The organism is Mycobacterium sp. (genome assembly GCF_044223235.1).
GTDB lineage: Bacteria > Actinomycetota > Actinomycetes > Mycobacteriales > Mycobacteriaceae > Mycobacterium.
Map to the genome: position 1 here is coordinate 57,672 of NZ_JBGAME010000013.1, position 57,671 is coordinate 115,342.

A 57,671-nucleotide genomic window follows, 5' to 3' on the forward strand; every position below is an offset into this window, starting at 1 on the left:
GGCGCGGGCTTCGCCGGGCAGCGGGAGCCACAGGAAGTACGACGAGGGATGTCCGACCACCCGCAGCCCATCGAGAACGTCGCGAGCGACGGTTTGCCGCCGACGGGCGTCGGCACGCTTGTGCGCCTCCAGGTCCGCGATCGTGCCGTCGTTGAGCCATCCGGTGGCGATCGTGGTCATCAGCGCCGGGGTGTTCCAGGTTGTAGCGCGTATCGCGCGCTCGAGTGCGATGATGAATGGTGTTGGGGCTACCACGAATCCGAAGCGAAGTCCGGTTGCCACGTTTTTGGAGAGCCCGGAGACGTAGATTGTCGACTCCGGCGCCAGCAGGGCCAATGGGGGCGGTGGCCGGTGCACCAGAAACGCGTACGCGGCGTCTTCGATGATGAGAAGTCCGTGCTCGCGAGCAATCGCCACCAACTGTTCACGCGACCGCCGGGGGGTGACCCACCCGAGTGGGTTGTGCAGCGTCGGCATCGTGTAGACCGCTCGGACGCGCCGTGTGACGCACAGCCGCGCCAGCGCGTTCAGATCAGGGCCGTCTGTTGCCGCTGGTAAGGGCACCAGTTCCAGGCGGTATGCGTGGGCGAGCACCTTGAATCCCGGGTAGGTCAACGCGTCGACCGCGATCACGTCACCGGGTTGCAGCAACGCCAGCGCCGTGACCGCCAATCCGTGCTGCGCGCCGCTGACGATCAGTACCTGATCCGCGGGGACGCTGAGTCCGCGCTGTTCGAGGTGAAGCGCCACCGACGCCCGCTCGTGCGGACGGCCGCCGTGGGGCTGATAGCGCAGCAGAGCCTCCAGATCACCCGAGGACGCGAGGCCTCGCAACGTGTTTCGCAGCAGATCGGCCTGTCCGGGCAGCGATGGATAGTTGAAATTCAAATCCACGACGTCGTCGGCAAACGCACGCTTGTCGACGTCGTCACGGTGCGGTAGGGACGATTCCCGGACAAAGGTGCCGCGGCCGGCTTCGCCACTGACAAGGCCCATCGCCGCGAGCTCGGCGTAGACCCGGGTCGCGGTGACCAGGGCGAGTCCTTCTCGGGCTGCCAGCTCCCGATGCGTCGGCAACCTTGTGCCCGGCGGAATCTTGCCGGCTCGGATCTCGGCCGCGAATGCGTCGACGACGTCCTTGTATCGCGCGCGAACCACCGTGGCATTGTATCCATGACAATATTTTGATCGTATTGGATTAAAGATCCTACGCTCGACTCGACGACATCACTTCGGCAGAAAAGCAACGACCGTGCACATCGCCATCCTGACCTTCGAGGGTTACAACGAGATCGACTCCTTGATCGCACTCGGTGTTCTGAACCGAATCAGCAAGCCGGGCTGGCAGGTATCGATCGCCAGTCCCAGCCCGCGGGTCCGCTCGATGAATGGCGTGGTCATCGAGTCCCATGTGTCGCTTGACGAAGCCAGCGCCGCGGACGCGGTCATCGTGGGCAGCGGCAGGCGGACCCGCGAGGTGGTCGAGGATCACGCGCTGATGGCGCAGTTGCGCCTCGATCCGACCCGGCAACTGCTCGGTGCACAGTGTTCCGGCACGCTGGTGCTGGCCAAGCTCGGGCTGCTGGACGGAGTCCCCGCCTGCACCGACCTGGTGTCGAAGCCGTGGGTCCAGGCGGCCGGCGTCGAAGTGCTCGATCAACCGTTGTTCGCCAAGGGCAATGTTGCCACGGCCGGTGGTTGCCTGTCCTCGGCCTATCTCGCGGCCTGGATGATCGCCCGCCTGGAAGGGGTCGAAGCAGCGACCGACGCCCTGCACTATGTCGCGCCGGTCGGAGAAAAGGACGACTACGTCGCACGCGCGATGGGCAATGTCACGCCGTACCTGGACCACGCATTGATGACCGCCTGATCCAGGGCAGCATCGATCCCCGAGATAGTCCTCGCGAATCTCATCGTCCCGATTGCGCGATCTGCTCGGTGACGAACACCTTGTGTTCCAGCGCCCCGGTCATGGGATCACCTCGTGATCGCATCGGCGAAGTCGAGGACCACCGCCGCGACCGCCCCAGGGAATTCGACGTGGGCCCAATGCCCGCCCTTGTCAATGACTTTCACGACGGCCTCGGCGAAGCGCGCACTGATCTGACTGACCAGCTGCTCGGTCACGAACGCGTCGGCGCCGCCGCGGATGATGAGCACGGGACCACTGAATGCGCTGTCGGCGAATGCCCCGCTGATCCCGTCGTTCCACACGTCGACGTAGTGGGAGACGACGTTGGCCGCAACGGGCTCTCCGATTTCGGCGAGCCGGTCGAGCTGCTCTTCGCTGAGATGAGGCGACAATTCGGCGCGTACCGAGCGCTGCGCATGGCGGTCACCGCCGAGGGCACGGAACGCACCAACCGCCTCCTCGGGAAGCCGGGTGCCGCCTAGCGGGACGGGGGTGATCAGCACGAGTCCGCACACCTGATGTGGATGCTGCGCGGCAACCAACTCGGCCACCTGCGTGCCGAGACTCTGGCCGACGACGACGACCGGCCCGTCGATGCCGGCGAGGATGCCGCCGGCTTCGGCCGCCAGTGACCGCAGCGTCACGCTGTGCGCAGCGGCGAGCGATCCGCTGCGCGCGCCGAACCCGGGCAGGTCGTAGCGGACGCTGGCGAGCTCACCTCCCAGCGAGTCGACCAGGCCGTCCCACACCGTTGCGTCGTCGAGGAAGCCGTGAATGAGCAACAGTGTCGGCGCGGCGGCGGTATCGCCAACCGTGCGGGTGACGGTGAACCCGGACACTGACGGTGTCATTTCGCCGCCGTCGTGGTCGCGCCCGAGGGGGACCACTCGGGCGTGTCGATGGGTGAATAGTCGCTCGCGCGTGCGTCGAGGCGGCTCGCGCGCTGCGCGGTGAGTTCATCGACGAGCTCGTCGGGCAGTGGCGTGGAGAAGATGTTGTCGACGAGGGTGTATTCGCCCGCGAGTCGCCCGAACGCTCCCAGCGCGCCCACATCGATGCGCCCGTTGGACAGGTAGAGGTCGTCGCGGATGTGGATGCGCTTGACCCGTCCCCACACGACATGGTCGGGCAGCGGCGGCATCGGAATGATGCGGTCGACGACGCATTCGAACGAGATGGGGGCGTCGGCGATGCGGGGGGCGGAGATCACCTCGGAGGGGGCCTTGTTCAGGCCGAGTGCCTCGAACTCGTCGACGGCGGTGTCGAACTCGTAGGCGGAGCGGTGCACAGCGTCCGCCTGGCCGATCGAAGCGATGTTCACGACGAACTCGTTGGTGTCGCGGATGTTGACGAACGTGTCCTTCAGCGTGACTCCGTCGGAGCGGGGCTGCAGCGAGATGGAGAGCACCGGTGGGAAGCGTCCGACGACAGTGAAGAACGATACCGGCGCGATGTTTCCCACTCCGTCAGTCGACCTGGTGCTGACCCAGGCGATAGCTCGGGGCAGCACGCTGCCGATGAGAAGTTTGTAGCTCGATGTGGGATCGAGATCCGTGGGGTCGATGGTGGTCATGACTGTCTCCCTGATGGTGTTGGTGGTCAATCGGTTTGCGGCCAGAGTGTTTTCAGCGAGCCGCTCGCGGTGGGTGCCGCCTGCAGGCCGACAATCCGCCATCCGGCGTGGCCCCGTGCGACCTCGAAGTGGGCGGCCACCCGCTCGATCTCGGTACCGTCGGTGCGGCACCGGGACCAGATCACCTCGATCGAGGCGCCGTTGCGGTGGTACACCGTCACCCTGCGGTCGGGCACCGAGGTGTGCGCGTAGCCCTCGGCGCGCAACCGGGTCTGCAGCGCGTCCAGTTCGGCCACCACCGCCGGCGCATCCAGGAGCCACCGGCTGCTCCGGTCCTCGCTCCAGTGCAGGGGCACCCCCCAGTAGTCGAGAATGAACTCTGGCCCGCGCGCGATCGTGCCGGCGCCGACGCCGATCCAGGTCCGCAGGTAGTCCTCGAAGAACCAGTGCGTGACCTCGTCCCGTACCGATGGGTGCGACTGAGTGGCGTTGTTTGTCATGGGATTTCCCTTCAGCGACCGCTGGGTTCGGATAGAAGTGCGATGGCCGTGTACCAGACCGGGCCCACGTTGAGCCGGTCGGGATAGCGGGCGATCATTTCGTCGAAATAGACCTGGGGCGTGGGTCTCTCGGCGAGGAGCCATTGAGCGTCCAGTAGGTAGCTACGGGTTTGGTCCATGATGGCCGGGAGGTCGGGGAGAACCCTGTTCTTGTGGCCGGCCACCACAGCCCCGGGCTGCAGCGCTTCGACCTTGTCGAGCGCGGCCAACCATGCGTCGATTCCACCGTGGCCGCTTTCGAGCAGGTATTGGTGCACCCCGTTGTAGGCGACGTCGCCGGCAACGACCAGGCCGATGGAGGGCACATGCAGCACCGTCGTGTCGTCGGTGTCGGTGTGGCCGACCTCGACGGCGTGCAGCCGGTGGCCCTCCAGCTCGATCCCGTCTACCGGAGCCGTTCGATAGGTGACGGGGGTGGGCGGGATCTGGCCGGGAAAGTCGACGTCCCAGAGCTGTGCGCGGCCCGCGGCGGCCTGGTCATGCATCATCGCGATCGTGCCGTCGGTCGCGTAAGCGACCGCGTGCGGAAACCGTTGCTGCAGTAGGGCGGTGCCGAACCAGTGGTCGCCGTGCCCGTGGGTGGCGTACACGGTGGTGAGGTTCTTGCCGGAGGCTTCGATCCAATCGCCGACGCGGCTCACCTGCTCGTACGTGAACGGCGGGTCGACGAGTACGGCATCGTCCCGGCCGTAGATGAGGGTCGAGGCGACGGGTGAGGAGATGATCGGGCTGCCGTCGGGCAGCCGCTGGTCACGCTGGCGTCGCACGCCGTCGTTGACCATAACCTCGTAGTGCAGTTCGGACATGAGACAACTTCCCTTCGGGGTCAGAGGTTTTCCGCTGTGAGGTGCTCGCGGAACCATGCGATGGCGGCGCCGCCGGCTTCGTCGAAGCGTGCGAGATACGGCTCGAAGTGTCCGCCGTCGATGGTGAGCAGTCTCTTGGGCTGCAGCGCGCGCTCGTAGGCGGCGAGTGCGAGGTCGCTGACGGTGATGGTGTCGTGTAGTCCCACGATCATCAGCAAGGGTGTGGGGGAGACGCGGGGGATCCAGGTTCCCGGCTCGTACATACGCGCGGCTCGGGAGGAGCGCAGGGTCACGGCGTTCTCCCACGCACCCTCGGGCACCGGCTGGGTGTAGAACGCGACGGCGTCGGGCGCGCGGTAGGCGGCGGCTATCGACGGGTCGGCGCTGACCACGGCCTGGGTGGCCGGCGGTGCGCCGTGGAACTGTCGGCGTTCGTCGTCGGCGAAGGCGGCCTCCAACGCGGGCACCAGATCGGGAGCGACGCGCCGCAGGCTCTGCTGATAGCCGCTGATGGTCGGGACCTGCGCGACCACCGCGCGCAGCCTCCGGTCGGTGGCCCCGAGCACGATCGCGTGCCCACCGGCATAGCTGGTGCCCCACAACCCGATTCGGCTCTCATCGACCATCGGCTGGCTCTCCAGGAAGGAGATCGCCCTGCGCCAGTCGGCGATCTGCACCCACGGGTCGACATCGGATCGCGGTGTGCCGCCGCTGGCGCCGAATCCGCGGTGATCGTGCACGAGGACGACGAATCCCGCCGCGGTGAACGCCGCCGCGAAGCGCTCCAGGCCGTGTTCTTTCACTCCGGCGAAGCCATGCGCCATGGTGATGGCCGGATGCGGCGGCCGCCCCTCGGGAACGAACAGCCAGCCCCGCAGGGTCACGCCGCCCTCGACGGCGAATTCGACGTCCTCTCGATGCATCGTCTGCCTTCCTTTTCGTGGATCGCGGCTGTGGCCTGACTCTTTCCACGGTGGGACAGCTGCGCTAAAGCTGGAAGGCCGAATTGATCCTGGGAGTGGCGTGGACAGGATTAGGCTCGCGTGGTGTCGGCCAAGGTCAACGCGCTGGGCGATTACCTGCGTGCCAGGCGTGAGCGGCTGCGGCCCGAGGATGTCGGGCTGGTGGCCGGGTCGCGGCGCCGGGTGGCGGGCCTGCGCCGTGAGGAGCTGGCACTGTTGGCCGGCATTAGCGCCGACTACTATCTGCGGCTCGAGCAGGGCCGCGACAAGAACCCGTCGGCTCAGGTTCTCGACGCGCTGGCGCGGGCGTTGCGACTGGACATCAAGGCCACTGAGTATCTGCACCAGCTCGCCGGGTCGTCCGCCGCCCGACGGGACCATACCGGTGTCGAGGCACCCGACGACGGCGCGCCGGAACTGATCGATCAGCTGCCGATGCCGGCGATCGTTGCCAGCCGCCGCCTTGACGTTCTGGCGGCCAATGCCGTCGCCCGCGCGTTGTCGCCGGGCTTTGAACCGGGAACAAACTTCCTGCGCTGGCGGCTATTAGACCCCGCCGCGCGCGAGCTTTACGTCGATTGGGACGAAGCCACCGAGGTCGCGGTCAGCGGGCTGCGTGAAGCGGCAGGCAGCGTCCCCGACGACCCGCGCATGCTGTCGATCATCGACGAATTATCTTCCGCCAGTGAGCGGTTCCGGGAGTTGTGGGCGCGCGCGGACGTGGGCTACCGGGTGGGTGTCATCCACATGCGCCACCCGAGGGTGGGCGACCTGTATCTGCACCGCTATCGGCTCAACATCCCGCATTCCGGCGGCCAGCACGTGCTCTTCTACCGCGCCGAACCCGGCAGCGATTCCGAAAGGGCGCTCGAGGCACTGCGCTCGCTGAGCTGAGTTCGAGGCCCACGAGGTTCATCATCGGGAAAGGGCCTTCGACGCACCCGTTGACACTCATCTGTGGCTCCTCACGCGGTCACACCCCGACTGGATAGTTCGGCGTACGCGATGCCGGTGAGGTTGCCTTGGAGGGCGCGGACGGGTCGGTGGCCGGTTCCGTCCAGAGCAGCGACGTAGATGTTGCCGCCGAGGTCGGTGACGAACATCCGGTCGTGGGCTGGATCGAGCGCGATGCCGATTCCTTCCATCAGGTGGGTCGCGACGATCTCTGGTTCGGTGCGGCCGATGTCGTCCAACGGGGCGCGATTGACTGTGTTGCCAAGCGGCGGGTCGCCACGGTCGGTCCAGTACAGGATTCTTGTGGTGTGGTCGATTTCGAGGTCGATCGGCTCAGGCAGGCCTTTGAACACCACCTCGATGTCGCTGCGGTGCGTCGCGGATTCTCCTGTGGGAATGTCGATCCCGGACCGCAGAATCCTGCCCAGCCCCGCATCGCTCGGACCCTTCTGGGTCCAGTAAAGATGGCCACCGGCGTGGTCGACGGCAACTCCGACGCACCATGTGGTTTCGTCGCGGCGGTCGTCTTGGCCCTGGCCGGTCTGCACCAGCGTCTCGATGTTGGAGCCGTCGAGGTCGCAGCGCATGACCCGCATACCTTCGCGGTCGCCCCAGTACAGCTTGCGGCCTACGGTGTCGAAATGCAGCTGCTTGGGGGTGTGGGTGCCGCCGCTGGGCACGATGGTGGTGCGATTGCTTCCGTCGAGGTCGATACGTTCGATCGAGCCGTCGTTGGCAGGCGGCACTCCCATGTTGGTCCAGTAGATGTGGCCGTCCTCCAGGTCGACTGCGACGCCGTCGGGGACGGCGCATCCGGTGACAAGGATTGTCTTGCCGGATCCGTCGGAGTTGATGGAGAACAGCCGCCCGCCTCCACTGGCTTCGAGCACGAACAGTTTGTCGGTGTGGTGAGTCATCGTTGTTGTCCTTTCGACTAATCAATAAGAGTGGCAATGTCTTTGACGCGTCAGTTAGCGCGGCATGCTGGGCGTGATGCTGCCGGTCGGCGCCGCTCAGTGGCGAGATACCAGCACGTAACCGGCAATGGCGAAGGTCGCGGGCGTCATCGCCAGCGCGCCATACATCACGCTCAGCATCGCTTCTCCCTATTCGGCGCGCACCGCGATGAGGCGGAACAGCATCTCGTCGCGGTGGGCGGCGAGTTGCTCGACCGACTGGCCGTCCGCTTCTGCGAGGACGCCGTTGACGATCTGTTGCCGAAGCTCGGGGGTGAACTGTGGATTGCCCAGGCCTGGCCACCCGGCGGCCATCCGCGGCATCAGGGTGTCCATGAAGTGCTGGATGCCGCCAGCGCCGCCGCCAAGATGCCACAGCAGGTTGGGACCCATGACACCCCAGCGCAGCCCGGGGCCCCAGGACACCGCGGCGTCGGCGTCGGCGACGTCGAGCACCCCCTGGTCGATCAGATAAACGACCTCTCGGTAGAGCGCCGACTGTAGGCGGTTGGCCACGTGTCCCGGCAACTCCCTTTTGAGGTGGATGGGCTTCTTTCCGATCGACGCGTAGAACGCCATCGCATTCCGGACCGTTTCCGGGGCGGTCTTCGTCCCGCCGACGACCTCCACGAGGGGGATGATGTGCGGCGGGTTGAACGGGTGGCCGATGACCGTCCGCTCCGGTCGTCGGCACTGGGCCTGCATGACACTCATGGTGATCCCAGACGAGCTCGAAGCGATGATCGCGTCGGGCGGTGTGGCGTCGTCGATGTCGGCGAACAGTGTGATCTTGAGTTCCGGGCGCTCCGGCGCGTTCTCCTGGACGAAGTCCGCATCGGCGAGGGCCGAAGGCAGGTCGGAGGTGAACTTCAGTCGGTCGGGGGAGGCGCCCGGCGCCAGCCCCAGCGTCGTTACGGCCTCCCACGCACCCTCGACGTAGGTCCGCAGTGCCGCCTCGGCGCCCGGCGCCGGGTCGGTGGCCGTCACATCGAAACCCCGGGCGAGGAAGTGCGTCGCCCAGCTCGCGCCGATGGTGCCGGTACCGACGATGGCGATGCGCTGCACAGGTTTTGGTGAAACCATGATTGTCAATCCTTTACGTCGGTTGGTCGGTTAGCGCCCGCGCCAGACGGGTGCACGTTTCTCGGCGAAGGCCAGCGCTCCTTCGTGCGCGTCCTCGGTGTCCAGCAGGCTGTGGGCAGCCTCGGTTTGGCGCTTGAACGCCTCGGCGTCATTGAGGCCCTGCGTTTCTCGCAAGACCTGCTTGACCTTCGCGAGCGCGAGCGGTGCGTTGACGGCGATGCGCGCGGCAAGCTCCCGCGCGCCGGCCACTGCGGCGCCGGATGCGGTCAGCTCACTGACGAGGCCGTACCGGTTGGCATCGACGGCCGACATCGGTTCGCCGGTGAGCAGCACCTTGAGGGCGACGTGGTAGGGGAGTCGATGCGGCAGGCGGATGACGCCACCCTCGCCGGCGATGAGTCCCCTTTTTACTTCGGTCAGGCCGAATTTGGCGGTGTCCGCGGCGACGATCAGGTCGCAGGCCAGCGCCATTTCGAAGCCCCCGCCGAGTGCCCATCCTTCGACGGCCGCGATGAGCGGCTTGCGCACCACGGCTTGGGTGAGCCCGCCGAACCCACGTCCGGGGAGGATCGGGGTCTGCCCGCTTGCGAACGCTTTGAGATCCATGCCGGCGCTGAACGTTCCGCCTGCTCCGGTGAGCACTCCCACCGACAGTGACGGGTCGGCGTCCAGCTGGTCCAGGGCGGCGGCCAGTTGGACAGCGACCTCGCGGTTGACGGCGTTACGTTGCGCTGGACGGTTGATGATGATCGTCAGTACGCCATCGCGACGTTCGGTCACGACCAGCTCCGCCGATACGTCAGTTGCGGTCATCTCGTTGTCTCCTGTTCTGCTGCAGGGGGAACCACTTTCTGTTCCCGTAGTTGGGCGATCTCCTCGACGCCGAATCCGAGCTGGGCGAGGACTTCGTCGTTGTGCTCGCCGTGTTCGGGTGCGCGCCGGGCGGGCACCCTGGCCAGCCCGCGCAGGGTGATCGGGTTGTTGACCGTGTACTCCAGGTCGGAGGCACCCTCGATCGGCACCACGATGTCGGCGGCGCGCAGCTGCGGATCGGCGGCCGCCTCCGCGGCGGTCTGGATGACGCCGTAGGGGATACGGGCTTGGTCGAGAACCTCTTTCCAGTGCGCCAACGGTTGCGCCCTGAACTCCGCGTCGAGCAGTTCGGCCAGCTCCGCGGCGTGCCGGCCGATGACCTTGGCGTCGGCGAAGCGAGGATCGGCCAACAGGTCGGACCGCCCGATGGCGTTGGCCAACGCGGGCCACACCGATTGCTTAGCCGCCAGCATGAACCATCGGCCGTCGCCGCTTGTATAGGGATTGCTCAGCGCGTTCACCGGTCTGTTGCGGTCATGCAGTTCGTACGGCCTGCCGCCGGCCAGGGCCGCTGACACCAGCGTTCCGGTCGCCCACACGCCCGTGGCCAGCAGCGAGGTGCCGACGTTGGCGCCCAGCCCGGTGCGTTCGCGGTGATACAGCGCGGTCGTGACAGCCGCGTAGATCGCCGTCGCGGTGGTGTAATCGCCGCTGCCCCAGGGTGGAGATGTCGGTGGGGCGCCCGCATCGCGGGTCGAGGCGAGCAGCCCGCTGCGCGACCAGAAGGCGGTCAGGTCGAAACCTGGCAGCCCGGCGTCGGGTCCCGCGTCGCCGAATCCGGTGATGTCGGCGTAGATCACCCGCGGGTTCCAGCCCGACACCTCCTCGTAGCCCAGGTGCAGGGCCTCGCGGGTACCGTGCGGGAAGTTGGTGATCACGACGTCGGCCCATTCGACCAGACGTTTGAGGATCTGCGTACCACCCTCTGACTTGAGGTCGACGGACATGCCGCGCTTGTTGCGGTTGGCCAAGTGCCAGCTGTAGTTTCCCGGTGCTGCCGGGCTCGGCGGCACCGAGCTCAGCAGTCGCTGGGGGTCACCCAGACCCGGCGGCTCGACCTTGATCACGTCGGCACCGAAGTCCGACAGCATCGTCGCCGCGGCCGGAGCCGCGATGAAACTGGCTATCTCGACGACTCTCAGGCCGGAGAATACGGATTGCGTTGTCTGCGTTGGCTGTGTGGTCACTTTCATCCCCTCACACGAACGCGCTCAGACCGGTCACGGACTTCCCGACGATCAGTGTCTGCATCTCCCGGGTGCCCTCGTAGGAGTAGAGGGCCTCGGCATCGGCGACATAACGGCCGATGTTGTAGTCCAGCACGATGCCGTTGCCGCCCAGCAACTCCCGCGCCCAGCCGACGGCCTCGCGCATCCGCATCGTGCAGTAGGCCTTAGCCAGTGCGGACTGCTCGTCGCGGTAAACCCCGTTGTCCTGCAACTGGGCCAGGCGCACCATCATCCCCGCCGATGCGGTGGCGTTGCCGAGCATCTTCACCAGCAGGTCCTGAACAAGCTGGAACGACCCGATCGGCTTGTGGAACTGCACGCGCTCCTTGGCGTACTGCAGCGCAATCTCGTAGGCGGCGAACTGGACGCCCACCGACTGCCACGCCACACCGCTGCGGGTTCGGCGCAGAATCTCAGCCGTGTCCCTGAACGAGTTCGCGTTCTGAAGCCTGTTGCCCTCGGGAACATGGCACTCGTCCAGCACGATGTCGGCGTTCTGTACGATCCGCAGTGCGAACTTGTTCTCGATCTTCGTCGCGGTGAACCCGGGGGTGCCCTTCTCCACCACGAAGCCCAGCACACGATTCGTCTCGACATCGCGGGCCCACACCACCACGAGGTCGGCGAACGTGGCGTTACCGATCCAACGTTTGGCCCCGTTGATCACCCACTCGTTGCCCTCGCGACGCGCGGTGGTTTCCATGCCACCCGCAACGTCGGAGCCGCCGTGCGGCTCGGTCAGCGCGAAGGCGCCGATCTTTTCGAACCGGCTCATCGCAGGCAGCCATCGACGCTTCTGCTCCTCGGACCCGCATGTGACGATGGTTCCCATCGCCAGGCCCGCGTGCACACCGAAGAACACCGACAGCGACGGGTCGGCGTGTGCCATCTCCAAGGCGGTGATGCCGGTGAGCAGGTTGCTCGGCCGGGGCTCCACCGAGTCGGGGTCGGCCCAATCCAGCAGACCCAGCTTCGCGAAGCCCTTTACGAGCTCGAAGGGGAACTCCGCCCGGGCCCAGTAGCCGTCGACGACAGGTGCGGCCTCGGTGCGGAAGAAGTCGCGGATGCGACCGATCCTCTCTCGCTCCGAATCCGACAGCAGTTCCTCGTAGTTGTAGAAATCCGCCGGCAGCTGTCCAGCGCACAGATGTGGCTGCGGTGTTGGCGGCAGGTTCACCGTTACGGTCATGGCGTTCCCTCTTGTTTGTAGCGTGCTCACGGTGAGCGCGTTGGTGGTGACAACTTCCACGGTCGTCGCGCTGGGAGCGCAATGCCATCACCCGAGGGGTGATATTTAGGGCCGGGCGGATGTAGGCACAGGTGCGAACAGGGGTCGGCTAATGTGTTGTGCGGCCGGCTATTACCAGTGTGCGAGTACTGTCAGTGTGCGGAAACGGCACAGCTAGTCTGCCGCCGCGCTGTTGGGATGTGTGCGGGGCGCCAGATCAGTGCGTCAAATGCGCCAACTGGACGCGTGAATTGATGCCGAGCTTGCCAAAAGCGTTGTGCACGTGAGTCTTGACCGTCTGCAGAGAAATATGCAACTGGTCAGCGGCGGCGCGGTTGGTCGCGCCCCGCGCGATGAGGTTGACGACCTTGAGCTCCGAATCCGTAAGGCTGTCCCAACCCGTCTTGGCTCGCGGCTGACTGACGATGCGCCGTTCGACACCCAACTTGCGCAACTCGCGGCCCACCCGGCGCGCGTCGGTGACTGCGCCCAGGCGCGTGAAGGTATCAAATGCCGCGTTGAGTTGATCAAGCGCCTCGTCGCGGCGATCGGCGCGGATGAGTTGGCCGCCGGCATCTTCGGCGGCCTCGGCGTACAGGAGCGGCCGTGACGATGGCTCGAGGGCATTCGCAGCATTCACCAGCGCGTCGGCATCGCCTTCGAGTATTGCGTGGACATATCCGGCGACAGCGGCGAACAGCGGTACCGCCGGCCCGTCATGCCGCAGCTTCGCCAACGCGCGGACGACCCGCGCGTGACACCCGGTATCACCTGCGGCAGTGGCGATCCGCGCGGTCAAGACCACCTGGTCCAATGTCTGGGGCGTCGGCGGTGTGCCGAATAGGTCGACGTCTTCACCGGACCAGCGCAACGCGTCAGGGATGTCGTTACGGTGCCAGGCCGCCAGCGTGAGTACGTAGGCAGCTGTCCGACGAACCGCGGACGCACCGTTTGAGTAGGCATCGTGTGCGTGAGAAAGCATCTGCTGCAACAATTGTCGGTCGTCGGTGCGTAATGCGACCTCGGCCATGATACTTACGCGCATCATGTCAAGCTCGGTGGCACCTGTCCGCTCCGGCGGCGGCAGGGATTCCACGGCGGCGCGGGCTGCGGTCAACCGTCCCGCAGCCAGGTGGACCATCCCGTCGATCGCGGCCCAGACATCGAGCACCATCTCATTGCGCTTTTGTCGGGCTCGCTGCACACCGTCGATGACCTGTTTCGCGGCGTCGTCGAGCCGACCCACCAATGCCAGCAGGTTGGCGTGGTAATTCGCCGCCAACAGATGTGCCACGGGCAGTTCATTCGTCTCGCCCAGGGCGCATAGCTCCTGCAGGCTGTGCAGGGCGTGACAGACATTTCCGGCCGCACAGTCGAAAGCCGTGAGGGTGAGGTTGGCGACGACCTTCGACTCGACATCACCGACCACCTCCGCTGCGGCGGCCGCCTTCTCGGCTGCCGCGCGCTGTCGCCCATCCTTGTCGTCCAACATCAGGTTGTAGGCGAGTAGTGCCAGATGGCGGACCCGAGTCACTTCGCTGATACCGCTCAGCTCGAGCGCTCGTCGATTTTCCTCGATTCGTCGTTGCGTGCTGTGCCTGGTGAACGCCGGGAGTCGAAGGCGGATCTCGGCCTCGTCTTCGGCGGGGACCTTCGATAGAGCCAAGACGGCCAGTTCTTCGGATTCCTCGTACCGTCTGGCCCGGTTGAGCAGCGTCACGGTTTCAGCGACCACCCGCCCGTGTTCAGCGACATCGGCGGGCATCAGTTCAAGCGCGCGCTTGCTCAAATCTGCGGCCGCGTTCGCATCGCTTTGGCCAACGGCTTGCGCGGCCTGACGCAGTGTGCTGATCGCTTCCCGGTCCCCGGGCTCGGCGCTGCGGGCGAGCTGTGTGGCCACCTCGGCCGGGGCCGCACCCATAGCGAGCATGATCGACGCCGATTGGCGCTCGATGGCCCGGCCTAGCGACTGCGGCAGGGATTGTCGGGTGGCCTCGCGCACCAGGTTGTGCCCGAACCTCAGCTGGTCTCCATCGCCGACGAGGAAACCCGCCCGTACCGCCTCCGCGAGCGCCGACATCAACGACGCCGGCTGCCGTTCCAACATCCCGGCCAGCAACCTGGCCGAGAACCGGTCCGGAAGCACCGCGGCCACCCGCACCGCTTCTGCCGCCCCGCTCGAGAGCATGTCGAGTCGCTGCTGCATATTCAAGCTCAGGCGGCGCGGCAGGCCGGTTCCGGTGGCCACCGCGCGGCCGCCTCTGACGTCGAGCCGACCCTCATCGTGCAGACCCTCGATGAGTTCGCTGACGAGGCACGGATTACCGCGCGCTTTCCTTGCGAAGGTCAGCAGCGACTCGTCCGCCTTCGCCCTTACCGCATCCTGGACCATGTCGGCGACCGCATCCGGCGACAGGGCCGGCACCTCGAGGAATGTGGCGTTCAGCCGTCGCAGCACCGCCAGGGTCTCGTGCACGGCCGGCCCACCGGCGCCGCTCCGCGCGGTCAGAATCCACAGCACTGCCGCATGCCGCGCGGTCACCAGCGACCGCAGCGCCAGCAGCGTGCCGTTGTCGGCCCAGTGGATGTCCTCCAACACGACCGCCAGCGGCCTTTGTGCGGCGGCCGCATGTATCGCGTCCTGAAGATGGTGCACCACCCAGTAACTGGAGTCGGCCGAGCTGCCGAGCCCGCGCAACGCGTCGATGTCTGCCATGGGCGGATCGGCGCCCAGCGTCGCCGTGAACAGCGAGAAAAACGGCACCGATTGCTGATCCTCGAATGCCTCGCCGAACAAGGCCCGGACCCCGGCCTTGTCGGCCAGTGCGAGGACTTCGGTCAGTAGCCGACTCTTTCCGATGCCGGGCGGACCTTCGATGACGAGCACGCCACCGCGTCCCTGCGCTACCGCCGTCACCAGCGCGCCGATCATCGTCAGCTCGGGTGCCCGCCCGCGGATCGGGGGTGTGACGAGCCGCCGGGAGTCGACGTCAAGGCCGCTGGTCGATGTCACAACCGGAGTCCGATCTACGATTGCTGGGCTCGCCACTGGTGGCTCGCGCGGGTTGCTGACTCATTAGGAGCATGCGCCGGCATCGTCCCACTACGCGACGTTGGCGCGGGCCTCGATGGCCTTGACACTGCCGGCGAAAGCCTTGGCCAGCGAGCGCTTTCCGATGCTTCCCAGCACCGCCGCGATCACTCGCCCTCTGAAGTTCTTGCCTTCGCGAATCAACATGACGTCTATCTGTGTCGTTCCGTCGGGCAGGGGCGTCAGCCTGTAGCTGTGGCCGGACGCGCCACCGAAGACGTTGGAGTCGGTGGTGGTGAGCTTGACGTGGTGGGGGTTCGACCAGTCGTAGTGCAGGCGTTCCCAGATGCCCCGCGATCCTTCGGTGACATCGGCATCGGTGGTTCCAAGGCTATGAACGATGAGATACGCGTCGGAGCTGTTCGGGAAGAGCTCCGATCGGCCGGAACCGAAGTCGGTCAGTCCGGCGATGAACTGCTCGGGTGTCGCGGTGCTCGTCTCGTGAAAGAGAATCGTGGCCATCTGATGTCCTCTGAACGGTGCGTTGGTTGTCTACACCCGATCGAGCGCATTGCATGAGCCAAGAATTCCAGCGAGGGAACCCCCGACAACCCCCCAATCAATGGTGGTATTGGCAGGGACAGTCTTACGATCGCGTCGTGGCACAGAGGCCCAGCGCTCTCGCTGATTATCTGCGCGCGAGGCGTGAACAGTTGCGTCCCGAAGACGTCGGACTGGTCGCAGGCGCGCGGCGGCGCGTTTCGGGATTGCGCCGAGAGGAACTCGCAATTCTGGCGGGCATCAGCTCGGCGTACTACCTGCGACTCGAGCAGGGCCGTGTCACCAATCCTTCCGCTCAAGTGGTGGACGCGCTCGCGCGGGCCCTGCAGCTCGATGCGAAAGCCAAAAGGTATCTGCGGGATCTGGCCGGCCCAACCGGATCGGATGTCCCTGATCTGGAAACAGGGGCACACGACTTGGCCGACCTCATCGATCAGTTTGCGATGCCGGCCATCGTGGCCAACAGGTACCAGGATGTCCTGGCAGCGAATCCGATCGCCCGTGCGTTGTCGCCAGAGTTCACACCGGGCCAGAACTTCTTGCGCTGGCGCCTGTTGGACCCCGCTGCCCGGGCACTGTACGTGGATTGGGATGAGGCGACCGAAAACGCGGTACGGGGGTTGCGGGAACTCGGCGGTCCCCATCCGAGTGATCCTCACCTGCGCGCGATGGTCGCCGAGTTGTCCGACATCAGCCCGCGCTTCCGCGAACTGTGGCGTCAGGCCGGCGTGGGTTACCGCGTAGGGATTCAGCGCATCCGTCATCCACTGGTCGGCGAGCTCAGTCTGCACCGGAATCGGCTCAACGCACCGTATCCCGGTGGGGAGCACGTGCTCATGTATCGCGCCGATCCGGGCAGCGACTCCGCCAGGGCGCTTGAGGAGCTCCGCCCCGTGGGCGAACGCTCAACCCATCCGGACACGAATCGCTCGGACGCGGGCACTTGATCGACGCCAGGAGATTTGATGGACGAGCTGCTCAGCGCGGTGATCGATGCGCACGGCGGGCTCGACAAGTGGCGACGGTTCAACCAGGTGCACGCGACCATCGTCACCGGGGGAGGGTTGTGGGCCATCAAGGGCCAACCGCAGGATTCACTTCCCCGGCGAATGACCGTCGCGTTGGACCAGGAGTGGGCATCGGTGCGCCCGTTCGGTGCTGACGATCAGAAAACCGAGTTCACTGCGGAACGCATTGCGATCGAAAAGATCGACGGCCGAGTCGTTTCCGAGCGGCTGAGGCCGCGGGAATCATTTGACGGCCACACGTTCGCCACCCCGTGGGACCCGCTCCACCGCGCGTACTTCAACGGCTACGCGCTGTGGACCTATCTCACCACCCCATTTCTGTTGGGGCTGGACGGCGTATCGGTGCGCAGAACCGCCCCGCTCGAGGACAACGGGGAGACCTGGGTCGGCCTGCAGGCGCAGTTTCCATCCGAAATCGCCACTCACTCTTCGCTTCAGGAGTTCTATTTCGGAGACGATCACCTGTTGCGCCGCCATGATTACAGGGTCGACGTGGCAGGCGGATTTTCGGCCGTCCAGTACGTTGACGACATCGTCGACGTCGAGGGCATCAAGATTCCGACGAAACGCAGGGCCTACCGTGCCGACGCCCGAGGCGGTGCAATCCGCGATGAGCTCGTGGTCTCGATCGACCTCAGCGACATCAGCTTGAGCTGAGCCACGACCCAGCTAGCACGCCTTACCCCAGTACCGTCAGCCGATTGCCTGCGCCCAGATCTGCGTGAGGGTTATTGCCGCACGCGGTTTCACGACCACGGCGCAGAAGTCGGCCGGGAGATGGCGCTGCCAGGCATAGACCTGCCCCCCGCGAGGTTGCTGCATCCCGCGCCGAGACTATTTCGAGTGCAACTACTTGCCCGACGGGACGTCCCTCGGACAAATGCGAGTAGCGCAGTACCCGTGTGGGAGCCGTCATCGGCATTCGACACTTCTGGCATCCAACACAGTTCGCGGCCACCCCTATTTCTGCGCGATCAAGGAGCGTTGATGCATAGCTATCCATCACTCGTCGACGGTCAGGACGGCAGCCACGACAAGTGGCTCTACGTCATCCGGGCCAGCGCGCTACTGCGCGACGAGATCGCCGCCCTCAGGCTCAAGCGCAACCTGGACAAGGGGCTGGGGACCGGCGCCGACGACCCAAGGGTGGCGGGTCGGGTGGGGCTGAGCTCGCCGGCCCAGTTGACCGATGCCGCTGCCGCTGCTCGTCGGGCCCAACCGGGATGGGCGGTGACGGACCTCGGTCATCGGATCGAGTTCGCCCGCCGGCTGGGCGCTCGCATCACGGCATATGCCGACGAGTTCATCGACAAGCTGATGGCCGAGGGACATCCGCGCCGCCTGGCCGTCTGGGAAGTCTCCAGCGCGATCGAGATGACTGCCAACGAGAACCTCGCCCGCTACCGCAGCCAATTGGCCGAGGTCGTCCAGGTCGGTGCCCGGGAGACCAGACTGGTCCGCAAGCCCGACGGCGTTGTGGCGGTCCATCCGCCGCACAACGCGGCGGCGGCCAACTCCATGCTGGCCATCGGCGCGCTGGTGGCCGGGAACTCCGTCGTCATCAAGGCCCCGCGCAGCGCGCCGTTGGCGACCGCGTGGTTGTGGCGCGAGATCGCCCAGCCGGTGCTGTCCGACATGGGAGCGCCGTCGGGGACGCTGAATGTGGTCTGCGCCAACCCGAATGACGTCCTCGACCACTGGCTGGACAGCGACGACGTCGACGACCTGATGTTCTTCGGGGAATCCGCCCGCGGCATCGCAGTCGGCAACCAATGGACGAGCCGCGGCAAGAAGGCCATCCTCGAGCTCGCGGGCAATGACGGCGTGCTCGTCTGGCGTGACGCCGAGGTCGACCTGGCGGTCACCGCCCTGACCGAGTGCTTCTACGGGTCGGCGCAGATCTGCATGGTGCCCAAGTACGCGCTGGTGCACCGCGACGTCGCCGACGACGTCATCGCCGGGCTCGTCGACGCGGTCGCCGACATCCGGCCGGGCTACCCGGAGGACGACCAATCGCTGCTGTCACCGGTGATCAAATCCGCGGACTTCGAAGTCGTGCTCAAGGAGGCGCTGGGCGCCGGAGCCACCCTGGTCAGCGGCGGCCGCCGGCTGGACATCGACGGAACCCCTGACGACACCGGGTTCTTCATCGAGCCCACGCTGGTGCGGATCGACGGGTTGGCCGCCGCGGAGGTTCTCGACGTGGTCCGCGAGGAAACCTTTTTCCCGGTACTGCCCGTCGTCGTGGTCGACCCCGACGCGGACGCACTGGGCGACGAGGGCCTGCTGCTGGACTGCATCGACTTCATGAACCGCAACCGCTATGGCCTGCGTAACTCGGTGTGGACCCGCGATCCGGCAACGATTGAGCAGTTGAGCCGTGCGCTGACCAATGGCGGCATTCTCAAGTTCAACGACAGCCACATCGGACAGGTCGCGGGATTGCCCACCCACGGCGGCACCGGCCTGACCGGCGGACCGTTCGGCGAGGCGCACTACCCGGCCTTGCGCACCAGCCACCTGCAGGCCATCAGCATCGCCACCGCGGTCGAGCCGAGGACCGCGGTGTTCTCCAGCGTGATCGGCCGCCGATGACCGCCTGGCCGTCAGTCAACCCACCACAGACCCACGACGAAGGAGTGGCTCGATGAGCTTCCTGGACAAATACACGGCCGCGTTGGAGGCCAAGCTGCCCGGACTGGTCGACGATCTGGCTGAGATCGGAACGGCCGAGTTGGAGAGCGACAGCACCCGAGGCCTGGCCAGCTTCCGGGCCAGGGGCGGCCCGGGAATCCTCGTGCCCGAACGGCACGGTGGCGGCGGGGCCACCGCGCTGGAGGCGGTGCACTGCGTGCGGGCGATGGGCGCGCTGGCTCCGTCGCTGGCGGTGGCCACCACGATGCACAACTTCTCCGTCGCCGCCCTGGTCTCGGTCGAGGACAACTTCGAAGGTTTCGAGTGGATGATCCTCGACGCCATCGCCAATGATCGGCTGCTGATGTCGTCGGCATTCGCCGAGGGACTGTCCGGACAGGGCTTCCTGTCACCGACCCTGCGGGCGGACAAGCGCGGTAAGAACTGGGTGCTCAACGGATCGAAGAAACCGTGCAGCCTGTCGCGCTCGATGGACCTGATGTCGGCCAGCGTGGCCCTGCACGACGGCAGCGGCGGCGAACCCGGATTGGGCATCGTGGTGCTGCCCGCGAAGCTGCCCGGGATCAGCGTGCGCCCGTTCTGGGACGCCCCGGTTCTGCGCGGTGCGGAAAGCGACGAAGTCGTGCTGACCGACGTGGAGATCCCTGACGAACTGGTGGTGCGGCCAGAGGACAGCACCGGGCTGACCGTCGATGCGGTGGAAGCCAAGGGGATGATCTGGTTCACCCTGCTGATCTCGGCCTCCTACATCGGAATGGCCAGTTCACTTGTGGACCGGCTGATCAGCACCGGTAAGGGCACTGCCGCCGACCGCACCGCCGCGGCGTGCGAACTGGAGTCGGCCACACTCGCCCTCGAGCGGGTGGCCTCACTGGTCGACCGCGACAACGCGTCGCTGGACACGCTGCCGCAGGCGCTGATCGCCCGCTACTCGGCACAGGGTGCGGTGCGGCGGGCGGTGTCCTCGGCCGTCGAGATTCTGGGCGGCATGCAGTTCATCAAGGACCCGATGGTGGGCTACCTGGCCGCCGCGACCAATGCATTGGCCTTCCACCCGCCGTCACGTCATGCGGTGGTCGAGGAGTTGGAGCGTGCTCTGCTGGGCCAGCAGATGTCGCTGAAGGCACCCGGCGAGCGGCTGGTCGCGGCAGCACATACCAACGGCGCGGCCATAATTCACACCAACGGCGCGGCGCACACGAACGGGGCCCCCCACACGAATGGGGCGGGGCACGCCAACGGAGCTGCGCACACCAACGGAGCTGCGCACACCAACGGAGCTGCGCACACCAACGGAGCCGCCCACGCGAGCGACGAGGAGGCCGCCGCGACAACCGAGGAGCAGGACCGGATCCGGGAGATCTACGGCAAGACGCTCGGCACCCGGCTGGCCGCGATGTCACGCATGTTCGGCGGCCATATCGAGCGCACATCACACGGCGCCACACTGATCACCGAGAGCGGCGAAAAGTTCGTCAACTGCGCGGGCTACGGCGTGTTCCTGCTGGGCTCGACCAACCAACACGTCGTCGACGCGGTGGTGGAACAGGTTCGCACGCACCCGATCTCGGCCCGGCTGTTCATCGACGGCGTGGTGGCACGCGCCGCCGAGGCGCTGGTGTCGATCGCCCCGCCCGGCCTGGAAAAGGTGTACTTCGCCGGATCCGGCGCGGAGGCGGTGGAGAGCGCGCTCAAGCTGGCCAGGGCCAACGGCTACCGCCGCGTGATCACCGCGACCAGCGGTTACCACGGCCGCACCCTCGGCGCGCTGAGCGTCAGTGCCCGGCCCATCTATCAGCAGCCGTTCCGGCCGCTGCTCCCCGACGTGGTCGAGGTCCCCTTCAATGACGCGGCGGCCCTGGACCGGGCGCTGGACGGCGCACCGCCGTCGTGCTTCATCGTCGAGCCGGTCCAAGGTGAGGGCGGAGTGATCGTTCCCGACGCCGGCTACCTGGCCGAGGTGTCGCGGATCTGCGCCGCGCGCGACTGCTTCCTGATCATCGACGAGATCCTCACCGGTATGGGCCGACTCGGGCGAATGTGGGGTATCAGTGGTCAGGACGTGCACCCCGACGCCATGCTCGTCGGCAAGACGCTCTCCGGCGGTGTGGTCCCGATCTCGGCGGTGCTGGCCACCGAAAAGGCTTACACGCCTTTTGAAAAGGACCCGCTGCTGCACCAGTCGACATTCAGCGGCGCGCCCATCGCCACCGCCGCCGCGCTGGCCGCGATCGAAGCACTGGAGATCCACGATGCGGTGAACCAGGCCGACCTGATCGGCAGGCGCCTGCTGGCGAGCTTCCGTGAATCCGCCAAGTCCGCGCCACCCGGGGTGGTCAAGGACGTCCGCGGTGTCGGGCTGCTGCTGGGCATCGAGTTCTCCGACGGCGGTTACGCCGGGGAGATGATGCTCGGCCTGATCGAGCGCGGCGTGATGGCCAACCACTCGGCCAACAACGCCACCGTCATCCGGTTCACCCCGCCTGCAGTCATCGAAGAGGAGCAGATCGTCGCCATCGAGGCCGCGGTCCGGTACGGCTTCGAGACGCTGGGCCGCTACTTCGCCGACGACGAAGCCGATACCGATGCCACCGACCGGAATGGAGCGACACCCGAATGCAAACTGTGACCATCGAGAGCGTCGTCAGCGGATGGCGCCCCGAAGACGTCTACGAGCGGCTCAAGGACAGCGATGTCTACCTCAGATCCGCACCGCAGCAAGTGAAATCGGTCATCAACGAACCTGTCGCCGAACCGGACCAGGCGATCACGCACTGGGAGATCTACTTCCGCAACGGCCTGCTGCGCTGGTCGGAGCGGGACTTCTACGACGACGCGAACACCACCCTGAGTTTCCAGCAGACCGACGGCGACTTCGACTTCTTCGAGGGTGACTGGGTGATCACCCAGGCCGACGGTGACGAGGTGCTGCTGACCTTCAATGCGACGTTCGACTTCGGCGTGCCCAGTCTGGAATCGATCATCGACCCCGTCGCGATCCGGGTGCTGCGCCAGGCGATGAGCGCGATCATCACGAAGATCTTCGGCGGAACCATTCGCGATCCACAGCCGGCCGGCCAGCTGCAGGCCTGACAGGACGGATGCACCGGGATGGACACCGTCAACCGCTTCTTCACCAAATACACGGCGCTCAACGCCAGGGCCGAGTACGCCCTCGGATTCCTGGCGTGCCTGTGGCTGATGATCGCGAACTGGGACACGTTGAACTTCTGGCTCGCGATCGCGCTGTTCGCCTACATCGACCTGATCGGCACCGTCCCCGGTCTGCTGGCCTTTCACCGCAGCCCCGACGGCCAGATCGCCAAGACCTACTACGTGCTCTACAACGTGCTGCACAGCGCCGTCACCCAGGGGCTGGTGATCATCGCCTTCATCCAGGTCTTCGGATTCCAGTGGGCGCTGCTGGGCATCCCCACCCACCTCTGCGTGGACAGGGCGATGTTCAACAACTACCCGAAGCCGTTCGGGCTGGCGTTCGACCCCGTCACGCATCCGGCGTTCGAACGGTTCATCGCCGACTACGCAGCCTTCGACTACGGCCATGCGAACTGGAAGGCGATCAAACACGCAGGCGCGGCCCCCGCCGTCGACCGCGTGGTCTAGGGAGGGAAGTTCATGACCGCCACCGACGAACGCCTGGTCGCCGCGCTGCGCAGCGCGTTGGCCGAGAACCGTTCGCTGCAAACGAAACTCGCGCACGCCGAGGCCCGCGGTCGGGAGCCGATCGCGGTGGTGGGCATCGGCTGCCGGTTCCCCGGTGGGGTGTCGTCCGCTGAGCAACTATGGGACGTGGTTGCGCATGGTCGCGACACCGTCTCCGGATTCCCCGACGACCGCGGCTGGAATCTCGGCGCCATCTTCGACCCCCGACCCGGCACGCCCGAACGCTCCTACGTCCGCGACGGCGGATTCCTCGCCGACGCACCCGGATTCGACGCGGCGTTCTTCGGCATCAGCCCGCGCGAGGCCGCCGCGATGGACCCACAGCAGCGCGTGCTGCTGGAGGTGTGCTGGGAGGCGCTGGAACACGCGGGCATCGACCCACGGTCGTTGCGCGACACCGAAACCGGCGTGTTCGCCGGCGTGTGCAGCGCCGACTATGCGTGGCGGTTCGGCGACCGGTGCCCGCCCGGATACCGCGGGCACATCGGTGAGGGCAACTCGATCAGCGTGCTGTCCGGCCGGGTGGCCTACGTGCTCGGCCTGCGCGGTCCGGCACTGTCGGTGGATACCGCGTGCTCGTCCTCATTGGTCACCCTGCACCTGGGTGTGCGCGCGCTGCGGGCAGGGGAGTGCTCACTGGCGCTGGCCGGCGGGGTGACCGTAATGGCAACCCCGGCAGCCTTTGTCGAGTTCTCGGCGCTGCGCGGGCTTGCGCCCGACGGACGGTGCAAGGCGTTCGCGCAGCGGGCCGACGGATTCGGCGCCGCCGAGGGCGCGGGCATGCTCGTGCTGGAACGGCTGTCCGACGCGCGCGCCAACGAACACCGGGTGCTGGCCGTCGTGCGCGGATCGGCGGTCAACTCCGACGGCGCCTCCAACGGGCTCACCGCGCCAAGCGGATCCGCTCAGCGCAAGGTGATCCGCGCCGCGTGGGCGGATGCGGGCGTCATCGGCTCCGGGGTGGATCTGATCGAGGCGCATGGCACCGGCACTCCGCTGGGCGACCCGATCGAGGCCAACGCGCTGCTGGCCACCTACGGCCAGAGCCGCACGGAACCGGCCTGGTTGGGGTCGGTCAAATCGAATCTGGGCCACACCCAGGCTGCTGCGGGCGCGGCCGGGGTGATCAAGGCGATCGGCGCGCTGCGCCACCGAATCATGCCGGCGACCCTGCACGTCGACGCACCCACCAGCCAAGTCGATTGGACCGCAGGGTCGGTGCGGCTGCTGCGGCAGTCCCGGGAGTGGGTCGATCCGGGCCGCCCGCGGCGAGCCGCGGTGTCGTCGTTCGGCATCAGCGGCACCAACGCGCACCTCATCCTCGAGGAGGCGCCCCCCGCGCTGGCCGGCGAACCCGCTCAAGCTCCGGCGCTGCCGTGGGTGCTGTCGGCGCGCTCGCCGGACACGCTCACCGAGCGCGCCCGCGACCTGCGCGCGGCTCTCGCGAAACGTACCGACCTGGCCGTCGCCGACGTGGCCAGGGTGCTGGCCCGCCGCACGGTGTTCGAGCACCGGGCAGTGATCGTCGGGGCCGACCGGGGGGAACTCGACCGAGGCCTGGCTGCGCTGGCCAACGGGGACCGCGGCGTGGCGTGTGGGCGGGCCGCCGCCGCCGGGCGGACTGTCTTCGTGTACCCGGGTCAGGGGGCCCAGCGGATCGGGATGGGTCGCGCATTGCACGCGGCGTTCCCGGTCTTCGCCGAGGCTTTCGACGCCGCCGCCGCGGCCTGTGACGCGGGCCTGCCCCGTCCGTTGCGAGATGTGCTCTGGGGCAACGACTCCGGCGCACTCGACGACACGCTCTACGCCCAGCCTGCGCTATTCGCCGTGGAAGTCGGGCTCACCGCGCTGCTCGGGTCGTTCGGGGTGCGCCCCGACATCGTCTTCGGCCATTCGCTGGGCGAGCTCACCGCCGCCCACGTCGCGGGCGCACTGAGCCTGGCCGATGCCGCCGCGCTGATCACCGCCCGGGCCCGGCTCATGTCGGCGCTGCCGCGGGGCGGCGCCATGGTGGCGATCGCCGCCGCGGGCGACGAGGTAGCGCCGCTGCTGACCGACGGGGTGAGTCTCGCCGCCGTCAACGGCCCGGAGTCGGTGGTGGTCTCCGGCCCGGAGGCCGAGGTGCTCGCCGTCGCGGACGCCATGGCCTCGCGCGGGAAGCGGATCAAACGTCTCCCGGTGTCCCATGCGTTCCACTCCGGGCTGATGGAGCCCGTGCTCGCCGAACTTGGCCGGGTGGCGGAGTCCATCACCACGATGGATCCGGTGCTTCCGATCGTCTCCAACCTCGACGGGCGACTGGTCACCTCGGGCTACGCGGGGCCCGGCTACTGGGTTCGCCACGCCCGCAAGGCCGTTCGGTTCGCCGACTCGGTCACCACCGTGCTCGCTGCGCACCCCGATGCGGTATTCATCGAGGTGGGACCGGGCACGGCACTGACCGGGCTGCTGCGGAACGCGGCCGCCACCGCGATCCCGCTGTCGGGTGGCGACGATACCGCGCACGCGAGGAGCACAAATCAAGACACCGCGCACGCGAGGAGCACAGATCAAACCGCGCACGCGAGGAGCACAAGCCCAGAGGTGCGCTCGCTGGTCGAAGCCCTTGCCGCCCGATACGTCGTGGGCGGCACGGTGGACTGGTCGCCGCTGCTGGGCAACGGCCCGGTGCCGGACCTCGACCTGCCGTCATATCCGTTCGCGCACAAGCGATTCTGGCTGGAACCCGTGCCGGGAGCCGGCGACGCCCGGGCCTTCGGTGCGCAGCCCACCGACCACCCGATGCTGACCGCCGCCCTCCCCGACCCGACGTCCGGCGGGGTGGTGCTGACCGGCCGGATGGCGCTGGCCACCCACCCGTGGCTTGCCGACCATGCCATCGGCGGCACGGTCGTGGTTCCCGGCGCCGCGCTCGTCGACTGGGTTTTGACCGCCGGGGCGCGGATCGGCTTCGACGAGATCCGCGACTTGGTGCTGCAGGCTCCGCTGGTGCTCCCCGCCGAGGGCGGGATCACCGTGCAGGTGGTGATCGGTGCCGAGAACGACGGCCGTCCGGTGGCGGTGTTCTCCCGGCCCGAGGATTCGAACCCCGACTATTCGAACCCCGGGTATGCGAACCCCGAGTATGCGAACACAGCGTGGACCCGGCACGCCGACGGCAGCGTCGTCGCCGCCGCGCCTGCCGACGCGCACCGCCTCTGGTCGGTCGGGCACGCCGAATCCGTCGATCTTGCCAACGTGTACGACCGGGTGGCCACCCTCGGCTACCACTACGGCCCCGCCTTCCGGGGGCTGACCGCGGCCTGGCGCGCCGATGGCGAGGTGCTGGCCGAGGTCGAGTTGCCCGACGTGGCCCGCCACCAGGCCGGGTCGTTCGCGGTGCATCCGGCGCTGCTGGACGCGGCGCTGCAGGCGGTGGCCCACCTCGGCGCCGAATTGGCGCCAGGGACCGTCCTGCTGCCGTTCGCCTGGGAGCGGGTGTGGATGGCTCGTACCCGTGCCGACCGGGCCCGGGTGCGGATCACCGCAGACGGCAAGCACCGGGTGTCGGTCACCCTCACCGACGGTGACGGCGGCCTGATCGGCCGGATCGGCGGGCTGACCCTGCGGCCGGTCGACCCGACCACGTTCGGGTCAGGGCAGCAGACGGCGCTGCACCACGTCGAATGGAGTGCGCTGCCCGCCGGCGCGCAGGCCGGCGCGCAGACCGTCGTTGCACCCACCGTGCTCACCTACCTGCAACCCTGGGACGGCCGGGTCGAGTCGTTGCCCGACCGGCTGCACCGGGCGGTGCAGGACGTCCACGCCCACGTGCGCGAGCGGAGCACGCCGCTGGCCGTCGTCACCCGTGACGCCGTCTCCGTCGGCGGCAACCGGGTCGACCCGGCCGCGGCCGCGCTGCGGGGTCTGCTGCGTTCGGCGCAGAGCGAGCACCCCGGTCGCATCGTCCTCGTCGACACCGACACCGGCACCCCGCCCGAGCGGCTGGATGCGCTGGCGGGGACGGGCGAGGATCAACTGGCCGTCCGCGGTGGCCAGGCGTACGCCTCCCGGCTGGTGGTCTCGCAGCCCACCTCGATCGACCGGCCGGCCGGCCCGCTGGACCTGGCCGGCGGCACCGTGCTGGTGACCGGTGGCACCGGCCGCGTCGGCAAGGCCGTCGCCAGGCATCTGGTCACCGAGCACGGCGCCACCCGGCTCCTGCTGGTCAGCCGCTCCGGTGGCGATGCCGCGGACCTGTGCGGGTTGGGCGCCAAGGTCGAGGTGGTGGCCTGCGACGTCGCCGATCGAGACGCGCTCGCCGCCGTGATCGAGTCCATCCCGGCCGACGCGCCGCTGCGCGGGGTCGTGCACGCCGCGGGTGTCCTGGCCGACGCCGCGTTCGCCAACCTCACCAGAGAGCGGCTCGACAAGGTGCTGCGCGCGAAGGCCGCAGCCGCGTGGCACCTGCATCAGCTGACCCGGGACCACGACCTCGCGATGTTCCTGATGTGCTCCTCGCTGGCCGCCGTGGTCGGCTCACCGGGGCAGGCGAACTACGCCGCGGCAAACGCCTTCCTCGACGGCCTGGCCGAGCATCGCCGGGCGCTGAACCTGGCCGCCCAGTCCGTCGCCTGGGGCCCGTGGGATGCCACCGCGGGGATGACGGCGCGACTCGGCGACGATGCCGTGGCCCGCCTGACCCGGTCGGGCGTGCGGCCACTGACCGAGCAGGCGGCGATCGACCGGTTGGCCGCCGTCCTCGCCGACGGCCGCGCGAACCCGGTTGCCGCCGACCTCGACACGGCCGTGCTCGCCGAGCACGCCGCCAGGGGCGACGGCCCGACGCTGCTGCGCGGGCTTTGCCCGGCCGTCGGGCCGGCACCCCGCCCGGCCGAGGACGAACCGGACCTACTCACCGAACTGAGCGCGCTGAGCGAAGCCAACCGGGTCGAGCGGGTGCGCGAGGTGGTGTACGAGGAACTCGCAGCCGCGCTGGGCTACCCCGACGCCACCGACATCGACCCGATGGCCCGGTTCGAGGACCTCGGATTCGACTCGCTGACCGCCGTCGACTTCCGCAACGGGCTGACCGCCGCCACAGGCATCCGAATGCCGGTGGCCGTGGCGTTCGACTACGCGACCCCCGCGGAGTTGGTCGAGTTCGTGCGGGGCCGGCTGGTGGCCCTTCTCGAGGGTGTCGACCTCGCTGGTGCGGAAAGGACGGACCGATGACCGGGCAGATGCCTGCGCTCGAGCTCGACCACGCGGTCGAGACGCTGCGCGCCCACTGCGACAACCCGAGCGGCTTTCTGGCCCTCAACCAAGGCAACCGGCGCTACACCGACCCGGGTGTCGACGGTGTGGTGTTCTACCGCGAGGCCGGCCGCTGCTGGATCCAGTTCGGCGGCCCGGTCGCCGCGGCGGCGGACCGCCCGGAGCTGCTGCGGCGATTCCGCGAGGCCGCACGGCGGCAGGGCCGGCGGGTCCTGGCCGTTCAGGTGCCCGAATCCGACGCCCCGCTCTACGCCGGGCAGGGATTCACCGTGAACCAGTTCGGCATGTCCTACGCCGTCGATCTCGCGGCTTTCACGCTGCGCGGCAAGAAATTCGTCAAGCTGCGCAACAAGATTGCGCGCGCCAAACGGCTCGGGGTCACCCCGGCCGAGGTGGACCCGGCGGGCCACGCCGATGCCCTCGACCGGATCGACCGCCGCTGGCTGCGCGGCAAGGGCAAGTTCGCGAGGGAGATGGCGTTCATGATCGGCGAAGTGGGCGGCCCGGCCCAACCGCTACGCCGGCTGTTCGTCGCGACGATGGCCGATGAGCCGATCGCTTACATCTCCTACTCCCCGGTCTACGGGTCGCGGCCGGGCTGGCTGCACGACCTGAGCCGGCGGGTACCCGGCCCGACACCCGGAGTGATGGAACTGACGAATCTATTTGCTCTCGAACGGTTTCGGGACGAGGGATCACCGTGGCTGCACTTCGGCTTCACCCCGTTCACCGGCCTGGGACCCGAGCACCGGATGACCACGGCCAGCAAGCCCGTCGACGCGGCGATGCGGCTGCTGGCGGAGAAGGGGGACGCGATCTACCCGGCCCACGGCCAGCTCGACTACAAGCTCAAGTGGGATCCCGGGTACCGCACCCCGGACTATCTGGCCTTCGAAGGCAGGCTGACTCCGTCGCTGGCGTGGAACCTGCTGCGAGTCACCAACCTGATCCCGAATTCACTTCGGGCATAAGACAACTCAAGCGCAACTCAACCGAAGGCGGCGTGGTCGTGCATCCGATGCGAGTACTGGCAGTGATCAACGAGGCGGCAGGTGGCCCGACGGAGGAGTACGTCGGCCTTCTGAAGGACACGGGTGTCGAGCTGGAGCTGATGCGCACTGAAGCTCCGGGCGACGGCGCCCGGTGCACCGCCGACGCGGTCGCGGCAGCGGGCCCCGACATCCCGGACATTGTGGTGTCGGTCGGCGGCGACGGGACCGCAGGCGAGGTGGCCCGCGGCCTTGCGCTGGTGGGTCCGGGGGCGCCGCCGCTGCTGATCGCGCCCGCAGGCACCGGCAACTCGAACTATCTCGGGTTGTGGGACGACCTGCCGTGGGCGCAGGTCGTCGGCGCGGTGTTCGGTGAGCGCCGTTACTCGGTGCGTCCGATGGACCTGCTGCATCTGGCCGAACTGGACACCGCCACCCTGCTCGGCGTCTCCGCGGGAATGATCCCGGAGTGCCTTGAGCTGGTCGCGACGATGCCGGGCACCGGCCGGGAGAAGCTGTTCAACGCCGCCGTCCAGGTGCTCGCCGACTACACGCCCTATCCGAGCCGGGTCTCCGTCGACGGTCGCGTGCTCTGCGAGTGCGCCGCCGTGATGGCGGTGGTCGGCGGGGTGCGCTACCGCGGCGGAATGCTCAAACTGCTGCCGGATTCGGTGCTCGACGACGGTCTGCTGGATGTGTGCGTCGTCGACGCGGCCATCCCGCTGGAGGTGTTCGGCCCCGCCGCCCTGGCGGGCACCCTGGCCGGCCTCGACGGCGTGCACTACGGCCGCGGCCGCGAGATCAGCCTCGAACGGCTCGACGGCGCCCCGATGAAGCTCGAGCACGACGGCGAGCTGGCGACCGGCCCGCACACCGGCTACCACCTGTCCGCCGTCCCCGGACCGTTCACCGTCGTCGTCCCGGACCCCGTCCCGGCGTGCTTCTCCGACTCCCCGAACTGATCCCCACTGGCCCCCCACCCATCCCACCCGCTGGCCCCCCACCCCCCACCCCGCTGGCCTCCCACCCATCCCACCCATCCCCCCCCACCCATCCCACCCGAGGAGCACACCGTGCCCAAGAACGACCCGCTCGTCCAAGCCGCCGACATCGTCATCGTCGGTGCCGGCCTGGCGGGCATCGCCGCGGCCGTGAACCTGCGCAAGCTCGGGATCGACGACTTCGTCATCCTGGAGAAGGCCGACGGCGTCGGCGGCACCTGGCGGTACAACACCTACCCGGGCTGCGCCTGCGACGTCATGTCCCTGATGTACTCGTATTCCTTTGCCCCGCATCGCAACTGGACCCGCACCTACGCTGGGCAACCCGAGATCAGGGCCTACATCGAGGGAGTCTTCGACCGGTTCGGGCTGGCCGCGCGAACCCGCTTCGGCATCGAGGTGCGCTCCTACACCTATGACGACGACACCGACCGCTGGCACCTCGAGACCGCCGACGGCGACATCCTCCGTCCGCGGGTGGTGATCGCCGGAATCGGTGCGCTGCATAACCCCAAGATCCCCGACTTCGACAACATAGCCGCCTACGAGGGTCGGGTGCTGCACTCCGCCCGGTGGGACCCCGAACTGGATCTGACCGGAAAGCGGGTCGCGGTGGTGGGCACCGGGGCCAGCTCGGTGCAGATCGTCCCGGAGGCCGCCGAGATCGCCGAGAAGGTGACAGTGGTGCAGCGCACGCCGCAATGGGCGCTGCCCCGGCCCGATCGTGAGCTGAACCGGATCGAGCGCTGGTTGTTCGCCAAACTTCCGTTCACCCAACGGGTTTACCGCTACGGCGCGTACTGGAGCCATGAGGCCGCCATCGTCCTGTTCATGCATCCGGCACTGTTGCCGATCCTGAAGTGGATGTCGCTCAAGCACCTTCACGCTCAGGTTCGGGACCCGCAGCTGCGAGCCAAGCTGACCCCGGACTACACGGTGGGCTGCAAGCGCATGCTGCTCACCAGCACCTTCTATCCTGCGCTGCAGCGCGACAACGTGGAGTTGGTCGACTCGCCGATCAGCACGTTCGAACCGTCGGGCTTCCGCACGGCCGACGGCACCCTGCACGAGGCCGATGTGGTCGTGCTCGCAACCGGATTCGAAACCGACAACCGGCTCGCCGAGGAACGGGTCACCGGCACCGGCGGGCGGACCATCCAGCAGGCCTGGATCGGCGGGATGCGCGCCCATCTGGGCACCACCGTCGCCGGCTTCCCCAACTTCTTCCTGATGATGGGCCCGAATTCCGGCGGCGGCAGCCAGTCCATCCTGTTCGTGATCGAGGCGCAGGCGCACTACATCGCCGCCTGCGTGGAGATGATGCGCGCCGAGGGCGCGACCCGGCTGGAGATCCGCGCCGACGTGGAGCACGAGTTCAACGAGAAGCTGCATGCCCGGCTGGCGAAATCGGTGTGGAACACCGGCGGCTGCGACAGCTGGTTCCTCGACCGCAGCGGGCAGAACCGGCAGGCCTGGCCGGGATCCAGCGTGACCTACTGGCGCCGAACCCGCGGACCCAAGCGCGCCTGGTTCGACCTGCGCCGCACCACCGAACCACTGCCATTGACAGCACCCGCCGCGCCCGTCGCCGGCGCCAGCCACTGATCGAAGGGGACCGACATGTCGAATGAGCAAGACCTGCGCGCCTATCTGAAGAGGGCCGCAGGCGAGATCAAGGCTCTGCGCGGCCAGCTGGCCGAGGTGCAGGACCGCGCCGCGGAGCCGATCGCCGTCGTCGGCATCGGATGCCGCTACCCGGGCGGGATCACGGGCCCCGACGAGCTGTGGAGGGTGGCCGATGAGCGCCGCGATGTGATCAGCGGACTGCCCACCGACCGCGGATGGGATCTCGACGGCCTGTATGACCCCACCGAGGGCGCGATCGGCAAGGCCGGCAAGACGTACGTGCGTAACGGCGGATTCCTCGAGGATGCAACGGAATTCGATGCGGCATTCTTCGGGATCAGCCCGCGCGAGGCCACCGCAATGGACCCGCAGCAGCGGCTGCTGCTCGAGGTCAGCTGGGAGGCGCTGGAACACGCGGGCATCGACCCGCGCACCCTCAAGGGGTCGACCACCGGCGTCTACACCGGCATCATGCACGACGACTACGGACCGCGGGTGTACCAGGAGCGCGAGGGCTACGCCGGGCACCTGATCACCGGCACCACCTCAAGCGTCGCCGCGGGCCGCGTCGCCTACACCCTCGGCCTGGACGGACCCGCGGTGTCGGTGGACACCGCCTGCTCCTCGTCGCTGGTCACGCTGCACCTGGGGGTGCGCGCACTGCGCTCGGGTGAGTGCTCGCTGACTCTGGTCGGCGGGGTCACGGTGATCTCGCTGCCCAACATCTTCGTCGGGTTCTGCCAGCTGCGCGGCCTGGCCGCGGACGGCCGCTGCAAACCCTTCTCCGCCGAGGCCGACGGGTTCGCCCCCGCCGAGGGGGCCGGGGTGCTGGTGCTGGAGCGGCTGTCCGACGCGCGCCGCAACGGCCGCCGGATCCTCGCGCTCATCCGCGGTACCGCGGTCAATCAGGACGGCGCGTCCAACGGGCTGACCGCGCCGAGCGGACCCGCCCAGCAGCGGGTCATCCGGGCCGCACTGGACGATGCCGGCATTGACCCCAGCGGCGTCGACGCCGTCGAGGCGCACGGCACCGGCACCCCGCTCGGCGACTCGATCGAGGCCCAGGCGCTGCTCGCCACCTACGGCCAGGGCCGCGACGGCGAGCCGCTGTGGCTCGGCTCCGTGAAATCGAACATCGGACACACCCAGGCCGCCGCCGGGATGGCCGGGGTGATCAAGATGATCGAGGCGATGCGCCGCGGCGTGCTGCCCGCGACCCTGCACGCGGAAAACCCCAGCGCACAGATCGACTGGACGGCGGGCGCCGTCGAGGTGCTGCGCGAGCCGCGCCCGTGGCCGCAAACCGAGCATCCGCGCCGCGCCGGCGTCTCCTCCTTCGGCATCTCAGGAACCAACGCGCACACCATCATCGAGCAGGCCCCCCACGATGACCCCGATGAACCCGCACCGGTCACGCAGGAACCGATCGCCCCGATCGCCGTGGTGCCGTGGCTGCTGTCGGCGCGCAGCCCCGAAGCGCTTGCCGCCCAGGCGGACCGGTTGCACGACCTGATCCAGCGCGAGCCCGGCCTGGACCCGACGGAAGTCGCGGGCGCGCTGACCCGTCGCACCGCCTTCGAGCATCGCGCCGTCGTCCTCGGCGCCGACCGGGACACCCTGATGGACCGGCTGGCCGCGCTGGCCGCAGGCGAGCCCGCCGCCGGGGTGGTCACCGGGCAGGCGACGGCCGGGGACAAGACCGCGTTCGTGTTCCCCGGGCAGGGCAGCCAGTGGGTCGGCATGGGCCGCGAGTTGCTCGCCACGTCACCCGTGTTCGCCGAACACCTGACCGCATGCGCGACGGCACTGTCGGAATTCGTCGACTGGGATCTGCTCGCCGTCCTCCGCGGGGAGCCGGGTGCCGCCAGCCTGGAGGCAGTGGACGTGGTCCAGCCCGCCCTGTTCTCGATCTTCATCGCGCTGGCCGAGACCTGGCGATCGCTGGGGGTCACCCCGGACGTGGTCATCGGGCACTCCCAGGGCGAGGTCGCGGCCGCGTGCTTCGCCGGCGTGCTGAGCCTGCGCGAGGCCGCCCGCATCGTGGTGCTGCGCAGCCGCGCGGTCGGCGCCCTGTCCGGCACCGGCGGGATGGTGTCAGTGCCGCTGCCGCAGGATCAGGTCCGTGAGCGGCTGGCCCGATGGGGGCAGCGCCTCGGCGTCGCCGCCGTGAACAGCCCGGGCACCACCGTGGTTTCGGGGGCCGCCGACGCGCTGGACGAGATGTTCGCCGCCTACGAGGCCGAGGAGGTGCGGGTCAAGCGCATCCCGGTCGACTACGCCTCCCACTCCCCGCAGATCGACGCGGTCGAGGCCGACCTGCGCGCCGGACTCGGCGAGGTCGTCCCCGCCGCGACGGCGACCGCCGAGTTCTACTCCACCGCGCGCGGCGAGCTGGTCAGCCCCGAACTGCTCGACGCCGACTACTGGTTCCGCAACCTGCGCGACACCGTGCGCTTCGAGGATGCGATGCGCGCCGCCTATCGGGACGGCGTCCGCCGGTTCCTGGAGATCAGCCCGCACCCCGTGCTCGCCATCAGCATGAGCGAGAACTGCGAGGCGCTGGCCTCCGATGACGACCGCTGGTTCGTCGGCGGCTCGCTGCGCCGGGAGGACGGCGGTCTGCCCCGGCTGCTGGAGTCGGCCGCCGAAGCCCACGCGGCGGGCGTGGCGGTGAACTGGCCCGGCTACATCGGACGGACCGGCGCAGGCGTGGAACTGCCCACCTATGCGTTCACCCGTCGCCGTTTCTGGCTCGACGCGTCCGCGGGCGGCCAGTCGGACCCGGCCGCACTGGGGGTCCGCGAATGCGACCACCCGCTGCTCGGCGCGGCAGTCGAGCAGCCCGCTTCCGGAGGAGTGGCCTTCACCGGACGGCTGTCCCTGCACACCCATCCGTGGCTGGCCGACCACGCCGTCGACGGCGTCGTCCTGGTGCCCGGCGCCGCGCTCATCGAGTACGCGCTGTTCGCGGGGGACTACGTCGGCCACCCGACCGCGAAGGAACTGGTACTACACGCGCCGCTGATCGTGCCCGAACACGGCGGTGTGCAGGTGCAGGTGGTGGTCGGTGCGCCGGACGACGACGGCCGGGCGGTGTCCGTGCACTCACGTGCCGAGGACGCCGTCGACGGGGTGTGGAGCCTGCATGCCGAGGGCATGCTGTCCACCACGCCGACCGCACCGGCCGTGGCCGAGGTGCAGTGGCCGCCCGCCGGCGCGGATCCGGTTGACGTTTCCGACGCCTACCAGCGCACGTTGGAGATGGGCTACGAGTACGGCCCGGTGTTCCAGGGGCTCAGCGCGGTGTGGATCCGCGACGGGGAGGTGTTCGCCGAGATTGAACTGCCCGAGCAGGCGCGCGAACAGGCGTCCGGCTTCGCCGTCCACCCGGCACTGCTCGACGCGGCGCTGCAGGCCATCAGCTACCTCGGTGTCGCCGCAGAAGCCGATGAGGTGTTGCTGCCGTTCGCCTGGGAGCAGGTCGCGGTGCACGCGGTCGGCGCACAGCGGGTGCGGGTCCGGATCAGCAGGAGCGAATCGGGCACCCCGGGTGAGCGTCGCGTCGCCCTGGATCTGTATGACCAGCTCGGGCAGCCGGTGGTCACCGTCGGCGCACTGACCATGCGCGGCATCTCGACGGCCGCCCTGCACCGGCAGGCGGTCACGATCGCCGACGAGGCACTCTTCCGGGTCGACTGGATCGCCGTGCCCACCGAGTCCGGCATCGTGGACTGGGCGGACATCACCGATGACCCCTGCGCTGACCCCTCGATGACGGCGCCGACCCAGGTGCTGCGGTGCGCCAATGGGGATGCCGCCTCTGGTGGCGCCGCCGATGGGGCCGCCGTTCGCGACCGGCTCTGGACTGTCGCCCAGCGGGTCCGCGACTGGCTGACCGACGAAGCCACCGCCGACGCCCGGCTGGTCGTGGTGACCTCCGGCGCGGTGGCCGTCGACGATTCGGACCCGGTGGCCGACCTCACCCACTCCGGTGTGTGGGGCATGGTTCGCGCGGTCCAGTCCGAGCACCCCGGCCGGGTGGTGCTGCTCGACGTGGACGACTGGGCCCTGCTGGATGGCGCCGTCGCGCAGGTGGTGGCCAGCGGGGAGTCACAGCTCGCGCTGCGCGGCGGTGAACTGCGGGCCGCCCGGCTGGCCCGGTTCCACCGCGACGCGGCCGGACCCGACGACGTGCCGGTGGTGCATCACCGGCTGAGCCCGGACGGCACGGTGCTGATCACCGGTGGCACCGGAGTCCTGGGCGGGCTGCTGGCCAAGCATCTCGTCAGCAGTCACGGGGTGCGCGAACTCCTGCTGATCTCGCGCAGCGGCCCGGACGCCGACGGCGTATCCGGGCTTGTCGCCGAGCTTGCGGAGCTTGGTGCTCAGTGCCGGGTGGTGGCGTGCGACGCGGCCGACCGGGACGCCCTGGCCGGCGTGCTCGCGGGTATCCCCGGCGAACACCCGCTCACCGGCGTCGTGCACGCGGCGGGCCTGCTGCGCGACGGTGTGTTCACCGACCTGACCGCCGAGCAGTGGGATGCGGTGCTGCGCGCCAAGGTCGACGCGGCATGGAACCTGCACGAGCTCACCGCCGACCGCGACCTGGCACTGTTCGTGTCGTTCTCCTCGGCCGCCGGCGTGCTGGGCTCACCCGGACAGGCCAACTACGCCGCGGCCAACACCTACCTCGACGCGCTGGCGCAGCACCGCAGGCACGCGGGCCTGCCGGGCACCTCGCTGGCCTGGGGCTGGTGGGAGCAGAAGACGGGCATGACCGGACATATCGACGGCAAAGAGAACGCCAGGATGAACCGCCTGGGATTCCTGCCGATCGCCTCCGACGACGGTATGACGTTGTTCGACGCCGCCGTCGAATCCGGGGAGGCGATGCTGGTGCCCGCCCGGATCAACCCGGCCGCGGTGAGCGCCGCGGGCGCGGTCCCCGACTTGTTCCGGCAGCTCGTGCGTGCCGGCCGCAGGCGAGCCGCGGCAGGCGACGACGGCGGCGAGCGGTCTCGGCTCGCCAGCCAGCTCGCCGGGCGCAACGCGGTCGAACAGGAACGGATCACGCTGGACTTCGTCCGCACCCAAGCCGCGGTCGTGCTCGGACACGACGGCGGCGGCCGGATCGCTCCGGAGGAGACGTTCAAGTCGCTCGGTTTCGACTCGCTGAGCGCGGTCGAGTTCCGCAACCGGCTGCAGAGCGCGTCGGGTCTCAAGCTGTCGCCCACCGTCGTGTTCGACCATCCCAGCCCCCACGCGCTGGCCCAGTACATGCTCGCCCAGCTGGGTCCCCAGCCCGACGTGGGCGACCTTGTCGCGGCCGAACTGATGGCGCTGCTGGCCCGCTTAGAAAACACCGTGAACACCGTGCACCAGGCCGGTGCCGGGGCGGAGTTCGACGACCGCACCCGCAGCACCGTCCTGCGCCGGTTGCGGGCACTGGAGCAGTCGCTGCGCGGCGACGACAGCGTCGACGACCTGGAGTCGGCCGACGACAGCGCACTGTTCAGCTTCATCGACGGCAACTGAGGAGGACGACCGTGTCGACCGAGGACGACCTGCGGGCATACCTGAAGCGGGCCGCCGGGGAGATCAAATCGCTCCGGACCCGGCTGGCCGAGACCGACGAACGGGCCGGCGAACCCATCGCCATCGTCGGCGTCGGCTGCCGGTTTCCCGGTGGCGTGTCCACCCCCGGCGAGCTGTGGTCCGTCGTCGAGCAGGGCCGCGACACCATCTCGGGATTCCCCACCGACCGGGGCTGGGACGTCGAGTACGACCCCGAACCGGGGGTGGCCGGGCGCTGCTACGTCCGGGAAGGCGGATTCCTGGACGACCCGGCGCAGTTCGACGCGGCGTTCTTCGGGATCAGTCCGCGGGAGGCCATCTCCATGGACCCGCAGCAGCGGCTCCTCCTCGAGGTCACCTGGGAGGCGCTGGAGCACGCGGGCATCGACCCGCACACGCTGAAGGGCACCGACACCGGGGTGTACGCGGGCCTGTCGGGAGCCGACTACGGCGCCCGGTTCTTCGACCGGGTCCCGCCGGAGTTCCAGGGTTTCGTCGGGGAGGGCAACTCCGCCAGCGTCACCTCTGGGCGGATCGCCTACGTGCTGGGCCTGGAGGGGCCTGCGGTGTCGGCCGACACTGCCTGCTCCTCGTCGTTGGTCACCCTGCACCTGGGCGTTCAGGCGCTGCGGCTGGGGGAGTGCTCGCTGGCGCTGGCCGGCGGCGTCACCGTCATGGCGTCGCCGTCGGTTTTCGTCGAGTTCTCCGCCCTGCGCGGGCTCGCACCCGACGGCCGGTGCAAGGCCTTCGCCGACCACTCCGACGGTTTCGGTCCCGCCGAGGGCGTCGCGATGCTCGTGCTGGAGCGGCTGTCGGACGCCCGCCGCAACGGCCACCGGATCCTGGCCCTGGTGCGCGGTTCGGCGATGAATCAGGACGGCGCCTCCAACGGGCTCACCGCGCCCAGCGGCCCGGCGCAGCAGCGGGTGATCCGCCGCGCGCTCGACGCCGCAGGCCTGACCGCCGCCGACATCGACGCGGTGGAGGCGCACGGCACCGGCACCCCGCTGGGCGACCCGATCGAGGTGCAGGCGCTGCAGGCGGTGTACGGCCCGGGCCGGGAGCGCCCGCTGTGGATCGGGTCGGTGAAGTCCAACCTGGGCCACACCCAGGCGGCCGCCGGCGCGGCCGGGGTGATCAAGATGGTCGAGGCCATGCGCCGCGGGGTGCTGCCCGCGACCCTGCACGCCGACACCCCGACCCGCAAGGTCGACTGGTCGGCCGCCCCGGTCCGGCTGCTGCAGGCCAACCGCCCGTGGCCGCAGGCCGGCGAGCCGCGCCGCGCCGGTGTGTCCTCGTTCGGCATCAGCGGCACCAACGTGCACGTGATCCTCGAAGAGGCGCCGATCGCCGATCAGCCGAGCCTCGGCACGCGCCCGCCGGTCGTCGTCTGGCAGTTGTCGGCGCGCAACGCCGCGGCGCTGGCCGGCCAGGCCGATCGGCTGCGGCCGGTCGCCGCCGACACCGACCCGGTCGACCTCGCCAGTGCCCTGGCCCGCCGGTCGCTCTTCGAGCATCGGGCGGTGCTGGTCGGCAGGGATGCCGACCAGGTGGACCGGCTTGCCGCGCTGGCCGCGGGCAAGCCCGCGCCCGGACTGCTCACCGGGCAGGCGGCGCCGCCGGCCAACACGGTGTTCGTGTTCTCCGGCCAAGGCGCCCAGCGCCTGGGCATGGGCAGGGAGCTGTACGCGTCGTTCCCCGTCTTCGCCGCCGCGTTCGACGCCGCCGCGGACGCCTGCGATCGCGGGCTGCCCCGCCCGCTGCGCGAGGTGCTCTGGGGTGACGACGCCGCCGCGCTGAACTCGACCCGATACGCCCAGCCGGGGCTGTTCGCATTCGAGGTCGCCTTGGCCGCGCTGCTGGAATCGTTCGGGGTGCGCCCGGACCTGGTACTGGGTCACTCACTTGGCGAGATCGCCGCCGCCCACGTCGCCGGCGTGCTCACCCTGGACGACGCCGCCGCGCTGGTCACCGCCCGCGCCCGGCTGATGGCGGCCCTGCCGGAAGGCGGGGCGATGGTCGCGATCGCCGCACCCGAGGACGAGGTCGCGCCGCTACTGACCTCCGGCGTCGACATCGCCGCTGTCAACGGGCGTGCGGCCCTGGTGGTGTCCGGCGTCGAGGCCGAGGTGCTGGCGGTGGCCGCCGCCCTCGCCGCACGCGGCAGCCAGACCAGCAGGCTGGCGGTGTCGCACGCCTTCCACTCGGTGCTGATCGACCCCATGCTCGACGACTTCGCGGCGGCCATCGCCGTCACCCCGCGACCGGCGGTGGTGCCGATCGTGTCGGGCATCGACGGTCGCTTGGCAGGCGACGGATACGGCTGCGGGTATGGAGATGCCGACTACTGGGTCCGCCACGTCCGCCGCCCCGTCCGGTTCGCCGACTCCGTCGCCGCCGCGCTCGCGGTCGACCCGGCCGCCCGGTTCGTCGAGGTCGGCCCCGGCGCGACGCTCACCGGTCTGCTGCGCGAATCCGTCCCCGGCGCCGTCGCCGCGCAACGCAAGGACCGCAGCGAACCGGTGGCCTTCGTCGAGGCACTGGCCGCGCTGCACGTCGGCGGCCAGCCCGTGGACTGGGCGCCGCTGGTGGGCGACCGTCCGTCCACCCACATCGACCTGCCCGGCTACGCCTTCACCCGCAGCCGGTTCTGGCTCGACCCGCCCGCGTCGGCGGGTGACCCCGCAGGCCTGGGCGTCCGCGGCTGCCCGCATCCCTTGCTGGGCGCCGTCGTCGACCAGCCCGACTCCGACGGTGTGCAGTACACCGGCCGGCTCTCCCTGGCCAGCCACCCGTGGCTGGCCGACCACACCGTCGGCGGCGTCGTGCTGGTCCCCGGCGCCGCACTGGTCGAGTGCGCGCTGTGGGCGGGCGACCAATGCGGTGACGGCACCCTGCGCGAGCTGGTGCTGCACGCCCCGCTGGTGGTCCCGGACCGGGGCGCCGTCGCGGTGCGCATCACCGTCGGCCCCCAGAGCCCCGACGGCAGGACCGTCGCGGTGCACTCCCGCCCCGAGGACGGCCCGCAGCCCGCGTGGACCATGCACGCCGACGGCCGGCTTACCGCGGCCGCCCCCGATCCGGCTGGGACGCAACCGGTTTGGCCTCCTGTCGGGGCGGTGCCCGTCGACATCGACGGCACCTACGAGCGTGTCGCCGAGCGCGGCTATCTGTATGGTCCGCTGTTCCGCGGTCTGCGCCGGGCCTGGCGGCGCGGGGCCGAGGTGTTCGCCGACGTGGAACTGCCCGCGGCGGGCGACTCCGGAACCGCAGATTTCCTGCTGCACCCCGCGCTGCTCGACGCCGCGCTGCACGCCACCGCGCACCTGGACCTGCCGGTCCAGGACGGACACGTCCTGCTGCCCTTCGCGTGGGAGAGCGTCGCGGTGCACGCCGTCGGCGCCCGCAGCCTGCGCGTCACGCTGACCGTCGTCGGCGACCACCGCGTCGCCGTGCGGCTCGACGATGCGCAGGGCAACCCCGTCGCCCACGTGAACGCCCTCACGTTGCGCAGTGTCCCGCTGACCATGCTGCGACCCTGCGGCGGCAGCGACGACTCGCTGTTCGTCGTGGACTGGACACCACTCGTCGAGGCGAGCACCGACGAACAGGTGGAGATCCTGCGGTGCACCGGCGATGACGGCGTCTGGCCGATCGTTTCGCAGGTGCGCGAGCGGCTCGCCGGGGGGGCCCGATTCGCGGTGGCCACCCGCGGGGCGATCGCGGTGGACGGCGGCGACGCGGTCCCCGACCTCGCACATGCCGGCGTCTGGGGTCTGCTGCGCAGCGCTCAGGCCGAGCACCCCGGGCAGCTGCTGCTGGTCGATGTCGACGACTGGTCCGCCGCGGACGCCGCCGCCCGCGCCGCACTGGCCGCCGGCGAGCCGCAGGTGGCGTCGCGGCGCGGGGTGCTGCGGGTGCCGCGGCTGGCCCGCATCGACGCCGGCGCGCTGACCCCCGTCGAACCCGGCACGGAATGGGAGATCGGCTCCGAAGGCCGGGGCACCCTGACCGCCGACAACTTGACGGCCCACCCCGCTCCGCTCGGCGACCTGGCGCCCACGGACGTCCGTGTCGCGGTCCGCGCGGTCGGCGTCAACTTCCGCGACGTGCTGATCGCGCTGGGCATGTATCCCGACCCGTCGGCTCGGCTCGGCGGGGAAGCCGCCGGTGTCGTCACCGCCGTTGGCGCCGAGGTGACGACGTTTCGGCCCGGGGACCGGGTGCTCGGCATGTTCGCCGGCATCCGCTCGGCGGTCGACACCGACCACCGGGTGCTCGCGCGGATGCCCGACGACTGGTCGTTCAGCCGGGCCGCCTCGGTACCCGCGGCGTTCCTCACCGCCTATCACGCGCTGCGCGATCTGGCCGCGGTGCAGCAGGGCGAGCGGATCCTGGTGCACACCGCGACCGGAGGCGTTGGCATGGCCGCGGTCGCTCTGGCCAGGGTGTGGGGCCTTGAGGTCTTCGCCACCGCGAGCCCGGCGAAGTGGCCGGTGCTGCGGGCCATGGGATTGGCCGACGACCACATCGCCAGTTCCCGCGACGCGGAGTTCGAGCGGCGGTTCCTCGCGGTCACCGGCGGCCGCGGCGTGGACATGGTGCTCAACTCGCTGGCCAACGAGCTCACCGACGCGTCCCTGCGGCTGCTGGTCAACGGCGGGCGGTTCGTCGAGATGGGCCGCACCGACCTGCGCAGCGCCGCGTCGGTCGCCGCCGACCACCCCGGCGTCGCGTACCTGCCGTTCACACTGCACGAGGTCGGTGCCGAACGACTCGGCGAGATGCTCACCGAGGTGATGGGCATGTTCGCCGAGGGCACGATCGACCCGGCGCCGGTCGCGGCGTGGGATGTGCGCCGGCTGCCGGAGGCATACCGGTACATGTCGCAGGCCCGCCACGTCGGAAAGGTGGTGCTCACCGTCCCCCGCCCGCTCGACCCGGACGGCACCGTGCTGATCACCGGCGGCACCGGCGGCCTCGGCGCGCTGCTGGCCCGCCACCTCGTCGTCTCACACGGGGCACGGAAGCTGCTGCTGCTCAGCCGCACCGGCGAGGCACCCGACCTGATCTCGGAGCTGGCGGGGCACGGCGCGCACGTCCGTGCCGTGGCGTGCGACGTCGCCGACCGGCAGGCGCTGGCCGCGGTGCTCGCCGACATCCCGGCCGACCAGCCGCTGACCGCGGTGGTGCACGCCGCAGGGGTGGTCGACGACGCGCTGTTTGGCGACCTCACCGGCGACCAGTGGGACGCGGTGTGGCGGACCAAGGTCGACGGCGCATACGCGCTGCACGAGCTGACGATGGACTCCGACCTGGCCGTGTTCGCGATGTACTCGTCGCTCTCGGGGGTGCTCGGTGCGCCCGGTCAGGCCAACTACGCCGCCGCCAACTCCGCACTCGACGCCCTGGCGCAACACCGCCACCACCTCGGCCTGCCCGCGACCTCGCTGGCCTGGGGCCTGTGGGAACACCGCACCGGCATCACCGGAACCCGCCAGACGGGCCGCATCGCCCGCAGCGGCGCGCTGCCGATGTCGACCGCCGACGGGCTCGCACTGTTCGACGCGGCGCTGAACACCGGGCACCCGCTGGTCGTCCCCGCGCGGGTCGACCTCCGGGCGATTCGCGGCGCGGCGGTCCCGCCGATCCTGGCCAATTTCGCCGCCGCCGCCCGCCGCACCGCTGCGTCGGGTCCGGCCGGCGGGCAGTCCACGCTGACGAGCCTGCTAGCCGGCCGCAACGCCGCCGACCGTGAACGCCTGGTCCTGGACTTCGTCCTGAGCCACACGGCCGCGGTGCTCGGTCACGAGGACGCCGCCACCGTTTCCGCCGACCAGAGTTTCAAGTCGCTCGGCTTCGACTCGCTCAGCGCGGTGGAGTTCCGCAACCGGATGCAGGCCGCCACCGGCCTGACCTTCCCGGTCACGACCGTGTTCGATCACCCCACCCCCGCCGCGCTGGCCGGGCACATGCTGGACAGCATGCCCGACGCGGCGCCAGCGGAGGCGCCCGCGATCGAGTACGCCGAGTCGCATATTCGAGATCTGTTGCAGCGCTTGCCATTCGACGTGCTGTGCCAGTCCGGGCTGGTCGACACCGCGCTGCGGCTGGCCGCCACCATCGGCCTGCCCGCACCGAGCGAACCGCGCGCGCCTGCGGTGGCTGACCTGGACATCGCCGACATGAACGCGGATGAACTCATCGCGCTGGCGATGAGCGGCGACCGGTGAGGCGGGGAGCGATGAGCGGGGCTCCGGCCGACCTGCTCGGCGAGCTCACCGAGTGGGCGGCGGCACTTTGCTATGGCGACATCCCTTTCCGGACAACGGAATTCGCGCGCAGCCAGATCATCTCGCACCTGGCCGGGGTACGCGCGACGCTGCGGCATCCGCTCGGCCGCAAGCTGGTGGCCACCTTCGGCGCACCGCTGGGGCGCGACCCCGCCCGCAGCGCACAGGCGCTGGCGGCACTGTCGCTCGCGTTGGAGTACGACGAGGTCGGCTACTCGGGGCATCCGTCGGCGTCGGCGGTGTCGGTCGCGATCGCGCACGCCGCGGCCGCCGGCCTGGACGGCGAGCGGCTCATCACCGCCGTCGTCGCGGCCAACGAGTGCGCCATGCGCTATCAGGCCTCGACCCTGCTCGGCAGCTTCTTCCGTGGACAGAGCGCCACCTACACCCACCTGATCGGTACCGTCGCGGCCTACCTGCACGCGACGGGCGCCGACGCCGACTGCTGGGCCCGCGCCGCACGCCTGGCCTTCGGCATCCTGCCGACCCCGGTGGAGCGCGCCTTGCTGTGCAGCGACGCCAAGGCGTTCGTCGCCGCCACCCCGGTGCGCATGGCGTTGGACACTTGCATCGCCGCGACACATGGGCTGACCGGAGCGCTTGGCGTGCTCGAGGCCGACGACGGTGTCCTGGCCCGGCTGTCCGACGTTCCGCTGCCCGAGGCCGTCGTCGCGCATCTCGGGAAGCGGTGGCACACAGATACCTTGTCGTTCAAGAGGTTTCCGGCCAGCGCCTATCTGCAGGCGCCGTTCGAATGTGCCGAACGGCTGGCCGCCGGGCACGGCCCCTTCGCCGCCGCGGACATCGACGACGTCCAGGTGGACGCCACGCTGCTCACCTCGCTGCTGGACCAGAAGTCCGCACCGCACGTGGTGGGCGCCGACTCCGCGACGGCGGCGCTGACGTTCTCTGCCGGCTACGGAATCGGCACGTTGCTGCTGACCGGCGGATTCACCACCGGTGACCTCGAGCCCCAGACATGTCGCGACCCCGACCGGTGGGTCGTCGCGGACAAGGTCCGGGTGAACCATGATCTGGCGCTGACCGCCCAAATGCTCACGGCCACCGTGCCGCTGGGCGAGGCGCTGCGGCAGGCCGGCCCACGAGCCCTCGAACTGCCCGCGATCAAGGCGTTCGGGGCCGCGGCCACGCAACTCCTGGACTCCCTCGGCCCCACCGAAGACACCTTCGAGGAAGCGACCATGGCGATCGGCGCGCGGATCGTGCTGCGGCTGCGCGACGGCACCGCACTGACCGAGGAGGTCGTCAGCGCCACCGGTATGGCCGGCCCGCAGACCGCGGCCACCCACCGGGAACTCGCCGCCGCCAAATTCCTGGACGCCGGGGGAGACGAAAACACATTGGCGGAATTGTCCAGGATCGAAGAATTGTCCCCGCGGGAATTGACCGGTGCCCTTACGCACGCATTGTCATGCGCGCCATAATCGAGCGTCAGTTCTTAACTCGCGGCGGCACATCGGGCACGTGCAAGCGGAGGGGGACGAATACGACCGCGCCGTTGTTCGAATGTTTTGTGAGCGTGGGACCGCGTTCGCCGAGAACCGTTTCCTTCTGCGCCGTACTGGTGTTTCTGACTGCCGCGGTGTTGGCATTCCTTTTGGACAACGACATGCCCGCCGGCGGCTACGGCGATCCGTCTACCGAATCGGCGAGAGCAGAGAAGGTGCTCAGCGAGCGGTTCGACGCCGCCGGCATGCCCGCCATCCTGCTCGTCACCGGCCCGGCAGGGGTGGACTCACCGGCCGCGCGGGAGCGTGGGCGGGACATCACCCGGGTGATGGCCGAATCCGGTTACGCCAGCCGGGTGCTGTCGTACTGGGATCTGCCGCCTGGCGCCGAACGGGACGCGCTACGCAGCCGCGACGGGACATCCGCGCTGGTCACCGCCAGGATCGCGGGCGACGACGGGTGGGCGCCCGGACGCATCGCACGCATCGCCGAGCAGGTCTCGGGCACGCACAACGGGGTCGAGGTCAAAGCCGGCGGACAGGCGATGGTCTACGAGCAGCTCACCGAGCAGGCGCGCTGATCCCGCTCGCGATCGCGGGGTTTGCCTCGGTCTGCACCGTCGCCATTCTGCGCGCCATCGCCGGCGTTGCCGATGTCTCGATCTTCGCGCTCAGCGTCGCCACTCCGCTCTGCCTTGCGCTGGCCATCGATTACACCTTGTTCATCATCACCCGATATCGCGAGGAAGTTAACTCGGGGCGTTCCCGGGAGGAGGCGCTCGCGTGGACGCTGCGCACCACCGGGCGCACCGTCGCGTATTCCGCTCTCACCGTCGCCATTTCCCTGGGAATGATGGTGATTTTCCCGATCTACTTCCTGCGCTCGGTCGCCTACGCCGGTTTCATCAGCGTCCTGCTGTCGGCGGTGGGCGCGCTGGTTCTTGCACCCGCGCTGATCACCCTGCTGGGCGCGCGCATCGACGCGTGGGACCTGCGCGCGCCGGTGCGCCGACTGTTCGGCAGGCCGCCGCCGCGGCTCAAGGCGCCCCAGGAGACCGTCTGGTACCGGTCGACCAGGTTCGTGATGCGCTACGCCATCCCCGCCGCACTGCTGACCGGTGCGGTGCTCGCGGTCCTCGCCGCGCCGTTCCTGGGCGCCCACTTCGGCTATCCCGACGATCGTGTGCTGCCCACGACGGCCTCCTCCCGGCAGGTCGGCGACGAGCTGCGGGCGAACTTCACCCTGAGCACCGCCGGTGAGGTCGAGGTCGTGCTCCCCGACGTGGGCGGGGTGTCGTCAACTGCGCTGTCCGACTACGGCGCCGCGCTCTCGGCGGTGCCGGGGGTGGCGGCGGTGTCCGGACCCGGTGGCACCTATCAGGGAGGGCACCCGGTGGCCGGCGTCGCCGCCGTCGGCGGAGAGTCCACGTCCGGCACGCCGGTGGCCGCCCACTACGTCCTGAGCACGACGGTGGACCCGATCAGCTCCGCGGCCACCGACCAGCTTCGGCTGCTCAAGGACATCGACGCACCCGCGCCGGCCCTGTTCACCGGGATCGTCCAGCAGAATCAGGACAACGTGCACGCCATCACCTCCCGGGTACCACTGGTGCTCGCACTGATCGCGGTGGCGTCGTTCGCGCTGCTGTTCTTGTTCACCGGCAGCGTGTTGATGCCGGTGAAGGCGCTCGTCATGAACATGCTGTCGCTCAGCGCCGCGTTCGGTGCCCTGGTGTGGGTCTTCCAGGACGGCCATCTCGGCGGGCTCGGCACCACCGCGACCGGCGCGCTCACCGTCAGCATCCCGGCGCTGATCTTCTGCATCGCCTTCGGGCTCTCCATGGACTACGAAGTGTTCATCCTGTCCCGGATCAGGGAGGAATGGATCGCGTCCGGGGACAACCGACAGTCCGTGTCGGTCGGGCTGGCCCGGACCGGACGCCTGGTGACGACGGCCGCCGCGCTGATGGCCGTGGTGTTCGCGGCCCTTGCCACCGCCGAAGTGTCGTTCGTGCGGATGCTCGGCGTGGGTCTGACGCTGACCGTCCTGCTCGATGCGCTCCTGATCCGTCAGGTGCTGGTTCCCGCCGTGATGCAGCTGGCCGGGTCGGCCAACTGGTGGGCGCCCGCCCCGCTGCGCCGCTGGCACTCCCGCCACGGCTTCACCGAAGGACACGAACCGGAGGTATCACCCCATGCCCGATGAATACGCCGCCAACCGCCGCACCGCCGGCGGCATCAGCTACACCGATGTGGGCGAAGGGGATGTCACGCTGTTCGTGCACGGCGTCTTCACCAATGGCCGGTTGTGGCGCAACTGTTTTCGCCTCCTCGCCGACCGCCGCCGCTGCATCGCGGTGGACCTGCCCGGCCATGGGCACACCCCGCCGATCGGGGAGGCGTCGCTGTGGGGGCTGGCCGACGCGGTTGGCACCGTGATCGAGGAGCTGGACCTGCGCGACATCCACCTCGTCGGCAACGACACCGGCGGCGCGGTCGCACAGGTGGTGCTGGCGCGCGACATGGCGCGGTTCGCGTCGGTGGCGTTGACCAACTGCGACACGGAAGGCAACTTTCCCCCGCGGATGTTCAAGCCCGCCGTGTGGGCCGCCAAGGCCCGGCTGTTCCGGCTCGCGGGGCCGGTCACCCATCTGCCGTTGCTTGCCAAGCAGCTCTACCGCACGGGCTACCAACGCGCCTCCGAGCTGCCCGACGACGTCGTCACCGACTACACCGCGCCGATCCTGGGCAACCGCGAGGCGACCCGGTTCATGGAACGGCTGCTGGCGTCGATGGCGCCCGACCAGCTGGCCGAAATCCGGCCGCAGCTGAGCACGTGCGAGGTTCCCACCGTGCTGGTGTGGGGGACCGGCGACATCTTCTTCGCGCTGGAGTGGGCGCACTGGCTGCAGCGGCTCATCCCCGGGGCAACCGAGGTTGTCGAGGTACCCGGCGGCCGCCTTTTCTGGGTGGACGAACGGGCCGAGGAACTCGTCGCTGCGCTGGAACGGCATTGGAAGTAATTCGCTTGAGCGACTTCGGATGTCACGGACATCGACACATCGTCATGCGGACTCGGAGACGCACGAAACGAGTAGTCGGCTACTCGTGTGGAGACTGCAACTCGGCTCTTAACGTCATTGGGCGGCAACCAATATCGCCTCTGACCGGGTTGTCGTCAGCGAACCGACCTACGCGGCCGCACTGAACGGAGACCAGCCATGGCCAACAACTTCGCCGCCCGCAACCGTATTGCCGACGCAGCGTCATGTGGTATCCGGAATGCCAAGAGTGCTGCGGAAACTGACACTGTGGATGTGGAGTTCGATGAAGGGATCGCGGTGATCACCATCGATCGGCCGCACGCGCGCAACGCGATCGCGCCGCACACCATGGAACAGCTGGAGGAGGCACTCGATGCGGTCGAGGGTGCGCGGACCCTGGTGATCAAGGGTGCCGGCGAACAAGCCTTCATCGCGGGTGGCGACCTGAAGAAGCTGAGTGCGATCAGGACGGTGGAAGAGGCATCCGCGATGGCGCGCAGGATGCGCGCGATCTGCGACCGGCTGGCGAACTTTCCCGCTCCGGTCGTTGCCGCGCTGAACGGGCACGCGCTGGGTGGTGGTGCGGAAGTCGCGCTGGCCGCCGACATCCGGCTGGCCGCCGACGACATCAAGATCGCCTTCAACCAGGTTGCCCTCCAGATCATTCCGCCCTGGGGAGGTCTCGAACGGCTGGCCGCGTTGCTCGGGAAGAGTAAGGCGCTGCTGATTGCGGGCACGGGCGCCGCGATGGAGGCCGATGAGGCCGAACGCATCGGCTTGGTGGATCGGGTGTTGCCCCGCTGCGATTTCGAGGAAGGCTGGCGTTCGGTCGCCAGGGCCCTGGCAAGTCGCCCGGCCGACGAGGTCAAGCGGATCATCGGCGGGGTTTCTACCGAGGAAGCGGTGGCGTCGTTTGCACGGCTGTGGGTGGCCGACGCACACTGGCTGGAGGCGGAGAAGGTCTTGAAGCGCATTGGCGGGCCGGCCATCCGGATCGTTCCGACGCCGCGCGAAGCGTAGTGCCTTATTTGGTTGTTCACCAACTCTTTTGGCGATACCTGAAGTTTCCACTCGGTTCGAGCGCCTTCGCGCAGCCGGCGAGGATACCGCTGAAGCCAGCGCGGATCAGCACGGCGCTGACCGCCTCTGTCATCTTTCCGCCGGCGTACTTCGGAATGGTGTACGTGGTCACCCATTCGACGTGGGTGCTGTCGGCTGCCGGGGCGAACGTGAGCGTGCCGCCGTCATGCACCATGGGCGGGAACGAACGGATGATCAGGTAGGAGTAGCTGCGCGGCGGATCGTAGGTGACGATCCGTTCGCGCAACCAAATGCCGACCGCCGTCGCCGCCCGCACCGCGCCGACGCCGGGATCCGACGAACCCTTCACCCAACGGCACGTAAAGACCAGACGGGATGCGGTCAGGTTGGATGGGACGACCAGCCAGTCGAAGACCTCATCTGGTGGCGCTGCGATCGTGCGCTCCACGCGAAGTCGGATCATGAGACTCCTGCGTTGTGGTGGTCGGTCCACAAGATTCGCAAGGTGCGGCCTTGTTTGGCGACCGAGGAAAGCAGGCGGGGAGGCGCGTCAGACGTCTCCGTCACGGCGTAGGCGTCGTTGCGCCCGCCGAGTTGTGCGCCGGCTACGCAGGTAGCTGTGTTCAGAACCCTGCCGGTTCTGTTGCGAAACGGCGACAGCGGAAAGCCATGGACCAACACTTCTCACGTTGATCACCCCCTTTGTGTCGACGAGTCTGCCGTCGTCGGGTGCAATAGGCGCGAGTAGTCGGGTACTCGACTTCACCGCGGTGAGCGCATTGGTTCGTCGGCGATCACACCAATGACGCTGCCGTTACTTGTCGTTGTCTGGCTTGCGGTCTTTGTCGGCGGCTGGCTTGCGCCCTGTGTCAGCGGCCGACGCCGTGTCGTCGTCGCGGATCGGCTTGCGCTCCTTACTTGCGGTCGGCGCCCGGGTGGCGTCGGTGGCGGGCTTGTCGTATTTGCCGACCTCTTTGCCTGCCGGGCGCGTAGTGCGGGTCCGCTCAGTGGCCTCCGAATGCTCTGCGACACCCACGTGATCGGCGCCGGTTACCGCCGTCGCGCCCGGATCCGGGTCGTCTGCGTCCGCGGAGGCGGTCGCCGTGTCTTCCGTCACGTCCGCTGTCGTGGTGACCACGGACTGCGTGGGCGGTGGCGACGCCACTGCTTCCACGGCGTCCTCGGTCGTGGTCTCGATCTCGGTCCTGGTCTGGCCGGAAAGCTCTTGACTCTCAACGGCTTCCTCGGTCTGAGGGGTCTGCACCGTGGCGGCCGACGCAGGCTCAACCACGCTCAGCGTGGCGTCCGTCGACAGATCGTCGACGGACTCTTCCTCGGTGACGCTGCGATCCTCGGGATATTGACCCCACGGGGTGAGCAGGCCCGGTGCGGGGACGCGCTCGCCGCCGACTTCGCCGGTGAGCAAGACGCCCACGTCGCCGTAGCCGCCGAAGAGCAGCCCGTCGACGACCTTGATCGGGGCATGCAGGAGTGCCACGTTCTGTCCGACCGGGTCGCCTGCCATCCCCGCCCAGTAGTAGTCCTGGTGCGCCGCACCGGTCGCCCCGATCGCGCTCACCAGCGGGCCGACCAGTCGCGCGAACGTGTAGTCGACGGCCGCGGGCAGCGCTTCGCGGATGTCGTCCCCGTGCGCGGGAAGCGCCTGCGCCAGCACTTCGGCGGCCGCATCGGTAAACGGGCCGACCGCCAGCGGCGCCACCGGCGCCATCAGTGCGGCGGCAAGCAGCGAGTGGTTCAACGGCAGCAGGTGGGGATCAGGCCACTGTTCGACGAGCTGGGAGAAGAGCGCGGGAATGTCGTCGTGCCACGTATCGGCGCTTTCCGTCAACGCGTCCGCCGCTCCGGTGCCCAGGATCTCCAGGTAGCTGACCAGCGCTACGTTCTGCACGTCTATTGCCAGTGTCCGGGGGTAGATGCCGGGATGCACGTTCGCGACGATGGCCTCGGGGACGGCGAAGGCGTCGTTGTCAGGGGGCACAGCGATGGACGAGAACGTGATGGTCCCGGCGCCGACCAGTGCGATTCCGGTCGCAAACGATCGACGAAACGCCTTGTAGGCCATGCCGTTAGACTCATGCTGATAGTCGGATGCAGACAGGCCGCAGCGTAGTTGACAGCGAAACAGGATTGGGGCCTACGTTCGGCGGGCAGATCCGCAGTCGGTCACTGGTCGACGGAAGTATTGATCCGTTTCCGAGCGGACGAAATTATCGGCGGTGACCAAGATCGCCATAGCAGTCATTGTGACCCTCGGCCTGACCCTCGGATGCAGCAATCGACCACTCGTCCGCGGTGGTGCACGAGACGGTCGAGCATGGGCGCGCGGCGCGTTGATCGAGGCCGAAGCCACCGAAACGACCGAGGTGCTCTAGCCGATCTTCGCGCGGCGCAGCGTCAGTCCGGTGAGTCCGCCATCCCTGCAGGGGTCGCCGACCTTGCTGTCACGCTCCCCTCCGGCTTCATCGTTGAAGCCGAGGAAGCAAACCACCAGATCGCCCGGTTCAACTCCTAACTCGCCGATGAGATCGTCCCGGTGGATTGGGGTTATTTGTCGTCGTCCTCATCGGGTGGCGACGGGCGGTTGGCGACGACCGGGAATTGGCCGGTGAAGCCCTCGCGTTCCCGCGCGACCTCCAGCACTCGCCCGCGGACCGCATACCAACCGACGACGAGTGCCGGAATGATGAGCACCAGCGTGGCGACGGTCCAGGTGCCGATCGGCGGGTCGAACGCCATCAGCACGACGACGCCAAACAGGAACGCCAAGGTGAGATAGCCGGTGTACGGCGTGCCCCACAACCGAAATGACGGCCGCTCGAGGATGCCCTTCTTCGACCAGCGGTAGAGCTGGATCTGACAGATCACGATGGTGGCCCAGGATGCGATGATGCCGAGGGCCGCGATGTTGAGCACGATCTCGAACGCCTGGCCGGGCACGAGAAGGTTGAGGATGACGCCCAACAGCCCGACGGCCGCGGTCAGGAAGATTCCGCCGTAGGGCACGCCGCGGCTGGACATCTTCGCCGTGAACTTCGGTGCGCTGCCGTTCATCGCCATCGACCGAAGGATCCGGCCGGTCGAGTACAACCCGGCGTTGAGGCTGGAGAATGCGGCGGTCAGCACGACGATGTTCATGACCGTGCCCGCGCCCTCGATACCGATCTTGGAGAAGAACGTGACGAACGGGCTCTCGCCGGCCTTGTAGGTGGTGTACGGGAGAAGAAGGGCCAGTAGGAACAGTGAGCCGACGTAGAAGACAGCGATACGTGCGATCACCGAGTTGATCGCACGCGGCATGATCTTATGCGGATGGGCAGTCTCACCGGCCGCTGTTCCGACGAGTTCGACTGCGGCATAGGCAAACACGACGCCGGACATGACAATCACCAACGGGAAGAGACCGTGGGGAAAGATTCCGCCATTTTCGGCGATTACGCTGAAACCGGTTGACTGCCCCTGAATTTCATAGCGGCCCGCAAGAAAGATGGTGCCTGCGACCAGAAAAGTCATCAGCGCAAGGACTTTGATGGCCGCAGCCCAGAACTCGAGCTCCCCGAACAGGGTCACCGAGATGAGGTTTATGCTCACCACCGCCGCCAACGCGAGCAGGGCGATCAGCCACTGCGGGACGCTCCCGAACGACGTCCAGTAGTGGAAATAGGTGGCGATCGCGGTGCAGTCGACAATCGACGTGAACGCCCAGTTCAGCCAGTACATCCAGCCGGCGACGAACGCCGCCTTCTCGCCGAGGAACTCGCGCGCGTAAGACACGAAGGACCCCGACGAGGGCCGGTGCAGCACGAGTTCACCCAGCGCCCGAAGGATCAGGAAGACGAAGATGCCGCAGAATGCGTAGCTCAAGAACAGGCCCGGTCCGGCGTTGTGTAGTCGGCCGCCGGCACCGAGGAACAGTCCGGTGCCGATGGCACCGCCGATCGCGATCATCTGCAGCTGCCGGGGCTTGAGGCCCTTGTGGTAGCCCTCGTCCTCCGCCAGCAGCGCGGAGTTGTCATACACAGACTGCTTGGGTGCGGTGGTCATCGAACCCCTCCTCGCTCTAGTCAGTTTTGGGGTGACGCAGGATCGATCGGGGTGCCCCGGACATCCCACTGCTCCGCAGGTCCTGGCGTATCCCTGACGTCACGAAACGTCATCACAAATCCCGCGACGGCGACGACCGCCGCGATTGCGTAGCCGATGATCGAATACCAACCGACGTGAAGGTACGCGGTGACCGCGACGATGAACATGGCCAGGAACACCAGGGACATCCCGATCAATGGAATCTTCGCAAACAGATCAATGCGTGCCATGAGACCCACCTCGATAGACCGAACGACGGTGTAAACAGTGAACACCTTCCGACGTTGTGGCGGTGGCGAAATGGAACTACGCCCTGATTGGTGGCAGCAACGGGTATGCCAGGCTGTGGCGCTTTGCCGTCATTACCGCAGTCACAGGCTTTGCCGTGGCATTCCACCAGTTGTCAAGACAGCAAGGCGCACCTTTGGGCGCATGAATCCAGGGCCCAAACCCGAGTCGGCGAGATCGCGGCCGACAATTTCCGCGGGGGATCTGACAGCTCCGGCGAGTCAGCTGGACGTCGATACCGCCGAGCGCCTCGTGGACGCGGACATCGGCCGCGCGGATCCTGTTGTAGCCGACCGCAGAACCGACGAGCACAGCTACAGCGATCAGCATCGCCGCAATCAACAGGAACGTCACCACGAGCCGCCTCCACCGCGATCGCCGCCGCCCCCGTACCAGACGCCCGACGGGTGAGACCAGGGCGGCTGGGGCGCCGACCGACCGGCGATGGGTTGATACTTGTGTGCCCACAGTTCCGCCGATCCGGCGGCAACAGCGAATGCAGGTACGCAGCGTACATATTTCTGCCGACCGTCACGCCTTGCGGTGCATCGTGTGGTTCGGACACCAGCACTTTATGGAATCTGCCTGCACGCAAGCACAATTCGCGGCCCGATTCGGTCCTGCGGCTATGGACTGCCGTGGCCCAGCTCGACAATGTCAACAGGAACACCGCCGCCAGCGGCAGAACCCACACCGTGGGAAATGGCACCCACCCGGCGGCCACCGTCACCGCACCCGCCAACACCAGGATGTTGAGGGACCACTGCAGGCTAAGGTTGAGCTGAGCAGCCCGGTCCGCTGGTAGTGGTGCAGGTCACGGGCACGTTGGGCGTGGTCGCGACCCCTTTGATTCCGTTGCCCGTCACCGTGACCGACAGATTGCTGCCGTTCGCCTCGGCGCCGTTCCCGTTGCCGGTGACCACCGCGGAGCTGTTGTTGCCCGGTTGGTTCGGGGTGCCGCCGGCCTCGACGAGGGTGTTGTTGTTGCCGGTGACGGTGGTGGTGTTGCCGGTGCCGATGCCCGCGTACACCAGGGAGTTCTGATCGCCGTCGACGGCGGCGGTGTTGTGGTTGCCCCCGCCGCTGATCACGATGTGGTTTTCGTCGCCGGTGACGCCGGCGCTGTTGTTGTTGTCGATGTAGGCAAGGATCTGGTCGTTCTGGTTGCCGCGAATGGTGACGGTGTTCGCGTTGCCGGCACCGGCGTATATCTGAGTGTTCTTGCTGCCGGTGATGCTGACGACGTTGTCGGTCCCGCAGCCGGTGCCGATTCCGTAGCTGACACATCCGGCCGCGGCCTGGTTGTCGTCGCCGCGCACCCGGACGATGTTGTGGCCGCCGTCGGCCCGCACGTTGTTGCGATTGCCGAACACGACAGCGGAATTGCCGGTGCCGTTGCCGGCGAACACCTGATTGCTGTCACCGAACACGAGTGCGGTGTTGTCGTCGCCGCCGTTGGCGGTAGCCGAGCTGCTTTTGCCGATGACCACCGCTCGATTGTTCACGCCGCCGGTGGCGGTGGCCGAGCTGCCCTGGCCGACCGCGACCGCTACCGAGCCTGTGCCACTCGACGTTGCGGTTGCCGAGCCGACGTTGACGACACTGTGGCCGCCGACCGAGACGCTGACGTTCGGCCCGGCGGAGCTCAGCGCCGAATCCGCTTGTGCGGTAGCCGTTCCCAAGGAGACAGCCAGCGGCGCGCCGATACCGAAGGCGACGCCGAGCGCTCCCGCCCCGCTCACCCAGCGGGTACAGGTGCCGGTGTTGCGGGTTGTCGCAGAAATCGTGGCAGCGCTATGGCGTCCCATGGATGACCCCCAGGCGGAAGCTCGACACAGTGATCTCGCAGTTGACTCGCAGAATACTTAGGGAATAACTCACGCCGCAGACAATTTGGCGAACGGGCGGAAGTTCAACGGCGCGGCAGATGGCACAAGGCGGCGCGCCGCATGACAACGCGGGCCATGGCTTGTTCGAAACCGATGCTGCGAGTGGGCGTATCGGCGGGCGATCTGCAAGACGTCGGCCGGCCGCTACGAGTACCGCGGGGTCCGGGTGAGCGAGGTCACCCGCGCTGTCCTCGACGAAGTCGTCGATCAGCCGATCGGTCTCGTCCTCGATCTGCGGTCGCAAAGCCGTCATCCGCGCCGGCGAGAAGTACGGGTTGAGTACCTTGCGGAACTGCTCCTGACGCGGCGGTAAGAGAGAACGGTGAAGGGTGCCTCAAGCCGGCCAATCTAGGCACCACGGTGTGCCGAACGCACGGCGGTGGTGCGCCGCAAGTCAAGCGTAAGGCCAAGGAAAGGCTTGAGCTCGCCGCCGACCGGATGGCCCACGAACTGCTCGGCATGGCCACTAGCGCCGAATCATAAGCGTTGAAGCTCAACGCGATTCGCGGCGACTTGGACCGTGCGGGACTTGGCGCCAAAACCGAAGTCTCCGTGAGGTTAAGCCGTGGGAGCAGCTTATGGGGGACATTACCGGCGTCGCCACCATATCCCGCGCCGACTACCGCGCCCAGCAAGGGCGACCATTCGTCAGCGCCCCCGCCCTGGCCACCCCGCTCGACGGCGAGGTAGTCGAGTCCGACGCCGAGAGCGGCCCCGAAAACGGCAGTTATTCGCTAGGAGACGCGATGCCGTACCCCGAGGCGGACGGCGACGGGGGAGGCGATATTCCTCGGAGTAGCGGTCTGATGACCTTGGAGGCGCTGCCGAAGCCGGACGCAGCCACCGCTACGGAAGGTAGCCAGAGATCGACAAAGGCCAGTTCAAGGCCGATTGATAGATGCGCTAATGACGTAGCGTAATAGCCGTAACGGCCGATTCGGCCGTTTAGGCGAAACAGGAGGAACGAGATGAGCGACCAGCAGCTGCGCGTGATCGGTTACTGCCGGGTTAGCACGGACAAGCAGGGCAGCGGCCACGGGCTGGGAGGGCAACATGCGGCGCTTGAGCACTTCTGCAGCAGCACGGCCATCGCTGCTGACGGTGACGAGCGATGTCATCAGCGGGGCTGCGGCAGACCGATGTACGGCAGGGAAGTCGCGATATCAGCGATTGAGTCAGGGGTGACCGACGCACTGCTTGTGCGGGCGCTCGACCGCGCGACCCGCGACCAGGAAGATGCCGCCAAGCTGTTCAAGCGCGCCGAACGGAACGATTGGCGGCTCATGGACTGCGACAAGGCGGACAGTGGTGACCCGAGCCACAGGCTTTTGGCGGACATACGCTCAGCGAGCGCACTAAAGAGGGCCTGCAGCGGGCGCGGAAGCGGGGGAAGCGGCTCGGCCGGCCGACCGGATGGACCTGCGACCGCAAAGCGCATCGTCGGCATGCACATGCGAGAGGGGTTGAGCGCCAAGCGATCGCTGCGCAGTTGACGAGCGAAGGCGAACCCACTCCGAGGGGCGGTGCGAAGTGGTATCCCACCACCGTGTGCGATGTGTTCGCCCGGGAAGGTATCGCACGAAGGCGACGTACTACCCGCCGAACAGCCGCGTGGTCGTATTGCTACCGCGCGACCCGCACACCGGCCAGCGCGGCACCGTCGACAGCACTCGCAACGTCGCAGGCGACATGGAGCACCGATTGCGGTTCGCGGACGGCGCCAACGCCATCTACTACGCCGAGGAACTGCTCGGCGCGACGCCAACGCGTTCGCCGCGAAGGCCGACGCCGAGGCGTTGACGGGCATGGACTTCGAACCCGGCAAGGGGATCTCGCGGGTAACCCCGGTGGAATGTCGCCCCATAGGCGAGCGGTTACGCGGCGAGGCGATCGGCCACTGCTAGCCACGGTTTCTCAGCCACGGCGAGTGGCTCAGCTTGCTCTTCGTCGTCGGCCCGCACGCTGCGATACTGCAACAGATATTGGTCGATTTGCTCGCGGC

General features: G+C 68.5%; 39 protein-coding genes and 3 pseudogenes (2 of these 42 cut by a window edge). 21 read left to right on the forward strand and 21 right to left on the reverse strand.

Annotated elements, in window-relative coordinates:
* A protein-coding gene (locus ADBZ6K_RS16510; RefSeq protein WP_526348564.1) for an aminotransferase-like domain-containing protein crosses the window boundary here: on the reverse strand, positions 1 to 1,158 show its 5' portion. It extends 177 nt beyond the left edge of the window; 1,158 of the gene's 1,335 nt are visible here — the first part of the coding sequence; it begins with the start codon at positions 1,156 to 1,158; the stop codon falls past the left edge of the window.
* 94 nt (positions 1,159 to 1,252) lie between these two features.
* Here ADBZ6K_RS16510 and ADBZ6K_RS16515 point away from each other — a divergent pair, with 94 nt between their 5' ends.
* A complete protein-coding gene (locus ADBZ6K_RS16515; RefSeq protein WP_526348566.1) occupies positions 1,253 to 1,870 on the forward strand; it encodes a DJ-1/PfpI family protein in 618 nt (205 codons plus the stop codon).
* Positions 1,871 to 1,977: 107 nt separating this feature from the next.
* On the opposite strand, the gene ADBZ6K_RS16520 is transcribed toward ADBZ6K_RS16515, so the two are convergent.
* Genes ADBZ6K_RS16520 through ADBZ6K_RS16540 form a run of 5 tightly spaced genes read right to left on the reverse strand, consistent with a single transcriptional unit; the run spans position 1,978 to position 5,774 of the window.
* A complete protein-coding gene (locus ADBZ6K_RS16520) occupies positions 1,978 to 2,763 on the reverse strand; it encodes an alpha/beta fold hydrolase (RefSeq protein WP_526348568.1) in 786 nt (261 codons plus the stop codon).
* Positions 2,760 to 3,485 (reverse strand): flavin reductase family protein, encoded by a 726-nt coding sequence (locus ADBZ6K_RS16525; RefSeq protein ID WP_526348570.1) that lies wholly within the window; start codon positions 3,483 to 3,485, stop codon positions 2,760 to 2,762. The genes ADBZ6K_RS16520 and ADBZ6K_RS16525 overlap by 4 nt, the downstream gene beginning before the upstream one ends.
* A gap of 26 nt (positions 3,486 to 3,511) precedes the next feature.
* Positions 3,512 to 3,985 (reverse strand): DUF6841 family protein, encoded by a 474-nt coding sequence (locus tag ADBZ6K_RS16530; RefSeq protein WP_526348572.1) that lies wholly within the window; start codon positions 3,983 to 3,985, stop codon positions 3,512 to 3,514.
* A gap of 11 nt (positions 3,986 to 3,996) precedes the next feature.
* Positions 3,997 to 4,851 carry an MBL fold metallo-hydrolase gene (locus ADBZ6K_RS16535; protein WP_526348574.1) on the reverse strand — a complete coding sequence of 285 codons (855 nt, stop codon included), beginning with the start codon at positions 4,849 to 4,851 and terminating at the stop codon, positions 3,997 to 3,999.
* A 20-nt stretch (positions 4,852 to 4,871) separates the two neighbouring features.
* On the reverse strand, positions 4,872 to 5,774 hold the full coding sequence (locus ADBZ6K_RS16540) for an alpha/beta hydrolase (protein ID WP_526348576.1): 903 nt from the start codon (positions 5,772 to 5,774) through the stop codon (positions 4,872 to 4,874).
* Positions 5,775 to 5,897: 123 nt separating this feature from the next.
* Between ADBZ6K_RS16540 and ADBZ6K_RS16545 the strand changes: the two genes are divergently transcribed.
* Entirely contained in the window at positions 5,898 to 6,707 is an 810-nt protein-coding gene (locus tag ADBZ6K_RS16545) for a helix-turn-helix domain-containing protein (RefSeq protein ID WP_526348578.1), read from the forward strand.
* Positions 6,708 to 6,778: 71 nt separating this feature from the next.
* Here ADBZ6K_RS16545 and ADBZ6K_RS16550 read toward each other — a convergent pair whose 3' ends face one another.
* The 7 genes from ADBZ6K_RS16550 to ADBZ6K_RS16580 all read right to left on the reverse strand — a co-directional run bounded on the left by ADBZ6K_RS16550 (position 6,779) and on the right by ADBZ6K_RS16580 (position 15,689).
* Positions 6,779 to 7,684: a 3-hydroxyacyl-CoA dehydrogenase gene (locus tag ADBZ6K_RS16550; RefSeq protein ID WP_526348580.1), complete on the reverse strand. Its 906-nt coding sequence runs from the start codon at positions 7,682 to 7,684 to the stop codon at positions 6,779 to 6,781.
* Between the two features lie 189 nt (positions 7,685 to 7,873).
* Entirely contained in the window at positions 7,874 to 8,806 is a 933-nt protein-coding gene (locus ADBZ6K_RS16555) for a 3-hydroxyacyl-CoA dehydrogenase family protein (protein ID WP_526348582.1), read from the reverse strand.
* A gap of 30 nt (positions 8,807 to 8,836) precedes the next feature.
* Positions 8,837 to 9,619 carry an enoyl-CoA hydratase/isomerase family protein gene (locus ADBZ6K_RS16560; protein ID WP_526348584.1) on the reverse strand — a complete coding sequence of 261 codons (783 nt, stop codon included), beginning with the start codon at positions 9,617 to 9,619 and terminating at the stop codon, positions 8,837 to 8,839.
* Positions 9,616 to 10,866 carry a CaiB/BaiF CoA transferase family protein gene (locus ADBZ6K_RS16565; protein WP_526348586.1) on the reverse strand — a complete coding sequence of 417 codons (1,251 nt, stop codon included), beginning with the start codon at positions 10,864 to 10,866 and terminating at the stop codon, positions 9,616 to 9,618. The genes ADBZ6K_RS16560 and ADBZ6K_RS16565 overlap by 4 nt, the downstream gene beginning before the upstream one ends.
* Before the next feature lie 10 nt (positions 10,867 to 10,876).
* Positions 10,877 to 12,097: an acyl-CoA dehydrogenase family protein gene (locus ADBZ6K_RS16570; RefSeq protein WP_526348588.1), complete on the reverse strand. Its 1,221-nt coding sequence runs from the start codon at positions 12,095 to 12,097 to the stop codon at positions 10,877 to 10,879.
* Between the two features lie 256 nt (positions 12,098 to 12,353).
* Positions 12,354 to 15,068, reverse strand: coding sequence for a helix-turn-helix transcriptional regulator (locus ADBZ6K_RS16575; protein WP_526348590.1), 2,715 nt, complete (start codon positions 15,066 to 15,068; stop codon positions 12,354 to 12,356).
* Between the two features lie 171 nt (positions 15,069 to 15,239).
* Positions 15,240 to 15,689: a hypothetical protein gene (locus ADBZ6K_RS16580; protein ID WP_526348592.1), complete on the reverse strand. Its 450-nt coding sequence runs from the start codon at positions 15,687 to 15,689 to the stop codon at positions 15,240 to 15,242.
* Between the two features lie 137 nt (positions 15,690 to 15,826).
* Here ADBZ6K_RS16580 and ADBZ6K_RS16585 point away from each other — a divergent pair, with 137 nt between their 5' ends.
* From ADBZ6K_RS16585 to ADBZ6K_RS16665, 17 genes are all read left to right on the forward strand, one after another.
* Entirely contained in the window at positions 15,827 to 16,675 is an 849-nt protein-coding gene (locus tag ADBZ6K_RS16585) for a helix-turn-helix domain-containing protein (protein ID WP_526348594.1), read from the forward strand.
* An 18-nt stretch (positions 16,676 to 16,693) separates the two neighbouring features.
* Positions 16,694 to 17,413, forward strand: a complete 720-nt coding sequence (locus tag ADBZ6K_RS16590; protein ID WP_526348596.1) for a hypothetical protein — start codon at positions 16,694 to 16,696, stop codon at positions 17,411 to 17,413.
* 330 nt (positions 17,414 to 17,743) lie between these two features.
* Entirely contained in the window at positions 17,744 to 19,351 is a 1,608-nt protein-coding gene (locus tag ADBZ6K_RS16595) for an aldehyde dehydrogenase family protein (RefSeq protein ID WP_526348598.1), read from the forward strand.
* Positions 19,352 to 19,403: 52 nt separating this feature from the next.
* Positions 19,404 to 22,040: an aminotransferase class III-fold pyridoxal phosphate-dependent enzyme gene (locus ADBZ6K_RS16600; protein WP_526348600.1), complete on the forward strand. Its 2,637-nt coding sequence runs from the start codon at positions 19,404 to 19,406 to the stop codon at positions 22,038 to 22,040.
* Positions 22,028 to 22,504 (forward strand): type II toxin-antitoxin system RatA family toxin, encoded by a 477-nt coding sequence (locus ADBZ6K_RS16605; protein ID WP_526348602.1) that lies wholly within the window; start codon positions 22,028 to 22,030, stop codon positions 22,502 to 22,504. Before ADBZ6K_RS16600 ends, ADBZ6K_RS16605 begins: the two co-directional genes overlap by 13 nt.
* 18 nt (positions 22,505 to 22,522) lie before the next feature.
* A complete protein-coding gene (locus ADBZ6K_RS16610; RefSeq protein WP_526348604.1) occupies positions 22,523 to 23,035 on the forward strand; it encodes a hypothetical protein in 513 nt (170 codons plus the stop codon).
* Between the two features lie 12 nt (positions 23,036 to 23,047).
* On the forward strand, positions 23,048 to 28,309 hold the full coding sequence (locus ADBZ6K_RS16615) for a type I polyketide synthase (RefSeq protein WP_526348606.1): 5,262 nt from the start codon (positions 23,048 to 23,050) through the stop codon (positions 28,307 to 28,309).
* Entirely contained in the window at positions 28,306 to 29,322 is a 1,017-nt protein-coding gene (locus ADBZ6K_RS16620; RefSeq protein ID WP_526348608.1) for a phosphatidylglycerol lysyltransferase domain-containing protein, read from the forward strand. Before ADBZ6K_RS16615 ends, ADBZ6K_RS16620 begins: the two co-directional genes overlap by 4 nt.
* Positions 29,323 to 29,369: 47 nt before the next feature.
* Complete coding sequence (locus ADBZ6K_RS16625) at positions 29,370 to 30,302, forward strand: diacylglycerol/lipid kinase family protein (RefSeq protein WP_526348656.1); 933 nt, start codon at positions 29,370 to 29,372, stop codon at positions 30,300 to 30,302.
* 111 nt (positions 30,303 to 30,413) lie between these two features.
* A complete protein-coding gene (locus ADBZ6K_RS16630) occupies positions 30,414 to 31,946 on the forward strand; it encodes a flavin-containing monooxygenase (RefSeq protein WP_526348610.1) in 1,533 nt (510 codons plus the stop codon).
* A 15-nt stretch (positions 31,947 to 31,961) separates the two neighbouring features.
* A complete protein-coding gene (locus ADBZ6K_RS16635; RefSeq protein ID WP_526348612.1) occupies positions 31,962 to 37,502 on the forward strand; it encodes a type I polyketide synthase in 5,541 nt (1,846 codons plus the stop codon).
* A gap of 11 nt (positions 37,503 to 37,513) precedes the next feature.
* A complete protein-coding gene (locus ADBZ6K_RS16640) occupies positions 37,514 to 43,774 on the forward strand; it encodes a type I polyketide synthase (protein ID WP_526348614.1) in 6,261 nt (2,086 codons plus the stop codon).
* A gap of 11 nt (positions 43,775 to 43,785) precedes the next feature.
* Positions 43,786 to 45,279 carry an MmgE/PrpD family protein gene (locus tag ADBZ6K_RS16645; protein ID WP_526348616.1) on the forward strand — a complete coding sequence of 498 codons (1,494 nt, stop codon included), beginning with the start codon at positions 43,786 to 43,788 and terminating at the stop codon, positions 45,277 to 45,279.
* A 140-nt stretch (positions 45,280 to 45,419) separates the two neighbouring features.
* Positions 45,420 to 45,884, forward strand: a complete 465-nt coding sequence (locus ADBZ6K_RS16650) for an MMPL family transporter (RefSeq protein ID WP_526348618.1) — start codon at positions 45,420 to 45,422, stop codon at positions 45,882 to 45,884.
* 47 nt (positions 45,885 to 45,931) lie between these two features.
* On the forward strand, positions 45,932 to 47,509 hold the full coding sequence (locus tag ADBZ6K_RS16655) for an MMPL family transporter (protein WP_526348658.1): 1,578 nt from the start codon (positions 45,932 to 45,934) through the stop codon (positions 47,507 to 47,509).
* Entirely contained in the window at positions 47,499 to 48,326 is an 828-nt protein-coding gene (locus tag ADBZ6K_RS16660) for an alpha/beta fold hydrolase (RefSeq protein WP_526348620.1), read from the forward strand. The genes ADBZ6K_RS16655 and ADBZ6K_RS16660 overlap by 11 nt, the downstream gene beginning before the upstream one ends.
* A 198-nt stretch (positions 48,327 to 48,524) precedes the next feature.
* Entirely contained in the window at positions 48,525 to 49,367 is an 843-nt protein-coding gene (locus ADBZ6K_RS16665; protein WP_526348622.1) for an enoyl-CoA hydratase/isomerase family protein, read from the forward strand.
* A gap of 16 nt (positions 49,368 to 49,383) precedes the next feature.
* Here the strand turns inward: ADBZ6K_RS16665 and ADBZ6K_RS16670 are convergent, their stop codons facing one another.
* The 7 genes and pseudogenes from ADBZ6K_RS16670 to ADBZ6K_RS16700 form a co-directional block, all read right to left on the reverse strand.
* The gene (locus ADBZ6K_RS16670; protein WP_526348624.1) at positions 49,384 to 49,851 is read right to left on the reverse strand and encodes an SRPBCC family protein; all 468 of its coding nucleotides are present in this window, start codon (positions 49,849 to 49,851) and stop codon (positions 49,384 to 49,386) included.
* A gap of 351 nt (positions 49,852 to 50,202) precedes the next feature.
* Positions 50,203 to 51,471 (reverse strand): hypothetical protein, encoded by a 1,269-nt coding sequence (locus ADBZ6K_RS16675; RefSeq protein WP_526348626.1) that lies wholly within the window; start codon positions 51,469 to 51,471, stop codon positions 50,203 to 50,205.
* Between the two features lie 482 nt (positions 51,472 to 51,953).
* Positions 51,954 to 53,450 (reverse strand): amino acid permease, encoded by a 1,497-nt coding sequence (locus ADBZ6K_RS16680; RefSeq protein ID WP_526348628.1) that lies wholly within the window; start codon positions 53,448 to 53,450, stop codon positions 51,954 to 51,956.
* A 95-nt stretch (positions 53,451 to 53,545) separates the two neighbouring features.
* Positions 53,546 to 53,722 (reverse strand): annotated as a pseudogene (locus ADBZ6K_RS16685) (hypothetical protein); the annotation flags it as partial.
* A gap of 256 nt (positions 53,723 to 53,978) precedes the next feature.
* Positions 53,979 to 54,137 (reverse strand): annotated as a pseudogene (locus tag ADBZ6K_RS16690) (LemA family protein); the annotation flags it as partial.
* Positions 54,138 to 54,550: 413 nt separating this feature from the next.
* Positions 54,551 to 55,522 carry a hypothetical protein gene (locus ADBZ6K_RS16695; protein ID WP_526348630.1) on the reverse strand — a complete coding sequence of 324 codons (972 nt, stop codon included), beginning with the start codon at positions 55,520 to 55,522 and terminating at the stop codon, positions 54,551 to 54,553.
* A gap of 316 nt (positions 55,523 to 55,838) precedes the next feature.
* Positions 55,839 to 56,003 (reverse strand): annotated as a pseudogene (locus ADBZ6K_RS16700) (cytochrome P450); the annotation flags it as partial.
* Positions 56,004 to 56,637: 634 nt separating this feature from the next.
* Between ADBZ6K_RS16700 and ADBZ6K_RS16705 the strand changes: the two are divergent.
* Positions 56,638 to 57,162 (forward strand): recombinase family protein, encoded by a 525-nt coding sequence (locus ADBZ6K_RS16705; RefSeq protein WP_526348632.1) that lies wholly within the window; start codon positions 56,638 to 56,640, stop codon positions 57,160 to 57,162.
* Positions 57,163 to 57,217: 55 nt separating this feature from the next.
* Positions 57,218 to 57,469 carry a hypothetical protein gene (locus ADBZ6K_RS16710; RefSeq protein ID WP_526348634.1) on the forward strand — a complete coding sequence of 84 codons (252 nt, stop codon included), beginning with the start codon at positions 57,218 to 57,220 and terminating at the stop codon, positions 57,467 to 57,469.
* Between the two features lie 74 nt (positions 57,470 to 57,543).
* Here the strand turns inward: ADBZ6K_RS16710 and ADBZ6K_RS16715 are convergent, their stop codons facing one another.
* A protein-coding gene (locus ADBZ6K_RS16715; RefSeq protein WP_526348636.1) for a hypothetical protein crosses the window boundary here: on the reverse strand, positions 57,544 to 57,671 show its 3' end. 256 nt of this gene lie beyond the right edge of the window; 128 of the gene's 384 nt are visible here — the last part of the coding sequence; the start codon falls outside the window, past its right edge — the gene reads right to left on this strand; it ends in the stop codon at positions 57,544 to 57,546.

Bases quoted from the DNA above. Each gene is read 5' to 3' on its own strand.
- ADBZ6K_RS16625 (WP_526348656.1), top strand. From the start codon at position 29,370: ATGCGAGTACTGGCAGTGATCAACGAGGCGGCAGGTGGCCCGACGGAG.
- ADBZ6K_RS16675 (WP_526348626.1), bottom strand. From the start codon at position 51,471: ATGGCCTACAAGGCGTTTCGTCGATCGTTTGCGACCGGAATCGCACTG.
- ADBZ6K_RS16550 (WP_526348580.1), bottom strand. From the start codon at position 7,684: ATGACTCACCACACCGACAAACTGTTCGTGCTCGAAGCCAGTGGAGGC.
- ADBZ6K_RS16535 (WP_526348574.1), bottom strand. From the start codon at position 4,851: ATGTCCGAACTGCACTACGAGGTTATGGTCAACGACGGCGTGCGACGC.
- ADBZ6K_RS16600 (WP_526348600.1), top strand. From the start codon at position 19,404: ATGAGCTTCCTGGACAAATACACGGCCGCGTTGGAGGCCAAGCTGCCC.
- ADBZ6K_RS16520 (WP_526348568.1), bottom strand. From the start codon at position 2,763: ATGACACCGTCAGTGTCCGGGTTCACCGTCACCCGCACGGTTGGCGAT.
- ADBZ6K_RS16525 (WP_526348570.1), bottom strand. From the start codon at position 3,485: ATGACCACCATCGACCCCACGGATCTCGATCCCACATCGAGCTACAAA.
- ADBZ6K_RS16540 (WP_526348576.1), bottom strand. From the start codon at position 5,774: ATGCATCGAGAGGACGTCGAATTCGCCGTCGAGGGCGGCGTGACCCTG.
- ADBZ6K_RS16590 (WP_526348596.1), top strand. From the start codon at position 16,694: ATGGACGAGCTGCTCAGCGCGGTGATCGATGCGCACGGCGGGCTCGAC.
- ADBZ6K_RS16680 (WP_526348628.1), bottom strand. From the start codon at position 53,450: ATGACCACCGCACCCAAGCAGTCTGTGTATGACAACTCCGCGCTGCTG.
- ADBZ6K_RS16560 (WP_526348584.1), bottom strand. From the start codon at position 9,619: ATGACCGCAACTGACGTATCGGCGGAGCTGGTCGTGACCGAACGTCGC.
- ADBZ6K_RS16635 (WP_526348612.1), top strand. From the start codon at position 31,962: ATGTCGAATGAGCAAGACCTGCGCGCCTATCTGAAGAGGGCCGCAGGC.
- ADBZ6K_RS16615 (WP_526348606.1), top strand. From the start codon at position 23,048: ATGACCGCCACCGACGAACGCCTGGTCGCCGCGCTGCGCAGCGCGTTG.
- ADBZ6K_RS16605 (WP_526348602.1), top strand. From the start codon at position 22,028: ATGCAAACTGTGACCATCGAGAGCGTCGTCAGCGGATGGCGCCCCGAA.
- ADBZ6K_RS16705 (WP_526348632.1), top strand. From the start codon at position 56,638: ATGAGCGACCAGCAGCTGCGCGTGATCGGTTACTGCCGGGTTAGCACG.
- ADBZ6K_RS16660 (WP_526348620.1), top strand. From the start codon at position 47,499: ATGCCCGATGAATACGCCGCCAACCGCCGCACCGCCGGCGGCATCAGC.
- ADBZ6K_RS16665 (WP_526348622.1), top strand. From the start codon at position 48,525: ATGGCCAACAACTTCGCCGCCCGCAACCGTATTGCCGACGCAGCGTCA.
- ADBZ6K_RS16530 (WP_526348572.1), bottom strand. From the start codon at position 3,985: ATGACAAACAACGCCACTCAGTCGCACCCATCGGTACGGGACGAGGTC.
- ADBZ6K_RS16580 (WP_526348592.1), bottom strand. From the start codon at position 15,689: ATGGCCACGATTCTCTTTCACGAGACGAGCACCGCGACACCCGAGCAG.
- ADBZ6K_RS16555 (WP_526348582.1), bottom strand. From the start codon at position 8,806: ATGGTTTCACCAAAACCTGTGCAGCGCATCGCCATCGTCGGTACCGGC.
- ADBZ6K_RS16645 (WP_526348616.1), top strand. From the start codon at position 43,786: ATGAGCGGGGCTCCGGCCGACCTGCTCGGCGAGCTCACCGAGTGGGCG.
- ADBZ6K_RS16570 (WP_526348588.1), bottom strand. From the start codon at position 12,097: ATGACCGTAACGGTGAACCTGCCGCCAACACCGCAGCCACATCTGTGC.
- ADBZ6K_RS16620 (WP_526348608.1), top strand. From the start codon at position 28,306: ATGACCGGGCAGATGCCTGCGCTCGAGCTCGACCACGCGGTCGAGACG.
- ADBZ6K_RS16595 (WP_526348598.1), top strand. From the start codon at position 17,744: ATGCATAGCTATCCATCACTCGTCGACGGTCAGGACGGCAGCCACGAC.
- ADBZ6K_RS16575 (WP_526348590.1), bottom strand. From the start codon at position 15,068: ATGATCGGCGCGCTGGTGACGGCGGTAGCGCAGGGACGCGGTGGCGTG.
- ADBZ6K_RS16610 (WP_526348604.1), top strand. From the start codon at position 22,523: ATGGACACCGTCAACCGCTTCTTCACCAAATACACGGCGCTCAACGCC.
- ADBZ6K_RS16670 (WP_526348624.1), bottom strand. From the start codon at position 49,851: ATGATCCGACTTCGCGTGGAGCGCACGATCGCAGCGCCACCAGATGAG.